Origin of the sequence: Streptomyces sp. BA2 (genome assembly GCF_009769735.1) — a bacterium.
Classification (GTDB): domain Bacteria; phylum Actinomycetota; class Actinomycetes; order Streptomycetales; family Streptomycetaceae; genus Streptomyces.
Genome location: NZ_WSRO01000002.1, coordinates 7892987 through 7948757, shown reverse-complemented (window position 1 = coordinate 7948757; position 55771 = coordinate 7892987). Strand labels below are relative to the sequence as shown.

Sequence of the window (55771 nt, the reverse complement as noted above, 5' to 3'; positions counted from 1 at the left end):
GCGAGGCCGAGGTGGTAGCCGTACTTCTCCAGGACGTCGGCGGTGCGGTCGTCGGCGCCGCCGAGGACCGCGCCGATGGAGACCGCGCAGGCGAGCAGGGCGCCGGTCTTGTTGCCCTCCATCTCCAGGCACTCCTCGACGGTGACCCGCTCGCGGTGCTCGTAGGAGATGTCCTGCGCCTGGCCGTCGATCAGAGCGCGGGTCGCGGTGGTCAGGCGGCGCGTGGCGCGGCCCGCCTCGACGGTGCCGATCTCCAGGAGGATCTCGTTGGCGAGCGCGAAGAGGGCGTCGCCGACGAGGATGGCCTGGGCCGGGCCGTGCACCTTCCACACCGTGTCGCGGTGGCGGCGCTGCTCGTCGCCGTCCATCAGATCGTCGTGCAGCAACGAGAAGTTGTGCACCAGTTCGACGGCGACAGCTCCGGGTACGCCGACTTCCGGCGCGGCGCCGGCCGCCTCCGCGGAGAGCAGGGCGAGGGCGGGGCGCACGGCCTTGCCGCCGTCGCCGTCCGACGGGTTGCCCTCGGCGTCGATCCAGCCGAAGTGGTAGGCGGCGACGGTGTTCATGGGCGGCGCGAGGCGGTCCACGGCGGACCGCAGCACCGGGGTGGCCAGCGTCCTTCCGCGCTCGAGCAGTGAGGTCACGTCCACCGTGTCGGCAGCCGATTCGGCCGAGGGCACAGTCGGCACAGTCTCTCCTCTTGTTCCGGTACTGGTTGTTCCGGTGCTGGTTCTCTGGGGACCTGACCCCAGAAGGGCTGGCTTCACGCGGCCTCCTCGACGCTGAAGAGGTGATCACGTGGGCGGTCGAGTGCGGAGAGAGCGGCCCCGGCGGCGCTGATGCCACTGCGGACGGCGCTCTCCATGGTCGCGGGCCACCCGGTGGCGGTCCACGCCCCGGCCAGGTACAGGCCGGGGGCCTTGGTGCGAGCACCGGGCCGCAGCCGGCCCACACCGGGAGTCGGCGCGAACGTCGCGGTGCGCTCCCGGGTCACGAAGAAGTCCCGTACTTCGGCGCCGTGCGCGGCCGGCAGCAGCCGCTCCAGCTCCGGCAGATAGCGCTCGCGCAGCGCGGCGACGGGGGCGTCGATCTCGTCCTGGGCGGCGGACTGGGACAGCGCGATGTACTGGCCCTCGGTGAGCCCGGAGGCGTCGGTCCGGTCGAAGACCCACTGCACCGGTGAGCCGATGGCCGCGAAGAAGGGCCGCTTGAGCACCTTGCGGTCGTAGACGACGTGGATGTTGAGGATCGGCGCGGTGTCGATGTCGAGCAGCCGGTCGGGCTCGTCCAGGGCGCCGTCCGGGAGCAGGTCGTGGGTCTCGTGCTGCGGCACGGCGAGCACGACGGTCTCCGCCTCGATCTCCTCACCGGGAACTTCGACCTTCCAACCGCCGTTCCCCGTACGGGAGATAGAGGTGACGCGTGTCCTCAGTTCGGTTCGTACGCCCGCGGAGTCGAGCGCCTTGCGGGCGAGGGTGTCATGGAGATCACCGAGGGGCACGTGCGCCCAGCCGATGTCGGCGGCGCCCGGTTCGGAGAGCAGCCCGGTCTTGAAGACCATCGCGGCGAGCCCCAGCGAGGAGTCCCCCGCGACGGCGTTGAGCGTGGCCACACCGACGAGGTCCCACAGGGCCTCGACGGCTCGCGCCGACTGACCGCGTGCGGCGAGCCAGCTGCCGAAATCCTGGCCGTCCAGCTTGGGGTCGGCCGGGTCGAGCCCTTTGAGGGCGAGCGCGGCGCGCCCCACGTTGGCGCGCTCCGCGAGCGACAGATGCGGGTACGTGGCGAGGCTCGCCGCCAGGTGCAGCGGGACGGGCAGCGCGGTGCGGCGAAGTCGGCCGAGCCGGTTCCGGTCGGCGTCGAGCACGGGCACGTCGAGACGTTCCTGCAACGGTGCGAGGGCCGCTCCGTCGACGCGGTCCAGGAACCATCGGTAGGCGGTGCAGCAGCGCAGATAGACGTGCTGGCCGTTGTCCACGGTCAGGTCGCCGCGCTTGAAGGAGAACGCGAGCCCACCGAGGCGCGGCCGCCCTTCGAGCAGCGTCACGCGCAGCCCCGCGTCGGCGAGGGACAGCGCCGCGGTGATTCCGGCGAGGCCGCCGCCGACCACCACGGCGGCCCCCCGGCCCGCGTTGTCGTCGGCATCCGCGGCCGATCGCTTGCCGTCGTCGCTCATGCTCTTTCCCCCTCGGCGGTTGCAGTCTGGGACGCCGGGGCGGACCGGAGGGTTGCCCGCCGGTTGCAGGGGGCTGCCCTACGTTCACCGCATTCGCCGCGGATGCCCATCAAGTACGCCTCCTGACGGTCTGTCGGGAGATGGTGCGCGCATCGAGCCCGGAGAGACCGCGCACGGCGACATACGCCTTTTCGCGGCCCGGCAGCGAGACACGGCCACGCAGGACCGCCTCCGGCTCCCGCTCGATGCGGTCGAGAAGCCGCCGGTAGATGCCCGCCATGGCGGCGACACAGGCCCCGCTGCGCCGGTCGAGCATGGGAAGCAGGCGGTACCCCTCGGCGAACAGCGCCCGCGCCCTGCGCACCTCGAAGTGCACGAGCCCGGCGAAGTCGGAACCAGCGGGCGGCTGTGAGCCCGAGAACCCGGCGGAGCAGCCGAACTTGGCGAGATCGTCGGCGGGCAGGTACGTACGGCCGCCCTGCGCGTCCTCGCGGACGTCACGGAGGATGTTGGTGAGTTGGAGCGCGAGGCCGAGCGTGTCGGCATACTCCGGCGCGCGCTCGGCATTGAGCGCTCCCCGTTCCGTACCGAACACGCCGAGCGAGAGCCGCCCGATGGCTCCCGCCACGCACCGGCAGTAGACCTTCAGGTCCTCCCACGTCTCGTACGTCTCACCGCGGACGTCCATCAGGACCCCGTCGATCAGCTCGTCGAGCCCGCCGAGCGGGATGGGGAAGCGTGTCGCGGCGTGCGCGAGTGCCACGGCCACCGGGTCGGTGTCGTCCTCGTCCACCTTGCCCGCGCGGATCCGGGCAAGGAGGGCCCGGGTCTCGTCGAGGCGGTCGGCCTTGACGTCCGGCGCGAGCGCGCCGTCGCCGATGTCGTCCACGCGCCGCGAGAGGGCGTAGAGCGCCGACATCGCGCGGCGCTTGGGCAGCGGAAGCAGCCTGATGCCGTACGCGAAATTGCGTGCCTGCTGCCCTGTGACGGCCTCGCAGTAGCTGTATGCGGCGAGTACCGGCGCGGACACGTTCGGGCCTGACTCCACGGTCCGGCTCACCCCTCTCCTCGCAGGACCGCCCCCACCTCGCGCAGCAAACGCGGTTTGGTGGGCTTCGGCGGTCCAGGAAGTACGTCGTATCCGGCGGCGACGATCGCGGAGACCGCCGCCCTCCCCCCAGCCACGAAACCTGCAAGCAGCACCTTCAGCCTGCCGTGGACGCTACCCACCAGGGGGGTGCCTTCATTCAGGAGGCAGCGGGCGCGTTCTGCTTCATATGCAACCAGTGCGCGCACCGACGCGCCTGCTGTCGGTGCGGCCAGATCCCGCTCCTGGACATGGAAGCGCTTCATGTCCTCGGCGGGCAGGTAGATGCGGCCCTGGCCAAGGTCCTCGGCGACGTCCTGGAGGTGCTCGACGATCTGGAGGGCGGTGCACACCGCGTCCGAGCGGCGGATCCGCTCCGGCGTCGCGGTGCCGGTGATGCCGAGGACGAGGCGGCCCACGGGGTTCGCGGACAGCTCGCAGTAGGCCAGAAGGTCGTCGTAGGTCTCGTAGCGCGCGACGAGCTGGTCCTGGCGGTTGGCCTCGATCAGGCCGAGGAAGGGTTCGGGGGTGAGGCGACAGCGGCGCACGGTGGGCTGGAGGGCCCGCATCAGCGGGTGCCGCGGAGTGGAGTCGAAGACGCGGTGCAGGTCGGCCTCGAAGGCGTCAAGAAGGGCGAGCCTGTCATCCGCGGCCTCGGGGTCCACACCGAGGTAGCGGGCGTCGGCGCCGCCGGGGGCCAGGTCGCCGTCGCCGATGTCGTCGACGAGGCGGGCGTAGCCGTACACGGCCATGAGGTCGTCGCGCCAGGCGCGGGGCAGGAAGAAGGGCGCCACGGGGAAGTTCTCGTCCGCGGCCTTCGCGAGGACGGCGGATGCGTCGCGCAGCTGGAGATCATCCGTAGCCATTGCCGTCACATCTCCCGTTCTACACTGCCGACCCAATACATCCCATTTCGGACACGCCGCCCGGCCCGCCGCGAGGCGGACCGTGCCATGAGCCTGGGCGCCGCGCGATATCGCCCCACTTGCCGCGAATCAGCACCGGTACAGCTTACGTTGTACAACGCGGCATGCATCGTCGGGGTGTTCCACGCATCACAACAACACACCGATTGGCGTCAAACTTCCCTGGGCCCAAGGGACTTGAGGCAACCAAAGGGGCAGTCGAGGAAGCAGGACGCGGCAGGGCCCCGCCGGGTTGACTCCGGCGGGGCCCTGGCGCGTCCGGGCGTACGGCGGGGCTATTTGCCCGTGAACTTCTCGTACTCCTTGATGACCTCGTCGGTCGGCCCGTCCATGCGCAGCTCACCGCGTTCCAGCCACAGCACGCGGTCACAGGTGTCACGGATGGACTTGTTGTTGTGGCTGACGAGGAAGACCGTGCCGGCCTCCTTGCGGAGCTCGCGGATGCGGGCCTCGGAGCGCTTCTGGAACTTCCGGTCGCCCGTCGCGAGCGCCTCGTCGATCATCAGTACGTCGTGGTCCTTGGCGGCCGCGATGGAGAAGCGCAGGCGGGCCGCCATGCCCGACGAGTAGGTGCGCATCGGCAGGGTGATGAAGTCGCCCTTCTCGTTGATGCCCGAGAAATCGACGATCTCCTGGTAGCGCTCCCTGATCTGCTCGCGTGTCATGCCCATCGCGAGCCCGCCGAGTATGACGTTGCGCTCGCCCGTCAGGTCGTTCATCAGGGCCGCGTTCACGCCGAGCAGCGAGGGCTGGCCGTCGGTGTAGACCTTGCCCTTCTCGGCCGGGAGCAGGCCCGCGATGGCACGGAGCAGGGTCGACTTGCCGGAGCCGTTCGAGCCGATCAGGCCGATGGCCTCGCCGCGGTAGGAGGTGAAGCTGACGCCGCGCACGGCGTGCACCTTGCGTACGCCCCGCTCCTCGCCGCGCCTGATGATGCGGCTCAGTGCGGAGGTGGCGCTGCCCTTGCCCGTCTTCGCGCCGTTCACGCGGTAGACGATGTGCAGCTCGTCGGCGATGACGGTGGGGATGTGCGTCTTGTCGACGCCTGTGTCGTCAGCCACGGCCGTAGCGCTCCTCAGCCTTCCAAAAGTACACGAAGCCGCCGACGGCGACCAGCAGGGCCCAGCCCGCGGCGATCGCCCAGGTCCAGTAACCCAACGGGAGGTAGTCCAGGCCGTACCCGTCGATCAGCGCGAAACGCATCAGGTCCATGTAGATGGCCGCCGGGTTCCACTGCAGGATGTCGGCGATCCACGCCGGCTTGCCCTCGAGCATGACCGGGATGGAGAACATCACGCCGGACGCGTACATCCACGTACGCATCACGAACGGCATCAGCTGCGCGAGGTCGGGGGTCTTGCTGCCGAGCCTTGCCATGATCATCGCGAGGCCGGTGTTGAACAGGAACTGCAGGGCCAGGGCCGGGACGATGAGGAGCCACGACAGCTTGGGGTAGCTGCCGAAGCCGATCGTGATCACGAAGAGCACGATCATCGAGAACAGCAGCTGCTGGAGCTGCTGCAGCGAGAACGAGATCGGCAGCGAGGCCCGCGGGAAGTGCAGCGCACGCACCAGGCCGAGGTTGCCCGCGATCGCCCGGACACCCGCCATCACCGAGGACTGCGTGAAGGTGAAGACGAAGACACCGGTGACCAGGAACGGGATGTAGACCTCGCGCTCGAAACCCCGGTCCGCTTCCAGGATCAGACCGAAGATCAGGAAGTAGACGAGCGCGTTCAGGAGCGGCGTCGCCACCTGCCACAGCTGGCCGAGCTTGGCCTGGCTGTACTGGGCGGTCAGCTTCGCCTGCGAGAAGGCGAGGATGAAGTGGCGCCGTCCCCAGAGCTGGTGGACGTACTCGAAAAGTCCGGGCCGTGCGCCGCTGACGGTCAGACCGTACTTGGCGGCGAGATCGGCCCGGGAGAGCCCGTCATCGGGCGACGGAGTCGACGGAGATGCTGTCACCGTGACTCCGCCGTCATGCGTTGTCTCACTCACGAGTGGAAACTTTCGTCTTCAGATGCGCAGCCGGTCGGGCGTAGGCGTGGGCCAGGGACCGGGGTATGGCCCAGATGTTCTCAGACCCGAGCTTGTCAGATGACAGGAGGTCGGCCCAGTCGGGTCAGGCGCCACACCGTACGCCACTTCATCGGTTTGCGAGGTCCGCAGGGCGTCGTCCAGCCCTCCTTGAACCCGCCGAACCAGGCCTTGAGCGCGGGGCCCGAGGGCTTCCTGGCCAGGGTCAGGAGCATCCACACCCCGAGGTAGACCGGGACCAGGAGCGCGGGCAGATTCCGGCGGGCCAGCCAGACTCGGTTGCGCGCGACCATCCGGTGGTAGACCGCGTGCCGCGAGGGGGCGGTCGTGGGGTGGAAGAGCACCATGTCGGCGCGGTAGTCGATCATCCAGCCCGCGTTCAGGGCACGCCAGGCGAGGTCGGTCTCCTCGTGGGCGTAGAAGAACTCGTCGGGAAGACCGCCGACCTCGGCCATGACCTGCGTACGGACGGCGTTGGCGCCGCCGAGGAAGGTCGTCACGCGCGAGGAGCGCATCGGGTCGGCCGCGCGCAGGCGCGGGACGTGGCGGCGCTGGGTCTCGCCGGTGTCCGGGTCGGCGATGCGGAAGCTGATGATGCCGAGCTTCGGGTCGGCGGCGAAGGCCTCGCGGCACAGCTGGGCCGTGTCCGTGTTGGCCAGGAGGCCGTCGTCGTCGAGGAAGAGGAGTACGTCGACGTCGGTGCCGCCGGGGCCGAAGGCCTCGATGCCGACGTTGCGGCCGCCCGGGATGCCGAGGTTCTCGGGCAGCTCGACGGTGCGTACGCCATCGGGGACCTCGGGCACGGGAGCGCCGTTGCCGACGACCACCACCTCCACCGGGTCGCCGTCCTGCTTGGCGACCGAGTCGAGCAGGGCGCGCAGCTCCTGCGGCCGGTTGCCCATGGTGATGATGACCGCGCCGACCTTCAGGGGCCGGCTCCCCGCCGCACTCACTTCAGCCTGCTGGAAGCGAGGATGGACACGAGGTGCAGCAGGGTCTGGAGGAGTGCGATACCCGCGAGTACGGCGACGCCGATCCGCGAGAAGAGCAGGTCGCCCCGTACCGAGTCCACGATCGCGAGGACCAGGATCAACAGGGACGCCTCGATGCCGAGCACGAGCCGGTGGAACTTGAGCGCGCCCGCTGCCCTGCGGGCCAGGGCCATGCCGGAGGAGCGCGGCTCGGAAGCCGACTCCTTGACCGGGGCCAGGCCCTGCTGGTGACGGGCGACACCGACGAGGTCGGTCTCCGCCTTGATCAGGATGGCGCCGAGCGCGGCGAGCGTGCCGAGGAAGGCCCACAGCCAGTCGATGCGGCCCGAGCCCCACAGGTCGGCGGCGCGCAGGCCGAAGCCGACGAGGACCGCGGCGTCGCACAGGTAGGCGGCGACACGGTCCAGGTAGACCCCGGCCATGGAGTACTGCTTGCGCCAGCGTGCGATCTCGCCGTCGACGCAGTCGAGCAGGAGATACAGCTGGACCATGATCACACCGAGCACGGCTCCCGTGATCCCCGGCACCAGAAGCGCCGGGGCGGCGAGGGCGCCGGCCACGGTCATCAGATACGTGAGCTGGTTGGGCGTGATCCTGGTGTTCACCAGGTAGCGGTCGCAGCGCAGCGAGATCTCTCGCATGTACAGGCGTCCCGCCCAGTGCTCACCGCTGCGCCGGTCCTTCACCCCTGCGGGGTGAACGACGGGGCGGAGTTCAGCTACCGATGGCCTTGGCATAGTCGGCGTATGCGTCCTTGATCTGGTCGGAATTCAGATTGAGGTGCTCGAGGATCGTGTAGCGCCCGGGGCGCGTCTGCGGGGCGTACTCCACGACCTGGACGAACTCGTCCACGGTGAAGCCGATCTCCTCCGGCGTCACGGGGAGGCCGTGCCTGCGCAGCACCTCCACCATGTACAGCGACTCCTCGCGCGCTCCACGAAGGAACATCGCGAAGGCCGCGCCCAGGCCGCACTGCTCGCCGTGGCTTGCGGCGCGCTTGGGGAAGAGGAGGTCGAAGGCGTGGTTGATCTCGTGGCAGGCGCCGGACGCCGGGCGGGAGTCGCCCGACACGGACATCGCGATGCCGGTGAGGACCAGCCCCTCCGCGAGGACCTGAAGGAAGGCGTCGTCGCCGACGCCGCCGGGGTGACGCAGGACCGCTTCGCCCGCCTGGCGCGCCATCGCGGCCGCGAGGCCGTCGATGTCCTCGCCGCGCTCACGGGCGGCGAGCTCCCAGTCCGCGATCGCGGAGATGTTGGACAGGGCGTCGCCGATGCCGGAGCGCACGAACCGTACGGGGGCCTCACGGATCACGTCGAGGTCGATGACGACCGCGATGGGGTTCGGCACTCCGTACGAACCGCGGCCCGCGTCGTTGTCGAGCGTGGCGACCGGCGAGCACAGGCCGTCGTGCGACAGGTTCGTCGCGACGGCGACCAGCGGCGCGCCGACCCGCGCGGCGGCGAACTTGGCACAGTCGATGATCTTGCCGCCGCCGAGGCCCACGACCGCGTCGTAGCGGCCCTTCTTGATGGCGTCGGCGAGCTTGATGGCGTCATCGAGCGTGCCACCGCCCACCTCGAACCACTCGGCGGTGGGCAGCTGCGGTTCGAGCCGCTGACGGAGCACCGCGCCGGAGCCGCCGCTGATCGCGATGGCGAGCTTGCCGGTGGACGAGCAGATCCGCTGGTCCGCGAGGACACCGGCCAGGTCGTTGAGCGCCCCCGGCCGGATGTCCACGACGACCGGCGAGGGGATGAGCCTCGTCAGTACTGGCACGCGATCTCCCGCCCCTTGGCGAGGTCGTCGTGGTTGTCGATCTCGACCCACTTGACGTCGCCGATCGGCTCCACGTCGACCTTGAAGCCGCGGTTGACGAGCTCCTGGTAGCCGTCCTCGTAGTACAGGTCGGGGTCGCGCTCGAAGGTGGTCTTCAGGGCGTCGGCCAGCTGGTCGGCGGCGTCGCCCTCGATGAGCGTGACACCGATGTACTCACCGGTGGCGGTCGCGGGGTCCATCAGCTTGGTGATCTTCTGGACGCCCTTCTCGGGGTCCACGATGACCTTCATCTCCTCGTCGGCGAGGTTCTTCACCGTGTCGAGGGCAAGGATGATCTTCTTGCCGTCGCCGCGGGCGGCGAGCAGCGTCTTCTCGACGGAGACGGGGTGCACGGTGTCACCGTTGGCGAGGATCACCGTGTGCTTGATCGCGTCACGACCGCACCAGAGGGAGTAGGCGTTGTTCCACTCCTCGGCCTTGTCGTTGTCGATCAGCGTGAGCTTGAGGCCGTACTTCTCCTCGAGCGCCGCCTTGCGGTCGTAGACCGCTTCCTTCTTGTAGCCGACGATGATCGCGACCTCGGTCAAGCCGATCTCCGCGAAGTTGCCGAGGGTCAGGTCGAGGATGGTGGTGTCACCGTCGACCGGCACCAGGGCCTTGGGAAGCGTGTCGGTGTAGGGGCGAAGACGCCGTCCGGCGCCGGCCGCCAGCACAAGGCCGATCATGCGGGTTCTCCTTCATCGTGTACGGCGGGTGCTCCACGTTTGTGAGCGGTCACCCAGAAGCGGATGCTCTCGACGAGCACCACGAGTGCCACGGCCACGGCGAGTGCCGTGAGCGCGACGGTGAAATCTGTGTCGGCGAGCAGCGTGGCGGCGAGAGCGACCGCAAGCGTCCTGCCCTCGTGCCCGCCGATCGCCCGCACCAGCCAGTGCGGCGGCGCGCCCGCGTCGCCGCGAATGCGGTACACCGTGTCGTAGTGATGGTAGGCGACAGCGGACACCAGGCCGAAAGCCGCGGGCAAGGCGCCGTTCACGTCAGCGTTGGCGGCGAGCAGCAGGATCGTGCCGTACTCCGCCGCGCGGAAGAACGGCGGGACGAGCCAGTCGAGGGCGCCCTTGAGGGGGCGGGCGACGGCGAGGCCCGAAGTGATGACGTAGATCACCGCGGCGACGACGACCCACGGGCTGCCGTACGACGTGAGACCCGCCACGCACGCGATCGCGGCGCCGCCGATGAAGGCGAGGACCGGCGCGGGCACGGCCGGGCCGCGGAGCCCGAGTGCGGCGAAGGCGGACGCGAGCGGTCCGGTGTCGGCGAGGTCCGCGAGTGCCTGTGCGGCGCGGTCGGTGCGGGTGGCCCTGCGGGTCAGTGAGCGCAGGACGCGGCCCGCCGTGGTGTAGCAGGCGGCGAGGCCGCAGCCGATGAGCAGCACGATCAGGGTGATGCGCGGGGTGGTCACGGCGGTGAGCACGGCGATCAGTGCCCAGCGCTCGCCGATCGGAAGGACGATCATGCGACGCAGCCAGACCGTCCAGCCGACGCTGTCGAGCTTGTCCGAAAGGGCCGCAGTGGGGCTGGTGTTGGCGGTCGCGTCGTGGTTCGCCTCGTTGAAGGAGAAGTCCACGACGTGCCGACAGGTCTGGAGCACCATCGCGCCGAGTGCGAGCGCCCATACGTCGTCACCGCCGCGGGCGGCTCCGAGCGCGAGGCCCGCGTAGTAGGCGTACTCCTTGGCGCGGTCGAAGGTCGCGTCGAGCCAGGCGCCCAGCGTCGAGTACTGCAGGGAGTAGCGGGCGAGCTGCCCGTCCGTGCAGTCGAGTACGAAGGAGAAGAGGAGCAGGAGGCCGGCCGCGACGAAGCCGCCGCGGGTGCCGGTGGCCGCGCAGCCCGCCGCGATCAGGGCGACGAGCAGCGAGGCGGTGGTGACCTGGTTCGGGGTGAGGCCGCGGCGCGCGCACCAGCGGGCGAGGTAACGCGAGTAAGGGGAGATGCAGTACGTCGTGAAGAAGCCGTCGCGCGACTTGACCGCGGTCCGCAGGCGTACGGCTTCGTCGTCCACGGCGGCGACGGCCTGGCGTGCCTCGTTCCGCGTCTGCGGATCGCTGGGCACGGTGGCGACGAGGGTGCCGAGGTCGGGGCGGTGCAGCGCGCGGCCTTCGGCTTCGATCGCCTCGGCCACGTGGTCCGCGAGCGCTTCGACGGCCAGGGTGGAGCCGCCGCCGTTGCCGGAGCCCGTGGTGGCCCGCAGCGCACGCGTCAGGTCGGCGCGGGCCTCGGGCTGCGCGGTGACGGCGCCGGGGACGGCCGACGCGGGGAAGCGCGGGTCCGTCAGGCCGAGGCGCAGCGCGTGGACGTGGCCGACGAAGCGCGCGTCGACGATCGCGACCCGCTGCCCGGCGGGGGCGGCGGCGAGCAGCGTCTCGGTGTCCGCCGCGTCGGAGGCGACCCGGACGTCAAACCCCAGGGACCGCAGATCGCCTTCGAGCGGCGACCCGGGGACCGGCTGACCGGTCAGGATGGCGGTCGACAGACGAACTCACTCCTTGATTGCCGGCGCGGCTCGCGCCGGGCACGTGCGTGATGAGGGGCGCCCCTGGCCGGCAGCGGCCGGGCGGCACGTCGGCAGAGGCTATCGGATGATGGGAAGCGGGCGTTCACCGCCCGTTTACGGCCCGATAAGCATGGCCTGGGAGGGCCGGTGCCAACGCGATCATCATGGTCGATCGGAGGCGGCGCCCACAAACCGCGCTTCATGTGACCGGCACAAACGACATAAAGTCGACGCCCATGACATGGATGATCACAGGTGGAGCGGGTTATATCGGGGCACATGTGGCACGGGCGATGGCCGGTGCCGGGGAGCGGGTCGTCGTCCTCGACGACGTCTCGGCCGGGGTGCCGGAGCGGCTCCCCGCGGACATCCCTCTCATTAGGGGCTCATCGCTCGACGGCGAGCTGCTGCGGCGGGTGTTCGCCGAGCACGAGGTGACGGGTGTGGTGCATCTCGCGGCCCGCAAGCAGGTCGGCGAATCCGTGGAGCAGCCGCTGCGCTACTACCGCGAGAACGTCGGCGGCCTGGTGACGCTGCTCGAAGCGGTGGCCGAGGCCGGCATCAAGCGCTTCGTCTTCTCCTCGTCGGCCGCGGTGTACGGCAACCCGCCCGACGTGGACCTGGTGACGGAGAACACCCCGTGCGTGCCGATCAACCCCTACGGCGAGACGAAGCTCGCCGGGGAGTGGCTGGTGCGGGCCGCCGGGCGGGCGCACGGCATCGCGACCGTGTGCCTGCGCTACTTCAACGTGGCGGGCGCGGTCACACCCGAGCTCGCGGACACCGGGGTCTACAACGTGATCCCGATGGTCTTCGACCGGCTCACCCGCGACGAGGCGCCGCGGATCTTCGGTGACGACCACCCGACGCCGGACGGCACCTGCGTCCGCGACTACATCCACGTCGCCGATCTCGCCGACGCCCACCTCGCGGCGGCCCGCCGCGTCGAGGCGCACCCCGAGGGCGACCTGACGGTGAACATCGGCCGCGGCGAGGGTGTTTCCGTACGCGAACTCGTCACGCTCATCGGCGAGATCTCCGGCGACGCCCGTCCGGCGCTCGTCGAGCCGCGCCGCGAGGGCGACGCCCCGCGCGCCGTCGCGGACGCGGGCCTGGCCGCCGAGAAGCTGGGCTGGAAGGCGCGGCGGACAGTACGCGAGATGGTCGAATCCGCGTGGGCGGGCTGGTGCCTCCACCACCCCGAGGCGCGCCGCCCCTGATCATGGCAGCGCTCTGACCTGCGATCATTTCCGCAGGTCAGAGCATATGACAACGGTGTTCAGTGCCGTGTTGCCGTATACCCCCCACCCGTAGTTCACTGTGATCGCGACAGACACGCGACCAGGGAACAGAAGACCGATACCGAGCACACGGAGGCGGCTTCCATGGGGGCTGGGCACGACCACGGACATACACACGGGGGGACGGCGACGTCGGCGTACCGAGGGCGGCTGCGCGTCGCGCTCTCGATCACGATCACCGTCATGGTGGTCGAGATCGTCGGCGGCATCATGGCGGATTCGCTCGCGCTCATCGCGGACGCGACGCACATGGCGACGGACGCACTGGGCCTCGGCATGGCACTGCTCGCGATCCAGTTCGCGAACCGCCCCGCGACTCAGAATCGCACCTTCGGCTACGCCCGCGCCGAGATCCTCGCCGCGCTGGCCAACTGTCTGCTGCTGCTCGGCGTCGGCGGCTACGTCCTGTACGAGGCGATCCAGCGGTTCATCACGCCCGCCGACACCGAGGGCGGACTGACCATCGTCTTCGGCGTCATCGGCCTGGTGGCGAACATGATCTCCCTCTCGCTCCTGATGCGCGGTCAGAAGGACAGCCTGAACGTGCGCGGCGCCTTCCTGGAGGTCCTCGCCGACGCGCTGGGCTCCGTGGCGGTGCTCGTCGCGGCGGTGCTGATCCTGACGACCGGCTGGCAGGCGGCGGACCCGATCGCCTCGCTCGTCATCGGCCTCATGATCGTCCCACGTACGGTGAAACTGCTCCGGGAGACCCTGAACGTGCTCCTGGAGTCCGCACCGAAGGGCGTCGACATGGCCGAGGTCCGCTCGCACATACTGGATCTGCCGGGCGTCGAGGACGTCCACGACCTGCACGCCTGGACCATCACTTCGGGGATGCCGGTCCTCTCCGCACACGTGGTCGTCAGCACCGAGACGCTGAACGCGATCGGCCACGAAAAGATGCTGCACGAACTACAGGGATGCCTGGGCGACCACTTCGACGTCGAGCACTGCACCTTCCAGTTGGAGCCGGTCGGCCACGCGGAGCACGAGGCGAAGCTCTGCCACTGACACCGGTGAGGGTGGCTTCCGGTGGTTCCTTGCCGGTAGGGCCGGTCGCGTACGGCAGACTTGAGGCTCGAAGCCCGAAGCGAAGGATGCGTATGCCGATCACACCTGCCACCGCGGCGAACAGCTCGTCGAACGGCACCGGAGAAGCGATCTTGCTGGAACTCGTCGACGAGGACGGCAGGACGATCGGCACAGCGGAGAAACTCTCCGCGCATCAGGCGCCCGGGCAGCTGCACCGGGCGTTCTCCGTCTTCCTCTTCGACGAGCAGGGGCGGCTGCTGCTTCAGCAGCGCGCCCTGGGCAAGTACCACTCCCCCGGCGTCTGGTCGAACACCTGCTGCGGCCACCCGTACCCGGGCGAGGCGCCGTTCGCGGCCGCCGCGCGCCGGACGTACGAGGAGCTGGGCGTCTCGCCCTCCCTGCTCGCTGAGGCGGGCACGGTGCGCTACAACCACCCGGACCCCGACTCGGGCCTGGTGGAGCAGGAGTTCAACCACCTCTTCGTGGGGATGGTCCAGTCGCCGCTGCGGCCCGACCCGTCCGAGGTCGGCGAGACCGCGTTCGTGACGGCCGCGGAGCTGGCCGAGCGGCATGCCAAGGGGCCGTTCTCCGCGTGGTTCATGACCGTCCTTGACGCGGCGCGGCCCGCGATCCGGGAGCTGACGGGGCCTTCCGCCGGCTGGTGAGCACCGGCGGGTGAGTCAACTCCCCGCCGGGGAGGATCCGTTGGGTTTCAGGGGCAGGGCCGCCCAGATGACCTTGCCCCCGCTCGCGGTGTGTGCGACGTCGCAGGCGCCGCCCGCCTCCTGGGTGATCTCGCGGACGAGGAGAAGGCCGCGGCCACCGGTCTGGCCGTGGTCGGCCACCAGGGCGGTCGGGCGGTAGGGGTGGTCGTCCTCCACGGAGACCCGCACCCACTCGGCACCGACCGCGACCTCCACCGCGAGCATCGGCGAGAGCAGGGCCGCGTGCCGCACCGCGTTGGTGACCAGTTCGGAGACGATCAGGAGCAGGCCCTGGACCAGGTCGTCCGAGACGGGCACGCCTTGCCGGGCGAGCAGGTCACGCACCGCGTGCCGCGCCTGGGGCACCGAGGCGTCCACGGCGGCGGCTGTGAACCGCCATACGCCTTCATACGGCACCTCTCCGGTCTCCCGAGGGAGTGGACCGGGCCCCCTCCCGTCGCCGTCCATCGTCCGGTCGCCGCCCTCGCGCTCGATTGTCACCACACATCGAGTGTTGGGAATGCCCTGGTCCGTACCGTAGGACTGACCAGAAGTCAGCGACTATCGACGACACTTGACCATTGGTGCCCGGTCGCGTCGGTGGCGTGACCGTTCCTGTCCTCACGGTTTCGCTTTTAAGCGTTCTTCGGGTTGTACGGGTTGTCCGGGCCGTTCGCGTCGGCCGGGCCGCCCGGCTCGTCCGGCGGCCGGTCCTCCGCGACCATGCTCACGATCCGGCGCCCGCCCAGGCCCGTGGCGAGCAGGCCGAGGCCGTCGAAGAGCAGCGCGAGCGAGAAGAAGCAGCCGATCACGTACTGGCTGCTGCTGGGCCAGTTGGCGAGCACCAGGATGCCGAGCAGCAGCCCGAAGGCGCCCTGCACGAGCGTCCAGCCGAACTGCGGGCCGCGCACCACCAGGCTGCCGACAAGACGGAAGACACCACCGGTCAGGAAGAGCAGCGCGGCGAACATCGTCAGCGCCTCCGCCGCCACTTCCGGCCTGCGGATGATCACGACACCGGCGGCGAGGTTCAGGGCCGCCACGACCACGCCGAGCCAGAAGAAGTTCGTGCCGCGCGACTGCACCGCGTGCAGCAGGCCCACACAGCCGCCGATCAGGAGCAGCCAGCCGAAGAGGAACATGGAGGTGAGGGTGGCGACACCCGTGTAGACGAGGCCGACGATCCCCGCAAGCGCGAGGATCACGCCCAGCAGGGCAAGCCAGCCAAGGCTGCGGTTGAGCTGCTTGGCGCACTGGGCCTGGGGTGCGGCGGCCTTGGCGCGGTTGGATCGGGCCATCAGCGTCTCCGTCCTGCTTCCCCCGCTGCGCAGAGTTCTCAGGGCCACCCCTTCTTGATCGTACGTTCGAGTAGTGTGGATAGCATCCTGCGCATGGAGCCGCAGCTGAGGCAGGCCGTCACCCACGGCGTCGCCACCGTCGTCATCGACCATCCGGCGAAGCGCAACGCCATGACGGCGGACATGTGGCGTCAGGTGCCGCCGCTGCTCGCCGGGCTCGCCGCGGATCCGGCCGTGCGGGCGGTCGTACTGACCGGAGAGGGCGGGACCTTCTGCGCGGGCGCCGACATCTCCTCGCTGCGGGAGTCGCCCGGCGAGGCGCAGGAGCTGGCGGTGCGGGCCGAGGAGGCGCTCGCGGCCTTCCCCAAGCCGACGCTGGCCGCGGTGCGCGGCTACTGCGTGGGCGGCGGAAGCCAGCTGGCGGCGGCCTGCGATCTGCGGTTCGCGGACGAGGGCGCCCTGTTCGGGATCACCCCGGCGAAGCTGGGGATCGTCTATCCGTCGTCGTCGACGCGGCGCCTGGTGTCGCTGGTGGGGCCCGCGTCCGCCAAGTACCTTTTGTTCTCGGGCGAGTTGATCGACGCGGAGCGTGCGCTGCGCACCGGTCTTGTGGACGAGGTGCTGCCCGCGGGCGAACTGGACAAGCGGGTCGCGGAGTTCACCGCCGTCCTGGCCTCACGTTCGCAGCTGACCCAGGCCGCGGCCAAGGAGTTCGCTGCCGGGCGCCTGGACCGGGATGCCCACTGGGCCGAGCAGGCACGTGCGGGCGGCGACACCGCCGAGGGGGTCGCCGCCTTCCTGGAGCGCCGGACGCCGCGCTTCACCTGGACGCCCGGGGGCGGCACCCCTACTGGCTGAAGCGGCTGCCCGCGCGGAACTTCTCGACGAGGTGCGCGGGCGCCTTCCGCGGCGAACCGGCGTCGTAGGGCGGCTGCGGGTCGTACTCCGTCAGGAGCTGCACGGTCTGTGCCTGCTCCTCGCCCGCGATCCGGCCGATCAGGGCGAGCCCCATGTCGATGCCGGAGGAGACCCCGGCCGCCGTGACGTACTTGCCGTCGAACACCACCCGCTCCCCCGTCGACTCCGCGCCGAACCGCTCAAGCTCCGCGAGGGCGAGCCAGTGCGAGGTGGCGCGGCGCCCCTTGAGCAGCCCGGCGGCGGCGAGCAGGAGGGATCCGGTGCACACGGACGTCGTCCAGGTGCTGGTGGCGTCGGCGGACCGCAGCCAGCCGAGGAGCGCCTCGTCCGCCATGTGGTCGCTCTGCCCCGGGCCGCCGGGGACGACGAGGATGTCGGGGTCCGGTACGTCGGCGAAGGCGCGGTCGGCGACGAGCGCGAGGGAGCCGTTGTCGTTGCGCACCAGGCCGGGGCGCTGGGCCACGAAGACGGTCTCGGCGCCGGGCATGCGGCTGAGCGTCTCGTAAGGACCGACCGCGTCCAGCGAGGTGAACCGTTCGAACAGGGCGATGGCGATCTGCATGGAATGCCTATCCGTTGAGGGCGGGGGCCGGCTGAGGGGCGAGACGGGTGAGAGGGGCGTGGAAGCGCCGCCGGTACTCGGCCGGCGCCGCGCCGAGGGTCTTGACGAAGGCCCGGCGCATCGCCTCCGGGGTGCCGTAACCGCAGGCCCGCGAGACTTCTTCCACCCCGTGGGAGGTCTCCTCCAGGAGGCGGCGCGCATGCTCGACGCGTACGCGCTCGACGTACTTGCCCGGGGTCATCCCCGTCTCCGTCTGGAACGCGCGGGCGAAGTGCCGCGGTGAGAGCCGGGCGCGGGCGGCGAGCGACTCGACGCAGAGGTTCTCGTCCGGGTGCTCGGTGATCCACTGCTGGACCTCGCGCAGGGGCTCGCGCTGGGCGGTCTGCGCGGCGAGCTGGGCGCTGAACTGCGCCTGGTTCCCCGGGCGCCGCAGGAAGACGACGAGATAGCGGGCGACCATGAGCGCCTCGTCCCGGCTCAGATCCTCCTCGACGAGGGCCAGGGCCAGGTCGATGCCGGCGGTCACGCCCGCGGACGTCGCGACATGGCCGTCGCGGACGAAGATCGGGTCGGGGTCGACCTCGATGGCGGGGTGGTCACGGGCGAGCTGGGCGCAGTACGCCCAGTGCGTCGCCACCCGGCGGCCGTCCAGGAGCCCGGCCTCGGCGAACAGGATGGCGCCGGTGCAGACCGAGACCAGGCGCTGCGCGCGCGGGGCGTTCGTGCGGAGCCAGTCGATCAGGCGGGGATCGGCCTCACGGCTGCCGATGCCGCCGGGGACGAGCAGGGTGTGCGGCACGGGGGCGTCGGCGAGCGAGGAGTCCGGTACGAGCGTGAGCCCGCTGGAGGTGCGTACGGGAGCGCCGTCCAGGGACGCGGTGTGGATGCGGTACGCCGGTACGTCGCCGCCGCGGCAGGCGGCGGCGCCCGCGAAGACCTCCACCGGCCCCGTGACATCGAGACTCTGGACCCCGTCGAAGAGGACGACCAGGACAGTTCGCTGCTCCATGCCCTGATTCTTGGCCCCGCGCGGGGTGGCCGCAATGACGAATGGCCCACTTTTCCTGCCATCCACGGAGGGCGGCACAAGGGCGGTCCGGCCGCGCGTACGCCCCGGGCTTCACGTCATACCAACCAGTCGGTAGCGTGCGGTCATGACTTCTCTCACGCCCCCATCCCCGGCCGCGGCGCCGCACCCGCGCGCGGGACGCCGGTGTCACACCGTGCTCAATTCGCTGCACTCGACGCACTACTTCTCGCCCGATGTGGGGCGCGAGCTGGGCGAGCTCGGGATCACCCACCCCAGGGCCGTCAACTTCGCCGTACGCACGGCGGCGATGGGACCGGTCGGCGCCGGAGTGGTCACGGCGGCGTTCTACAACTACAAGCACGAGACCGTCGCCCGGCACGTGCCCGGCATCTGGGACACCGCGTCCCCCGAGGACGTCCTCGCGGCACGCGCGCGTGCAGTCGACGCGACGCTGCGGCGCCTCCTCGGAGAGGAAGCCCTCGCGTCCCCGGAGATGGCGGAGGCGGCCGAGCTCGCACTGCGCGCCACCGAGGCCTGCTCCCGTTCCGCACGGCCGCTCTACGCCGCCCACGCCGACCTGCCCGTGCCCGAGCAGCCGCACCTCGCGCTCTGGCACGCCGCGACGCTGCTGCGCGAGCACCGGGGCGACGGGCACCTCACCGCCCTCCAGTACGCCGAACTCGACGGCCTGGAGGCGCTGGTGAGCCACACGGCGACCGGCAAGGGCATGCGGCCGAAGTGGAACTTCAGCACGCGCGGCTGGACCCAGGAGGACTGGGACGCCGCCGTCGAGCGGCTCCGCGCCCGCGGCCTGCACGACGGAATCTCCGAGTTGACGGAGGCGGGCGTCTCGCTGCGCAAGGACGTCGAGGAGGCCACGGACCGCCTCGACCGGGCGCCGTACGAGCACCTGGGCGCGGCCGGGGTCGAGCGCCTGACGGAGCTGGGGACCGTGTTCGCGGGCGCGGCACTCAAGGCGGGGGCGTTCCCGGCGGATCTGCTCGGCAAGGAGTAGACGCGCCTGCCTGTGGCGCGGGCAGGGCCACGGCGCAGGCATGGACGGCGCCGTGCGAGGTACCCGTTCGTCTCCGGTCCCGCGCGCTTGGCGCAGGACCGGACGACGAAAGGGGAAATCCCGTGCTCCGAGCGATCGCAGATGTCCTGCGTCAGATCGGCGCGGCACTCGCCACCGTGGTGACGCTGCCGTTCCGCGCCGTTGCCCGGCTCTTCGGCGGTGCCTCCAGCTCCACACGGCGAGGCGGCCGCCGTTCGGGACGCCGCCCCGGGCGGGCACGCAGGGTCTGATCCCCCCGCTGTCGGTGCCACCTGCCACAATTGCCCCGCAACCCCAGTGAGAAGGCGGGAAACGTGGCACCTCTGCAGACGTCCACTCCAGCATCGATCGAAGGCAGGATCGCCGAAGAACTCGGCGTACGGGAGCGGCAGGTGAAGGCCGCCGTCGACCTGCTCGACGGTGGCTCGACGGTGCCCTTCATCGCTCGCTACCGCAAGGAAGCGACCGAGATGCTCGACGACGCGCAGCTGCGCACGCTCGAGGAGCGGCTGCGCTATCTGCGGGAGCTCGAGGAGCGGCGCGCGGCGATCCTCGAATCGGTCCGCGAGCAGGGCAAGCTCACGGACGAGCTCGAGGCGCGGATCCGCGCGGCGGACACCAAGGCGCGCCTTGAGGACATCTACCTGCCGTTCAAGCCGAAGCGGCGTACGAAGGCGCAGATCGCCCGCGAGGCAGGCCTTGAGCCGCTGGCCGACGGCCTGCTCGGCGACCCGTCGGTGGATCCGCTCGCCGCGGCCGCTGCCTTCGTGGACGCCGACAAGGGCGTAGCCGACCCGCAGGCCGCCCTGGACGGGGCGCGCGCGATCCTCGCCGAGCGGTTCTCCGAGGACGCCGACCTGATCGGTGAGCTGCGCGAGCGCATGTGGGTGCGCGGCCGCCTCGCCGCGAAGGTCCGCGAGGGCAAGGAGGAGGCGGGCGCCAAGTTCGCCGACTACTTCGACTTCGCCGAGCCCTTCAAGGAGCTGCCCTCGCACCGCATCCTCGCGATGCTGCGCGGCGAGAAGGAGGACGTCCTCGACCTCGTCCTGGAGCCCGAGGAAGCCACGGAGGGCCCGTCTTCGTACGAGGGGATGGTCGCGCACCGCTTCGGCGTCGTGGACCGCGGCCGCCCTGGCGACAAGTGGCTGCAGGACACGGTGCGTTGGTCCTGGCGGACCCGCATCCTGGTGCACCTGGGGATCGACCTGCGCCTGCGCCTGCGCACGGCCGCCGAGGACGAGGCCGTGCGGGTCTTCGCGTCGAACCTGCGCGACCTGCTCCTGGCCGCACCGGCGGGCACGCGCGCGACGCTGGGGCTCGACCCCGGTTTCCGTACGGGCGTGAAGGTCGCCGTGGTCGACGCGACCGGCAAGGTCGTCGCGACGGACGTCATCAACCCGCACGTCCCGGCGAACAAGTGGGACCAGTCCCTGGCCACGCTCGCGAAGCTCGCCAAGGAGCACTCGGTCGACCTGATCGCGATCGGGAACGGCACGGCGTCGCGCGAGACGGACAAGCTCGCCGGTGAACTCATCACGAAGCACCCGGAGTTGAACCTCACGAAGGTGATGGTCTCCGAAGCGGGCGCCTCGGTGTACTCCGCGTCGGCCTTCGCCTCGCAGGAGCTGCCCGACATGGACGTGTCGCTGCGCGGCGCCGTCTCCATCGCCCGGCGCCTCCAGGACCCGCTCGCCGAGCTGGTGAAGATCGACCCGAAGTCCATCGGCGTCGGCCAGTACCAGCACGACCTCTCCGAGGTGAAGCTGTCCCGCTCCCTTGACGCGGTCGTCGAGGACTGTGTGAACGGCGTCGGCGTGGACGTGAACACCGCGTCCGCTCCGCTGCTCGCCCGAGTCTCCGGCATCGGCGCGGGCCTCGCCGAGAACATCGTGTCGCACCGCGACGCGAACGGCCCCTTCTCCTCCCGCAAGGGCCTCAGGGACGTGGCACGGCTCGGCCCCAAGGCGTACGAGCAGTGTGCGGGCTTCCTGCGCATCCGGGGCGGCGACGACCCGCTGGACGCGTCCGCGGTGCACCCCGAGGCGTATCCGGTGGTGCGCAAGATGGCGAAGAAGACGGGCGGCGAGGTCGCCTCGCTGATCGGCGACACGGCGACGCTGCGCTCGCTCAGGGCGGACGAGTTCGTGGACGAGTCCTTCGGTCTGCCCACGGTGACCGACATCCTCAAGGAGCTGGAGAAGCCAGGGCGCGACCCGCGTCCGGCGTTCAAGACGGCGACCTTCAAGGACGGCGTCGAGAAGATCTCCGACCTCGCGTCCGGGATGGTTCTGGAGGGGGTCGTCACGAACGTGGCGGCGTTCGGCGCCTTCGTGGACATCGGCGTCCACCAGGACGGGCTCGTGCATGTCTCCGCGCTGTCCAAGACGTTCGTCAAGGACCCGCGGGACGTGGTGAAGCCGGGCGACATCGTCAAGGTGAAGGTGATGGACGTCGACATTCCGCGCAAGCGGATCTCGCTGACGCTGCGCCTTGACGACGAGGCCGCGGCGGACACCTCCGGGGAGCGCCCGAAGCGTGGCGGGCGTCCCCCGCAGCAGCGGCAGCAGGGCGGCCAGCGCCCCCAGCGGCAGGGCGGTGGTGGCGGCCAGCGCAAGGAGCGGCAGGGACCGCCGCCGGCCAATGACGCGATGGCGGACGCGCTGCGGCGGGCCGGGTTGCTGGACCCCAAGAAGCGCTGACCCAAGAAGCGCTGACCCGAGAAGCGCTGATCCGCCAAGAGCCGGGAGAGTCGGCGGAGGTCAGGGTGACAGCTCGGTCACCTTGCCCTCCGTCACCTCCAGGCGGCGCGTGACGCGGACGGCGTCCAGCATCCTGCGGTCGTGCGTCACCAGGAGCAGCGTGCCCTCGTACGCGTCGAGGGCCGACTCCAGCTGCTCGATGGCGGGCAGGTCGAGGTGGTTCGTCGGCTCGTCGAGGACCAGGAGGTTGACGCCCCGGCCCTGGAGCAGCGCGAGGCCCGCCCGGGTGCGTTCGCCCGGGGAGAGGGTGGCCGCCGGGCGCAGGACGTGTGCGGCCTTGAGGCCGAACTTGGCGAGCAGCGTGCGGACTTCGGCCGGTTCGGTGTCGGGCACGGCCGCGCAGAACGCGTCCAGGAGCGACTCCGGGCCATGGAACAGCGCGCGGGCCTGGTCCACCTCGCCGACGAGCACGCCGGAGCCGAGGGCCGCGTGGCCCGCGTCCGTGGGGATGCGGGTCAGCAGGGTGCCGAGCAGGGTCGACTTGCCCGAGCCGTTCGCGCCGGTGATCGCCACGCGGTCCGCCCAGTCGATCTGCAGCGACACGGGGCCGAGCGTGAAGTGGCCGCGGTGAACCTCGGCGTCGCGGAGGGTGGCGACGACGCTGCCGGAGCGCGGCGCCGACGCGATCTCCATCTGCAGCTCCCACTCCTTGCGGGGCTCCTCGACGACGTCGAGCCGCTCGATCATGCGCTGCGTCTGGCGTGCCTTCGCCGCCTGCTTCTCGCTGGAGTCGCTGCGGAAGTTCTTGCCGATCTTGTCGTTGTCCCCCGCCTTGCGGCGGGCGTTCTTGACGCCCTTGTCCATCCAGGAGCGCTGCATCTGGGCGCGGCCCTCGAGGGCGGACCTCTTGTCGGCGTACTCATCGAACTCGTCGCGGGCGTGACGGCGCGCGACGTCACGCTCCTCCAGGTAGGCCTCGTAACCGCCGCCGTAGAGATTGACCTGCTGCTGGGCGAGGTCGAGTTCGAGGACCTTGGTGACGGTGCGGGTGAGGAACTCGCGGTCGTGGCTGACGACGACGGTGCCGGCGCGCAGTCCGCGTACGAAGCTCTCCAGGCGTTCGAGGCCGGCCAGGTCGAGGTCGTTGGTCGGCTCGTCCAGGAGGAACACGTCGTAGCGGGACAGGAGCAGCGAGGCGAGGCCGGCGCGGGCGGCCTGGCCGCCGGAAAGGGAGGTCATGGGCTGATCGAGACCGACGTCAAGACCGAGCGAGGCGGCGACCTCCTCGGCACGCTCGTCCAGGTCGGCGCCGCCGAGCGCCAGCCAGCGCTCCAGGCTGAGCGCGTACGCGTCGTCCGCTCCCGGGGTCCCGTCGACCAGGCCCTGGGTGGCCTCGTCCATGGTCCGCTGGGCTTCGTCGACGCCGGTGCGGCGGGCCAGGAAGGCACGGATGGTCTCGCCGGGGCGGCGGTCGGGCTCCTGCGGGAGGTGGCCGACAGCCGCGGTGGGCGGGGAGAGGCGGAGTTCGCCGGTCTCCGGGGTGTCCAGGCCCGCGAGGAGACGGAGAAGGGTCGACTTGCCGGCGCCGTTGGCACCGACCAGGCCGATGACGTCGCCGGGGGCGACGACCAGCTCCAGGGCGGAGAAGAGGGAGCGGTCGCCGTGGCCGGCGGCGAGATTCTTGGCGACGAGGGTTGCGGTCATCAGGGGGTCGAGTTTAGGCGAGGCACAGGTCCGCCCGCCCGGCAGTATCGGCGGGGGCGGCGCCGTCCGAGCCGTCCGTGCCGCTACCTCACCACCGGCTACCTCACTATCGGGGCCGTCAGGACGCTGTCCGTCGTTCGTGCCACCACGAACGACTCCCCCTTCGTCGCCTTGGCGTCCAGTGGCACGCGGTGCTCGCCCGGCTCCAGGACGCCGTCGAAGACCTCGTGGACCTGGGTGCGGGAGAGTCTGTCCAGGCGGTACGCGATGAGCCGGACCCGGCAGGTCGAGGTGATCTCCACGTCCGCCGAGCCGTTCGACGCACCGAGCCGTGTGAGGCGGCGCTGCTCCAACGGGCTGCGGTCCAAGGCGTGTTCTATCTGCGCGACCAGGAGCGGGATGATCGGGGCCAGGCCGTCGACGTACGCGACCTGGAGCCCCGCACCCTCGAACGCCGCGCGCACCCCGTCGCGCGTCGCCGCGGGGACCGCTCGCCCGAAGGCCACCGCCCCGTACGTCCGCAGCTCGTCCGGCGGCACGCCCGCCGCGTCCGACGCGATCTCGGCGCCGACACCGATCGTGCGCAGCGCCGCGGCGAGCTTGGCTAGGACGGCGACGCGGGCGCCGATCAGGAGCACCCTGCGTCGCGCCGCCGGTTCACCGCCGGCCAGCAACTGCCGCAGCGCCTCGCGGTATTGGGCGCCCTTAAAGCGGAAGGGCCCTATGCCGTGGTAGCCGTTGAGCTCCAGATCGGCGCGCTCGGCCGTCTGCCAGGCAAAGTCCCGCCACACGTAGGTGTCGGTGCCGTCCGGTGCCCGCTCGATGACCGCCGTGACCGCCCCGCACTCCAGGCCTTCGCACTCGGGACAGCCGTAGATGACGTGCCGGTCGTCGAGCAGGGGCGCTTCGGCCTCCAGGAGGAGTCCGCGTACATGATGGGTGAAGATCGCGGGTGGTACGTCGGAGGCGAGCGGGGAGACGGCGTCGAGGTCGGAGAGCTGGAACAGCAGCGGGCGCCCGTTCACGATGAAGTCGACGAAATCCCGGTGGACTTGGTAGTCACCATTGGCGAGAACTCCACCGGCGCGCATGGCCGGTGCCAGACCGAAGGTCGCGTACTCGGCAGACATGGTGTGAGTATCCCCATCTGGGGGGTGATGTGAGCACGGCATTACACATTCCGCTGCACCCGTCGCCCCAACCCCTGCTCGTGTACGTGGAGTTGGTGACGCCGGCGGCTCAGTTCGGCGTACGCATGGTCGATGGCGTACAAGGCGAGGCGCGGCTGGACGGCGTGGCACGGAAACGCACGCAGGAGGCGGCGCGCTTCACGGACGAAGCGGCCGCCTCCTGAAAGCGGGTGAAGAACTCAGACCGACTTGGCCGGGGTCTCCTCCTCGTCACCGTTGTCGCTCGGGCCGATGCGGATCTCGAAGTCGCCGTCGTACTGCGCGTGGCCCGCGATCACGGCCTTCTCGACGGCCTCCGTACCGTGCTCGCCCCGGACGATCAGCGGGTCGTGGCGCAGGTCCCGCATCAGCGCCACGCACATCCCGATCATCACCAGGGTGAAGGGGGCCGCCACGAGGATCGTGAGATTTCGCAGACCGGTGAGAGCGTCGTCGGAACCGTCACCGATCAGCAGCATGATCGCGGCGACGGCTCCCGTCGTCATGCCCCAGAAGACGACGACGAGCTTGCCCGGTTCGAGCGCGCCCTTCTGCGAGAGCGTGCCCATCACGATCGACGCCGCGTCGGCACCCGACACGAAGAAGATGCCCACGAGGATCATCACGAGCAGGCTCGTGACCGTGGCGATCGGGTACTCGTGCAGGAGGCCGAACAGCTGGGCCTCGGGCGTGGTCTCGCCCTCCAGGCCGCCCCGGTCCCTGACCGTGATGGCGGAGCCGCCGAAGACGGCGAACCAGATCAGGCTGACCGTGCTGGGGACCAGGATGACGCCGCCGACGAACTGACGGATCGTACGTCCCCGGCTGATCCTGGCGATGAACATGCCCACGAAGGGCGTCCACGAGATCCACCAGGCCCAGTAGAAGACGGTCCAGCCGCTGAGCCAGTCCGCGACACCCTTGCCGCTGGAGGCCTCGGTGCGGCCGATCAGCTGCGGGAGGTCGTTGAGGTAGGCGCCGAGGGACGTCGGCAGCATGTCCAGCATGATGACCGTGGGACCCGCGATGAAGACGAACAGCACGAGAAGTCCGGCGAGCACCATGTTGATGTTGGACAGCCACTGGACGCCCTTCTCCACACCGGAGACGGCGGACGCCACGAAGGCCAGGCTCAGGATGGCGATGATGGCGACGAGCAGCCCCGTGCCCGCGTCCTTCATCCAGTCGAGCACCTCGACGCCGCTGCCGATCTGCAGCGCGCCGAGACCGAGGGACGCCGCCGAGCCGAACAGCGTCGCGAAGATGGCCAGGATGTCGATGACCCGGCCCCAGCCGCCGTTGGCGCGCTTCTCGCCCATGAGCGGCGTGAACACCGCACTGATCGTCTGGCGCCGGTTGCGCCGGAAGGTGCTGTACGCGATCGCGAGGCCCACCACCGCGTAGATCGCCCACGGGTGGAGCGTCCAGTGGAAGAGGGTGGTGGCCATGGCGGTTTCCATCGCCGCCGCCGAGTCCGCGGGGTCGGTGCCCGGCGGTGGCGTCGTGAAGTGGGCGAGCGGCTCGCTCACGCCGTAGAACATCAGGCCGATGCCCATGCCGGCGCTGAACATCATCGCCACCCAGGACACCGTGCGGAACTCCGGTTCCTCACCCTCCTTGCCCAGGGTGATCTTCCCGTACCGGCTGATGGCCAGCCAGAGCGCGAAGACCACGAAGCCGCTGGCGGTCAGCATGAAGAACCAGCCGCCGTTGTGCATCAGGCCGTTGAGCATGTCCGTGGAGATGCTCTCCAGGGAGTCCGTCGCCACGGCGCCCCAGACCACGAAGGCCAGGGTGAGCACGGCCGTCACTCCGAACACGACCCGGTCGGTCTGTGGAGTCCGGCCGCCGGGGGCGGGAGTCATGATCGCTCCCCCTCCCCCGTCGTCCGATTTCTGCTGGTCTTGCGTCACAAGTGCACCTTTCACGGATGTCGACCACGTGCAATATCTGTACTCCGCTACCCCCTACCACATGTGATGCACCTCTCACCTACTCAACAGCCGGTGTCGGGCCGACCTGTGACCAGGTGATAGGGAGCACGCTCGTCGAGAAGCAACGGTACGAGAGAACGCGCGGACTGCCGCATCGGTACGTAGGCACCCTTGTCGCTCTTCTTGACCTTCACTCCGTGCAGGGCGAGTTCGTCCTTGATGTCGCCGTACTGCGCGGCGTCGAGCCGGTAGCCGCAGGGCGGGTCCTGGATCACTTCGGACGGTTCGGCGGGGTCGTTGTCCGCGCCGCCGACATAGACGGGCCCGCGGTCACGGAAGCCTTCGAGGCGGGCCGCCCCGGTGGCTGCCTCCAGCTGGCCGCGCCGCTCGTCGGCGTAGGAGAACAGGCCGCCGAGCGCGGCGAGTTGGGACTTCACGCGGCGCCGGTTGTTCAGCGCCTCGTCCTTCTTCTCGGCGTCGGTGAGCGGGTCGACGCGGCTCTCGATGAGCAGCCCCGCCGCGTGCTTGATGCCGGAGACGTTGCGCAGGATGCGCTCCTGGCCGTCGCCCGCCACCTGCTTGATCGGCTCACCGGTCACGGGGTCGGTCCAGATTCCGTACGTCCCCGTCGTGTACCCCGACTTGTTGGCGGCGGGCCTGACGTACGCCTTGGACAGGGTCTGCGCCTCCTTGTGCACCGCCTCGTCGGTGTTGAGGTTGCGCGGCCACAGGTCGAACAGGTCCTTGTCGTAGTACTTCGGGGTCGCCCCGTACTCGTGCAGGTCGTAGATGGAGTCGGGCTGCCTGTCGCGGATGACGGCGGCCAGGGCTCGGCCCTCCGCGGTCTGCAGGGATATGTGGTCGCGGTTGATGTCGACGCCGTCGGAGTTGCCGCGGGTGTTCGCGGCGCGGCCGTCCGGGTTGGCGGTCGGGACGACGAGGAGCGTGGTGCGCGAGAGGAACGTGCGGGTCTTCTTGTCCTTCGCGTACGCCAGGTCGCGGATGGTCGAAAGACACGCGTCGCGGCCCGACGGCTCGTCGCCGTGCTGGCTGCAGATCAGCAACACCGTGTTCTTCGTGGGGCGTTCACCGATGCGGACCAGCTGCACGGGCCGGTCCTGCTTGGTGGTGCCGATGCGGGAGACGGAGACCCGGTCGCTCGCCTTGTCGACGGCGGCGAGAAGCTTCTGCTCCTCGGGCTGGCTGGTCCAGCGCGCGCCGTTGCTCTCCTCGAATCCGGTGCGGGGCGGGGTCGGCGTCGCCTGCGCGGGCGCGGTCAGGAGCGGTGCGGCGAGCGCGGCGGTGGCGCAGGCGAGCGCCACGGTGCGGATGCGGGGCGTGAGGCCGGTGCGGGGTCTCATGAAGTGCTGCCTCCAGGTACGGGGCGGAACGGACGCGGCGGGGCCACGCCGTCGAGACGGGATTCGCGGGGGGTGGCGGTCTCGGAGGTGCGGAACGCATCGGCGCCGCCGACCAGCGGCACCTTCGCCGACGTACGGGAGAGGTCGATGGCGAGGGTCGGGGTGTCGGCCGGGGGGTCGATGAGGTCCTTGTCGGTGCCCGCGACGATCAGCGCGAGGCGGTGGCCCTTCGGTACGACGTGGTCGCTCGCGGCCAGGTCGAGGGTGATGGTGTGCTTCTTGCCCGGCGTGAGGGGGCGGCCCTTGTGGTCGTCGGCCCAGTTGCCGAGGTCGGCCCAGCCGCGGCTGAAGATCGTGTAGTCGACGTCGGCGGTCTTCGCCTTCGTCTCCTTGAAGCAGGAGCTGTCACCGCTGGTGCTCGGGCCCCAGCAGGTGCGTTCCGGGAGCGTCGTGATGCCCTCGCCGGCGCTCGCGTAGTCGCGGATGGTGTCGGGTCCGAGGTCGACGAGGACCGCGGAGAGGTGGGCGGTGCGGGTCGTCGGGGTCGCGGTGACGGTCACCTCGGAGGAGCCGGAGAGGCGCAGGTCGCGGCCGAGGGGCTTGCTGACGAACCCGGCCTTCGACGGGGTGGAGGTGTCGATCTGCGCGGCCCAGTCGGTCTCGCTCAGCTTCGGGTCGTCGGTGAAGGTCTCGCTGCCGGCGCCGGGGCGTGTGCCGAGGGTGCCGACACCCGGTGAAGTCCCCTTGCCGGGGCGGAGCTTGACCGTGTCCGTGGCGCGCGGCGGCCAGACCCGGTCGGTGGTCCACCGGTCGGGCGCGCGCTCGATGTCGGCCATCGGCTCGCGGTCGATGCCGTTGTCGTAGCCGAGGAGTTCGTGGTCGAACCAGCGGTGCAGGGTGCGCACCCACTCACCGCGGCGGAAGTCGAAGGGGTCGACGTGACCGGTCTGGCTGAGCCACACCTTGCGGTCGACGCCCGCGTCGGCGAGCGCGTCCCACCACTGGCCGAAGTGCTTCATCCGGACGTTCAGGTCCTGCATGCCGTGTACGGCGAAGACGCTGGCCTTCACCTTGTCCGCGTCCGGGACGTGGTCGCGCTCGCTCCACAGCCGGGTCCAGTCACCGGTGCGGGGTGCTTCGTCGATCAGCCGCTGCTGTACGGCGCCGCAGCGGGCCCGTGCCTCGGGGCTCTCCACGTAGTCCGAAAGCCACTCGGGGCCGCTGTCGTAGAGCGGGGCGCCCTTGGCGAAGTAGTAGTCGTACCAGGAGGAGATCGCGCCGATCGGCACGATGGTCTTGAGACCTCGCACCCCAGTGGCGGCCACGCCCTGCGCGATGGTGCCGTCGTAGCTCTTGCCGATCATGCCGGTGTCACCGTTCGTCCAGGACGCCTTGGTGCTCTTGCCCCCGGTGCGGGTGGTGTAGCCGCGGGCCCTGCCGTTCAGCCAGTCGACGACGGCCTTGGCGGACTGGACGTCGGAGCGGCCCCCGACGTCCACGCAGCCGTCGGAGCGGTTCGTTCCCGCGAGGTCGACGGCGACGAATCCATAGCCGCGGGGGACGAAGTAGTTGTCGTAGTAGAGCGGGAACTGGACCGGGTCGCCGTTCGCGTCGTACGTCTTCTTCTGGCTCTCGTTGCCGCGCCCGCAGCAGGAGTAGTACGGGCTGGCATCCATGATCACGGGTATCTTCCGGCCCTTCTGGGCCGGTTCGCGGGGCCGGACGATGTCGACGGCGACGCGGTCCGACTTCCCGTCGTCGTCTCCGTCGATCTTCGTGTCGACCCAGACGGATTCGCGGATCGCGCTCTCGTACGAGTAGACGGGCTTGCTCTCACGCGGGGCGCTCGGCGCCCCCTGGGCGGCTCCCGGGGTCAAGAGCGTGGCCAACAGGGCGGCGAGGGCCGCCGTCAGCAGTGATCTCCAGATCAGGCGAGTGCGTCGCGCACGTATCGGCATGGCGCGGAAGGTACACCGGTCAACTCCTGCGCGACAGAGGGCAGTACGCACTGATGACAGGCTCATGGGTCGTTTTGGCACATGTCGGCCGAATGGCGATCGTGTGACAGGAGCGACCATGGACATGACGCGTGGCCACGGGGCTCAATAAGGTCGGACGCATCTACTGAAGTGCCCCTACGACTTGTACGACTTGGAGCTCTTGTGCACCGCAGACTCATCGCGCCGGGCGCGCTCGCGGCCTCTCTCCTGCTGGCGATCCCGGCATCGGCGGCCGACTTCACGCCCGGGGCCCCGGGTATCGGCGATCCCTACTACCCGGCGAGCGGCAACGGCGGCTACGACGTCTCGCACTACGACCTGCGGCTGAAGTACCAGCCGAAGACCGACCTGCTCGAAGGCACGGCGACCATCAACGCCGCCACGACGCAGAACCTCTCCCGCTTCAACCTCGACCTCGGCCTCAAGGTCAGCGAGGTGCGCGTCAACGGCAAGAAGGCCACCTTCAAGAAGTCCGGCGAGCAGGAGCTTGAGATCACTCCGGCGGCCGGACTGCCCAAGGGCACACCGATCACGGTGGTCGTCCGTTACGCGGGCAAACCGTCCGAGGTGAAGATCAACGGCTTCACGGCGTGGGCGCGTACGCCGGACGGCGGCGTGGCGGCGCAGGAGCCGGAGTCGGCCGCCTGGTGGTACCCGTCCAACGACCACCCGCTCGACAAGGCGACGTACGACGTCTCGGTCTCCGTGCCGGACGGCTCGCAGGCCATCTCCAACGGCGTACTGCAGTCGCAGAGTTCGAAGCTCGGCTGGACGCGCTTCAACTGGCGCTCGAACAAGCCGCAGGCCAGCTATCTGACGACGCTCGCCGTGGGCAAGTTCGACATCACGACGGACAAGACCGCGGACGGTCTGCCCGTCCTGAACGCCTACAGCAAGGACCTCGGCGACAACGCGGGGGCCGCGCGGGCGAGCATCGAGCGGTCGGTCGAGGTCGCGGAGTGGCTGGAGACGGTCTTCGGCAAGTACCCCTTCAACGCCCTGGGCGGGTACGTCCCGAACGTGACGAGCGGCTTCGCCCTGGAGACGCAGACGCGGCCGTTCTACAGCCCGAGGCAGTTCGCGAACGGCTCCAACGTCTCCGTCGTGGTGCATGAGCTGGCCCACCAGTGGTACGGCGACAGCGTCTCCGTCGACGGCTGGAAGGACATCTGGATCAACGAGGGCTTCGCGCGGTACAGCCAGTGGCTGTGGTCGGAGAAGGAGGGTGAGGGGACGGCTCAGGAGCTGGCGGACTACGTCTACGCGCAGCATCCTGCCGACGACCCGTTCTGGAAGGTCAAGCCGGGGGACCCGGGCCCGGAGAACCAGTTCGACATCGCCGTGTACGACCGCGGGGCGCTGGCCCTGCAGGCGCTGCGCAACGAGATCGGCGAGAAGGCCTTCTCGGCGATCTTGAAGGGGTGGCCGAAGGAGCATGCGTACGGGAACGCGAAGGTGGGTGACTTCGTGAAGTACGCGGAGAAGGTTTCCGGCAAGCCGCTGGCTTCCCTGTTCGACGCGTGGCTTTACCAGCCTTCGCGGCCGGATGCTCCGGCTGCGCGGGGGGCGGGGATTGCTCGGTCCTCGGCGGTTCCGGCTGCGCCTAAGTCGTGGAAGTCCATCGCTGCCACGAATGGTGTGCACGGTCACTGATTCTGGACCGCCGCTTCGCGGCGGATGGCCCCCACCCACCCACCCGATCACCCGGCAGCGAGCTGCTGGGGAGGGCGAGTGGGTGGGGCTCCGCGCGTCCGCGTCGGACAGGGGTGGGCGGGGTGTCGGCGCGCCTGAAGGGGCGGGTGGGCGGGGGAATCAGCCCGTCCGGCGTTTGAGGACGAACTCGGCGGAGCCGGTGATCCGGGGGGGGAATCAGCCCGTCCGGCGGTTGGGGGCCCGCTCGGCGGAGCCGGTGATTTTTCGGTGCGCCCGAGCCCTGCGCGCCAGCGGCAGGTAGCGCAGGCGCTCCGGGAGGCGCGGGACCACCGTTCGCGTCACCCGGCCGAGGCGGCGCAGGCGGCGCTCCTGGGCGGCAGTCCACGGCAGGCCTATCGCCGACCTCGCGTCCGGCGGCATCAGGCCGATCGTGATGAAGCGGCGGAAGCGGGCCAGGGGCGGCAGGAGTAGCGGCCAGAGCGTGCGCAGCGTCACCCGCAGCAGGTAGGGGCCGCGGTCCGGCGGCGGGACCGGGCGGTCCGTGGCGACGAGGTCGCGGACCACCTCGGTCTCCTCCAGCTCGTCGGCGAGGACCTTCGCGTAGTACGGCCAGAACTCCTCCAGCGTCTGCGGCATGTCCCGGTCGTGGATGCCGAGGATCCGGCCGACCTGGAGCCACTCCGCGTACAGCTGCCGCTCCTGCGCCTCGGTGAAGGGGCGGCCCAGGTACTTCTGGGCGTGGCGGTAGACGGGGAACCCGGTGGCGTGGACCCACGCGTAGTAGGCGGGCGTCAGCGCGTGGTAGTCGCGGCCGTGCGCATCCGTGCCCCGGATGTGCTGGTGCAGCTCGCGCAGCCTGCGCCCCTCCTCGGCCGCGCTCTCCTCGCCGTACACCCAGGTCTGCAGCGACCGCAGCGACCGCTCGCCGCGCCCCCAGGGGTCGGTGCGGAAGACGGAGTACGTGTCGACGCCGGCGCCCACCGCGGGGTGCGCGACCTGCATCGTGAGGGCGGCGGGCAGGGCGAGCAGGGCGCGGACGTCGCCCGCGATGTCCCACAGGATTCCGCCGGGCGGGGGCGGCTCGGGAATCCGGCGGCGACTTTGCATCACGCGCTCCCAGGGGTCGGGGGCCTTCCGGTCGGTGCCCGGTTTGTGCGTGTTCTCGTGTTCCAGTATGCGACTGCAGCAGTGTTGACGCGCCCGATGAAACATGTCAATAGTTCTTGTAACTCTGACTCACGGGATGGGACAGGACGTCAAGTGGCCTTGCACGAAAGCGCGATGGCGGCCTGAGGGGCGCGGGGAACCGCGCGGTCAGCCGCCACCGGCCCGCAGATCCGTCGCCGCGTCCCCCGCGGAGCGGCCGGCTCAGCTGCCGAGCAGGGGGACCAGATAGCGGCGCGCGAAGTCCCGTACGTGGTCGTCGTCTTCGAGTGCGAAGCAGCTCACCGGATTGAGCAGGAAGGAGACCGTGATCCGCACCATCAGCTCCGCCACCGGCGTCGGATCGCCCTCCTCCTTCCCCTCTGCGCGCTGCGCCCGGCGCAGCCGGTCCGTGAGGTACCCGCGCATCGCGAGGAACGCGGGGCCGCTCTCCAGGGTCAGGAACGGCAGCATCGTCTCCGGTTCGAGCCGCATCAGGCCGCCGATGAGCGGGTGGGCGCGAATGTGCCGCAGGACCACGACGAAGCCCTCGACGATGCGGTCCTCCATCATCGGGAGGGGGGCGACTGCCTCGTCCACCTCCCGCACGAACCTGCGGTACTCCCGCAGCAGGCAGGCGGAGACGAGCGCTTCCTTGTTGCCGATGCGGCGGTACACGGTGACGCGCGAGACCCTGGCGCGCTTGGCGACGTCGTCAACGGTCGAGCGGCGCAGGCCGAACGTCGTGAACTGCTCGCGCGCCGCGTCGAGTATCTGCTCGGTCAGGGCGTCGGACGGCGGCGCCGTGTCCAGCGCGCGCTCCATCATCGAATCCATGAGCCCTCCCCCGTAGTCCCCACGCACTCAACCACAGCCCCCGCACCAACTCCCCATGGCTACACGGACACTAACTCAATCTCTTTGTAACTACGCCAAGCCCAGGAGGGTTTCATGACGGAGTGGCCCAGCTCGGAGCAGCTCGATTTCACCGCGGCGCTACGCGACTTCGCGCGGCGCGAGTGCGGCACGCGGGAGCAGCGCGACGCCCTGACCGCCGCGTCCGGCGGCCCGCACTCCCCCGCCCTCTACGCGAAGCTCGCCGAACTGGGCTGGCTGGGCGTGTGCCTTCCCGAGGAGCACGGCGGGTCGGGCGGCGGCATGACGGACGCCTGCCTGTTCCTGCGCGAGACGGCACGCGGCCTGGTGCCCGCGGGCGGCTTCGTCACGTCGGTCATCACGGCGAAGGCGTACGAGAGGTTCGGCTCGGTGGCGCAGAAGAAGGCGGCGGTGGGCGGGGCCGTCGCCGGGCAGGTGCTCTCGATCGCGATGTCGGAGCCGGACGCCGGGTCGGACGTGGCGGCGCTGCGGTGCCGGGCCGAACGGGCGGCGGACGGCGGGTGGTTGATCAACGGGCACAAGACCTGGATCTCCAACGCGCACCTGGCCTCGTACATCCTGCTGGTCGCGCGCACCGACGCGAGCGGGCCCAGGCACGAGGGCTTGACGATGTTCCATGTGCCCGCGGACACCCCGGGGGTCGAGATCCGGGGCATCTCCACGATGGGCGGCCGCGAGGTGAACGACGTCTACTTCACCGACGTACGCCTGCCCGCGGACGCGGTGGTGGGCGTCGAGGGCAGGGCGTGGCCGCAGCTGATGGCGGGGCTCAACGCGGAGCGGCTGTTCCTGGCGGCGAACATGCTGGGCCTCGCGGAGCGGATCCTCGACGACACGGTCACGTACGTGCGCGGGCGCGAGCAGTTCGGGCGGCCGGTCGGCTCCTTCCAGGCGCTGCGGCACCGGATCGCGGATCTGGCGACGGAGATCGAGTGCGCGCGGCTCCTCGTCTTCGACGTGGCGGCGAAGTGCGACGCCGAGCCGGAACGTCTCTTCCCGCGCGAGGCCTCGATGGCCAAGCTGAAGGCCACCGAGACGGCGAAGCGCGCGGCGCTGGAAGGCATGCAGATGATGGGCGGTTACGGCTACGCGACCGAGTACGACATGGAGCGGCATCTGCGGGCCGCGGTGGTCTCGACGGTGTACGGCGGCACCAGTGAGATCCAGCGGGACATCATCGGGAAGAGCTTCGGGCTGTAGGCGGACGGCGATCCGCGGGCTACAGCCGGCCGCCGCCGGCGCCGCAGCGAGCGGGCAGGAGGCGGCAGGCAAGCGGCGACGGACGGTGAGGCGGCGGTGGCTGCGGGAGCGCAAGGCGCCTGCGCCGACCACCGCGCACGGCAGCCACCAGAAGGACGCCGACTGGCGGCCGGCCACCCGCACCGCAGCGAGCAGGCAGCTGGTTGCGGCCGAGTGAGCCGCGTTCGTTGCGTTCTTCGCGTTCGGGTGCGTGGATGTGCGGGGCCGCTGCGGCCGCGCGAGCGCAGGTTCCGCAGGGTGGGTCTATCGCGCAGCGGCGTATGCCTCCAGGACCAGGTCCGTTACCGCTGTCGGCTCGCGCAGCGTCGGGAAGTGGTCGCTGTCCCGCAGCCGCACGAGCCGGCAGCCCGGGATGCGTGCCGCCATCTCCTCGTTGCAGCGGACCACCTCGGGGTCGTCGCGCTCCCCCAGGGCGAGCACGCACGGCACGTCGAGCTCGCCGAGCCGGTCGAAGGCGGGCGGGTCGGGCACCTGGTGGGGGTGGACGGCGAACCAGGACGGGATCACCGCCCTGATGAGCGCCTCCGCCGCGGAGTCGTCCCCGGCCCCCGCGGCGGCCGACGTGCGCTTCACCAGGGCCACGATGCCGTCCATGTCGCCCGCCTCCGCGAGGCGGACCACCTCGGCGGTGAACTCCTCCATGGCGAAGTCCGGGTTGCCGGTGATCCCGGGGACCAGCAGGGCGAGCCCCGCCACCCTGGCGGGGTCCCTCAGCGCGATGCCGATGGCCGTGGCGCCGCCCATGCTCGATCCCGCGAGGAACGCGCGTGCGACGTCGAAGTGGTCGAGGACCGCGATCAGGTCCTCGACGAGCGAGAAGGACGCGGTGGGGGCGGGCGACCTGCCGTACCCCCGCGCGTCGTAGCGGATGACCCGGCGCCCCTCTGAAAGGCGCGGCAGGATCCCGTCCCAGACGCGGGAGTCCGCGACTCCGGGGTGCAGCAGGACCAGCGGCAGTCCCTCGCCGCCGGAGTCCTGCGCCCATACTTCGCCGTCCTTGACCGGCACCATGAGTTCCATGGTGCGAGCGTGCCGTGGGGGCGGCCCGAGCGCCAGACGGAACTCGGCCGCCTCCCGCGGCGACGCCGTCCGGCTAGCGGCCTGAAGCCGTCGCCGTCGGGAGCGGCTCTCCCACGATCCTGCTGGCAAGCACCGACGCCAGCTCGGGGACCTGAGCCCGCAGTTCCCCTTCCGTAGACGCACGTTCCGCCGCGATCGCGGCCTGGCCCGCCGTGAGCACCTCGTCGCGTTCGCGTACGCCGTCCTCACGGGCGGCGGCGATCAGGGCCGCGCCCTCCTCCCGGGCCCGCTGCCGCACCTGCGCGGCCTCGTGACGGGCCTCGGCCAGCGTCGCCTCGCGCTCGGCGCGTATCCGCTCGGCCTCGCGGCGCAGCTCCGCCGCCGGTCCGCCGGCGACCCCTTCGAGGATCGTGGCGCGCTCTTCGAGTACGCGGTTGACGCGGAGGATCATGCGCCTGACGAAGACATACAGGGAGCCGAACAGCACGACTCCGACGGCGAGATTCTCGACATCCGGGTTGATCGGCCCCAGCGGCATGGGTATGAGCTGCATGCTGCCGATCTACCCGCTCATGTGTGCACAACAACGCGCATCCGCACGGCAGTTGAGTGATCCCCACCACTTACCCGCACCCACTTGCCCGCAGCCCTGGCATCGGCTCAGTCCCCGAAGTCGTACACCGTCACCGCGATGCCCCGCTCCACCAGACGCCGGGATATCAGCGGCTCCACGCGTGACCACTTGCCGCCCGCGAGCCCGCAGCCGATGCGCGGCATGTGCACGGAGGCCTCGAGCTCGGCCGCCTTGTCGGCGAGCGTGGCCAGGGCGGTGTCGATCGCTTCGTACCGCACGGGGACGCCCTTGCTGCCGGTGCGCATGCCGTGCTGGCCGATCATGTTGGCCACCCATGTGTAGGGACCGACCTCGACGAACTGGACGGCTCCCAGGCCGAAGTCGTTCTTGGCGCGCTCGCGGTGCCACCGGCGGTACGCGGCCTCCGGCTCGGGCCAGCGGCGCGACACCGCGACGACGAAGCCCTTGCCCCAGCCCCCGAGGTCGTTGCAGACGTGGGCGATCAGCTTGACGCCCTTGCCCAACGGCGCGGTGGCGTCACCTCGGACATATGTGATCTCCGACATGACGCCACCGTAGGCGCTGCCACTGACAGTCGCCGTCGACCTGCTGCTTCGTGCGGCTACTTGGTGAGGCTTGCCGCCTCACGGTCCACCCTGCGGCGGATCCCGTACCAGCCGGCGACAAGGGCCGCCGCGATGATCGGGATGAGGTAGAGCGTCTTGCGGCCGATCTCCGGGTCCTTCCACATCAGGCCGAGCACGGAGAGCAGGAAGGCGATCGTGACGATCTCGGTGACCGGGCTGCCGGGGAGCCGGAAGCCGGGCCTGGTGATCAGGCCCTCCTTGGCCCGGCGGACGAACGCCAGGTGGCAGATCATGATGATCACCCAGGTGCTGATGATGCCGAGGGACGCCACGTTCAGGACGATCTCGAAGGCCCGGCTCGGCATGAGGAAGTTCAGGCCGACGCCGAGCACGCACACCGCGGAGGTGAGCAGGATGCCGCCGTAGGGAACCTGGCTCTTGTTCATCCGCGCGGTGAACTTCGGCGCCGAACCCGCCATCGCCATCGAGCGCAGGATGCGGCCCGTGGAGTACAGGCCCGAGTTCAGCGACGACAGCGCCGCCGTGAGAACGACCAGGTTCATCACGTCACCGGCCGCGGGCACGCCGATCTTGGAGAGGACCGTCACGAACGGGCTCTGGTCGGCCGAGTACACCGACCCGGGGAGCAGCAGCGCGAGCAGGACGACCGAGCCGACGTAGAAGAGGCCCACGCGCCACATGATGGAGTTCACCGCGCGCGGCACGACCTTCTGCGGCTCGGCGGTCTCGCCCGCCGCGACGCCGACCAGCTCAAGCGACGCGTACGCGAAGACGACACCCTGCATGACGATCACGACCGGCATGATGCCGTTCGGCAGGAAGCCGCCGTTGTCGGTGATGACACTCAGGCCCGGCGTCTGCCCGCCCACGTCCTGCTGGGTGACCAGCAGGAAGATGCCGATCAGCATGAAGGCGACCAGGGCCGCGACCTTGACGATCGCGAACCAGAACTCCATCTCGCCGAAGTACTTCACCGAGATCATGTTGATCACGAGGACGACGGCGAGGGCTATCAGCGCGAGCACCCACTGGGGGATGTCGGTGAAGAAGCTCCAGTAGTGCGTGTAGAGCGCGATGGCGGTGATGTCGGCGATGCCGGTGGTCGACCAGTTCAGGAAGTACATCCAGCCGGCGACGTAGGCGCCCTTCTCGCCGAGGAACTCACGCGCGTAACTGACGAACGAACCCGAGGACGGCCGGTAGATGACCATCTCGCCGAGGGCGCGTACGACGAAGAAGGCGAAGATGCCGCACACGAGGTACGCGACGGCGAGCGCGGGGCCCGCGGAGTGCAGGCGGCCGCCCGCACCGAGAAAGAGTCCAGTTCCGATCGCGCCACCGATCGCGATCATGTTGACGTGACGGGCCTTGAGGTCCTTGCTGTAACCGGCGTCGCCCGCGTCCGCGGGGGCCTGGGACGCATCTGTGCGGGATGCGTCCGCAGCGGCCGTGTCTACGGCTTCCTTGCTCACGTGGGGGGTCTACTCTCTGGTGCCCGGAAAACTCCGGTGTCCGGATGTGCTCCGGTCCACGACACCCCTGACGTGTGTGGACCGACGCGACACCTTCCCCCAGAGATCGCCCGACATGCGGTGGCGCACGTCACATAGCGGCACTTCTCACATGGTGGGCAGGGGGTGTACACACGATGATCACTAGGTGTACAGCCCGTTGATGGCTTCCGCGTACTTCTCCTTGATGACCCTGCGGCGCAGCTTCAGGGACGGCGTCAGCTCCCCGGTCTCGGGGCCCCACTCCTCTCCGAGGAGGCGGTAGCGCTTGATCTGCTCGGTGCGGTTGAGGCGCGCGTTGGCCGCTTCGACGGCCCGCGCGACCTCCTCCTGTACGGCCTCGCTCGCCATCAGGTCACCCGTGATCCCCTGAGCGGCGGCCCAGACGGGGGCCATTTCGGGGTCGAGGACGAGCAGCGCCACCAGGTAGGAGCGGCCGTCGCCGTGGACGAGGGCCTGGCCTATGAGGGGGTGCTCCTTGAGGGTGTTCTCGACGAGCGCGGGCGAGACGTTCTTGCCCGTCGAGGTCACGATGAGTTCCTTCTTGCGGTCGGTGAGCCAGAGGAAGCCGTCCTCGTCGATCCGCCCGACATCGCCGGTGGCGAACCAACCGTCCGCGTCACAGGCCGACTCCACGCCCCCGTCGGGCAGGAGATAGCCGTCGAAGACCGTCGCGCCGCGCACCAGGATCTCGCCGTCGTCGGTGGTGCGGATCTCCAGGCCGTCCAGGGGCTTGCCCACGGAGCCGAGACGGAAGGCGGCGGGGGTGTTGATGGTGACGACCCCGGTCGTCTCCGTGAGACCCCACGCGTCCATGATCACGATGTCGAAGCCGGCCCAGAAGCGCACGACGTCCAGGGGCATCGAAGCCGCCGCGCTCGCGGTCCACACCAGGCGGTCGAATCCGGCCAGGGAGAGCAGCGGGCCGATGACCTTCTCCTTGGCCTCGCGGTACGCCGTCTCCACGTCGGCCGGCGGCGTCTCGCCGCGCTCGACGTACTCCACGCGCGCGCGTGTCGTCTCGTTCGCCGCCTCGATCGACGCCCGCTGCTCTTCCGGCAGCCCGGCGAGCACGGCCTTCACGGACGCGGCCAGCTTCTCCCACACGCGCGGGACGCCGAAGAACTGCGCGGGACGCAGCTCGCGCGCGGTCGCGGCGACGGCGGTCGGGTCCGCGCACAGGTGCACGTGTGAGGCGCGGAAGACGGGCAAGTAGATGCCCAGCATACGCTCGGCGACGTGTGCGAAGGGGAGGTAGCTGATGTGCTCCACGAAGTCGGGGAGCTCGACGACGGCGTCCAGGGCGACGCCGTTGAGGACGACGTTGCGGTGCGTGATGCGGACGCCCTTGGGGTCGCCGGTTGTGCCCGAGGTGTAGACGACGGTGAGCGGATCGTCGGACCGGGACTCGCGCCAGCCCTTCTCGAAGGCGTCAGGGTCGAACAGCCGGCCTCCCGTGGCGTGCAGGGAGCCGTACGTGCGGTGCGGGCCCGCGTCGGCGGCCTCGACGACCACCAGGCGCTCGATCGGCGCGTCGGGGTCCGAGAGGAGCGGCTCCCAGCGTTCCAGTTCGCGGGCGCCCTCGACGATCGCGAAGCGGGCACGGCTGTGCCGGGCGATGTGCGCGATCTGCTCGGGCGCCGACGTGCCGTACACGGTGATGGGCACCGCGCCGAGGTGTACGAGGGCGAGATCGCTCAGCCAGTGTTCGGGGCGGTTGCCCATCATCATGAGGACGTGCTCACCGCGCCGTACGCCGAGCGCCGTGTACCCGGCGGCGAGGACGGCGACCTTACGGCGTGCTTCGCGCCAGGTCAGCGTCGTCCACTCCCCCTCGGGGGTGTCGCGCCAGGAGAGTGCGGGGCGGTCGCCGTGGTCCTCGGCGTTGCGGAGCAGCAGGGAGGGGAGGGTGATGTCGGCGGGTTCCCCGGGGAGTCGCAGGATCGTGGTCATGACCGCCTCCTGGCGTCATCGACGAAGCAAGTGACTGGCCCGGACGCTTTCACAACAGTGGTGAGACAGCAATACTGTTGCACCTGATCGGTGCACAACTGTCGGGGCTCAACTGGGGAGGCGAAGCGCTGCCATGACGATGACGACGACGTCGGGCACGGACGAGCCGACGCTCACAGTCGACGAGCTGGCCGCCCGCGCGGGCGTCACCGTCCGCACCATCCGCTTCTACAGCACCAAGGGCCTGCTGCCGCCACCGGTGATAGGCCCGCGCCGGGTCGGTCATTACGGCCAGGAGCATCTGTCCCGGCTCGGGCTCATCGAGGAGTTGCAGCACCAGGGCATGACGCTGGCCGCGATCGAGCGGTACCTGGAACAGCTGCCGCCCGATCTGAGCGCCCACGACCTCGCCATCCACCGTGCGGTGGTGGCCTCCTGGGCCCCCGACTCTGCCGAGGACACCGACCACGCGGAGCTGGAGCGCAGGGCGGGCCGTTCGCTGACCGCGGCGGACCTGGACCGGCTCTCGGCGATGGGGGTCGTCGCGCCGACCGAGCCCCAGGGGTCGTATCGCGTCGACCCGGGGCTGCTGCGCCTGGGCGTGGAACTGCTCGACGTGCCCATCGCGCACGAGACGATCCTGGCGGCCCGCACCGTCCTGATGGAGCACACCCGCTCGGCAGCCGTCGAGCTGTCCCGGCTCTTCCGCGACGAGGTGTGGGGGCCCTACCGGGACCGGGAGTCGGACCCGGAGCACGTGGCGGCGATGCGCTCCCTGTCGGCCCATATGCAGCCGATGGTGGTGCAGGCCCTGGTGACGGCGTTCCAGCGCTCCCTCAAGGAGGAGCTGCGGGAGTGGCTCGACGAGGGCTGAGCCACTCCCCCAACCTGGCGGCAACTCACTTGCTACACCCTGACGTTGGCCGCCGTCGCGGTAGGCGTCTCGCCCCGCGTGGCCTGCACGAGACGGGTGGCGAAGACCTCGGAGAGGGTCAGGAGGTCCTTCCGTCCGGCGGCGTTACCGGCGGTGTCCCGGAGTTCGAGCGTGCCGATGTACTTGCCCTGGAAGATCACGACCGTCTGCGTGTTCTTCTTCGCGGCGGTCTTGTACGCGTAGCTGATGCTCGACTCGCCCTGCGGCGGTCCGTCGAGGATCTTGAGCTCGTGCTTGTTGTTGCGGGCGTAGCTCTCCCAGGCGGCGAAGGCGCGCTCGGCGGCCCGCTCGTTGCGGTAGACGATCAGGTCGTAACTCGCGCCTTCGGTCTTGGTCGTCGGTGCGGTAGCCGACCTGGCCGTTGGCGACGGCGTTCTTGCACGTGCCGCCGGGGTCCTGGCACACGGAGGGCGCCTTGGCGCGGCTGTGCAGCTCGGTGCTGACGTTGCGCAGGGCGGCGGATCCGCCGCCGGTCGCGCCGCCGATGGTGCGGCTGTGCGACGACCCCGAAGCCGACTTGCTCTTCTTGTTCTTCTTCTTGCCCCCACAGCCATGCTCTTCGGCAGGATACGACGCGGGGGCGCGGCCCCGCGGTTCCGCCCCCGCACACGGGCGGAACCGCAGGTGACCGGGGTCAGGCGTCGCTGAACTTCTCGCCCTTGTCCGCCTTCTCGACGAGCAGCGCGGGCGGCGTGAACCGCTCCCCGTAGCGGTCGGCCAACTCGCGCGCGCGTGCCACGAATCCGGGCAGGCCGCCTTCGTAGCCGTTGATGTACTGGAGCACGCCACCGGTCCAGCCGGGGAAGCCGATGCCGAAGATGGAACCGATGTTGGCGTCCGCGACGGACGTCAGGACGCCCTCCTCGACCAGGCGCACGGTGTCGAGCGCCTCGGAGAACAGCATCCGCTCCTGCATGTCCTCGAACGGGATCTGCGTGCCCGGCTTGGTGAAGTGCTCGCGCAGCCCCGGCCACAGGCCCGCGCGTTTGCCGTCCACGTACTCGTAGAAGCCCGCTCCCCCGCTCCTGCCGGGACGCTCGAACTCGTCGACCATGCGGTCGATGACGGAGTCCGAGGGGTGCCCGGCCCACGTGCCGCCGGCCTCCTCGACGGCGCGCTTCGTCTCGTTGCGGATCTTGCGCGGCAGGGTGAGGGTCAGCTCGTCCATCAGGGAGAGGACCTTCGCCGGGTAGCCCGCCTGGGCCGCGGCCTGCTCGATCGACGCGGGCTCGATACCCTCGCCGACCATCGCGACGCCTTCGTTGATGAAGTGCCCGATCACGCGCGAAGTGAAGAAGCCACGCGAGTCGTTGACGACGATCGGCGTCTTGTTGATCTGGCGTACGAGGTCGAAGGCGCGCGCAAGGGCCTCGTCCCCGGTCCGCTCGCCCTTGATGATCTCGACGAGCGGCATCTTGTCGACGGGCGAGAAGAAGTGCAGGCCGATGAAGTCGACGGGCCGCGTGACGCCCTCGGCAAGCTGGGTGATCGGCAGCGTCGAGGTGTTGGAGCAGAGCAGCGCGTCCGGCTCGATGATGTCCTGGATCTCCTGGAACACCTTGTGCTTGAGGGCGGTGTCCTCGAAGACGGCCTCGATCACGGCGTCGCAGCCCGCGAGGTCCTGCGGGTCGGCGGTCGGCGTGATGCGGGCGAGCAGCGCGTCCGCCTTCTCCTGGGTCGTACGCCCCCGCTCCACCGCCTTGGCGCACAGCTTCTCCGAGTACGCCTTGCCCTTGGCGGCGGCCTCGGCGGAGACGTCCTTGAGGACGACCTCGATGCCCGCGCGGGCACAGGAGTAGGCGATGCCCGCGCCCATCATCCCGGCGCCGAGGACGGCGGCCTTGCGGACCTGGCGCGGCTCGATGCCCTTGGGCCTGTTGGCGCCGGAGTTGACGGCCTGCAGGTCGAAGAAGAACGCCTGGATCATGTTCTTCGCGGTCTGCCCGGTGACCAGCTCGGTGAAGTACCGGGCCTCGATGGTCTGCGCGGTCTCGAAGTCGACCTGCGAGCCCTCGACGGCGGCCGCGAGGATGTTGCGCGGGGCCGGGTAGGGGGCGCCGTTGATCTGCTTCTTGAGGTTGGCCGGGAAGGCGGGCAGGTTCGCCGCGAACTTCGGGTTGGCCGGGGTGCCACCGGGGATGCGGTAGCCCGGCTTGTCCCAGGGCTGGGCCGACTCGGGGTTGGCGTCGATGAAGGCGCGGGCCTTCTCGATCATCTCCTCGCGAGTGACGGCCACTTCGTGGACGAGGCCGTTCTCCAAGGCGCGCTTCGGGGAGTACTGGGTGCCCTGGAGGAGCACCTTGAGGAGCGCGTCCGCGATGCCCATGAGGCGTACGGTGCGGGTCACGCCGCCGCCCGCGGGGAGCAGGCCGAGGGTGACCTCGGGCAGGCCGATCTTGGATCCGGACGCGTCGAGCGCGACGCGGTGGTGGCTGGCGAGGGCGATCTCGTAACCGCCGCCGAGGGCCGCGCCGTTGATCGCGGCGACGACCGGCTTGCCCAGGGTCTCGATGCGGCGCAGGGAGCCCTTGATGGCGACCCCCGCCTCGAACGCGTCCCGCGCGTTCTCGGGCCCTGCCTGCATCATGTCCTTCAGGTCACCCCCCGCGAAGAAGGTCTTCTTGGCGGAGGTGTAGATGATGCCGCGGATGGAGTCCTTCTCGGCCTCCGCGCGCTCGGCGATCGCCGCGATGGAGTCCTTGAACCCCTGGTTCATGGTGTTCGCGGACTGGTTGGGGTCGTCGAGGACGAGGGTGACGACGCCGGTGTCGTCCTGTTCCCAGCGGATGGTCGTGCTTTCGGTCATGGTCTTGTCTCCGTGAAGTCTGATGCGGAAGGCCGTGGGCGTGGGCGGGGTCCGGGGAGGGTGGCTGCGGTTCGTGGCCGACTGACCGCCGGTGGGGGCTGGTCGCGCAGTTCCCCGCGCCCCTGAAGGCATGCGCTGCGCGCAGCCTTCCCCGATGAGATGCCGCACGAAGTGCGCATCTCAGGGGCGCGGGGAACTGCGCGACCAGCCACAACGCACCTGCAGTCGGCGACGGACACAGCCCCACCGGCGCTTAGCCGGAAACTCGTTCCACGATCGTGGCGATCCCCATCCCGCCGCCGACGCAGAGCGTCACGAGCCCGTACCGCAGGTCACGCCGCTCCAGCTCGTCCACCAGCGTGCCCAGGATCATCGCCCCGGTCGCGCCCAGGGGATGGCCCAACGCAATCGCTCCGCCGTTGACGTTGACCTTGTCCAGGGACAGGCCCATGTCCTCGACGAAGCGAAGCACGACCGCCGCGAACGCTTCGTTGATCTCGACGAGGTCGATGTCGTCGATGGTCAGACCCGCCTTGGCGAGCGCCTTGCGCGCGGCGGGCGCCGGACCGGTGAGCATGATGGTCGGCTCCGAGCCGGAGACGGCCGCGGAGACGATCCGGGCGCGCGGCGCGAGGCCGTAACGCTCGCCGACCTCCTTGCTGCCGATGGCGACGAGCGCGGCGCCGTCCACGATGCCGGAGGAGTTGCCCGCGTGGTGGACGTGGTCGATCTTCTCGACCCAGTGGTACTTCTGCAGCGCGACGGCATCGAAGCCGCCGAGGTCGCCGATGTCCTTGAAGGACGGCTTCAGCTTGGCGAGCGAGTCGGCGGTGGTGCCCGGCCGCATGTACTCGTCGTGGTCAAGGACGACCAGGCCGCTGCGGTCCTTGACCGGCACGACGGACTTCTCGAAGCGGCTGTCCTTCCAGGCCGCCGCGGCGCGCTCCTGGGACAGGGCGGCGTACTCGTCCACGTCACGCCGGGAGTAGCCCTCGACGGTGGCGATCAGGTCGGCGCCGATGCCCTGCGGCACGAAGCCCGTCTCGTAGTTGGTCATCGGGTCGGCGAACCAGGCGCCGCCGTCCGAGGCCATCGGGACACGCGACATCGACTCGACGCCGCCCGCGAGGACGAGGTCCTCCCAGCCCGAACGCACCTTCATCGCTGCCATGTTGACCGCTTCCAGACCCGAGGCGCAGAAGCGGTTCTCCTGGACGCCCGCGACGGTGTCGGGAAGACCGGCGGCGATGGCCGCGATGCGCGCGATGTCGGAGCCCTGGTCGCCGACGGGGCCCACGACGCCGAGGACGATGTCGTCGACGGCCGCCGGGTCCAGGTCGGGGAAACGCGCCCTGATCTCGTGGATCAGGCCGACGACGAGGTCGATCGGCTTGGTGCCGTGCAGGGCGCCATTGGCCTTGCCGCGTCCGCGCGGGGTGCGGATCGCGTCGTATACGTACGCTTCGGTGGTCAAGACAGCAGCCTTTCGCATAAGAACTTTGAAGATTTTGAAGATGAGGGTCGGTCGGGCTCAGGCGAGCAGGGAGCGGCCGATGATCTCCTTCATGATCTCGGTCGTACCTCCGTAGATCGTCTGGATGCGGCCGTCGGTGAAGGCCTTGGCGACGCGGTACTCGGTCATGTAGCCGTATCCGCCGTGCAGTTGCAGGCAGCGGTCGGCGACGCGTTTTTGCAGCTCGGTGGCCCACCACTTGGCCATCGAGGCGTGCACGGCGTCGAGTTCCCCGTTCGCGTGATCGACGATGCAGCGGTCGAGGAACGTACGGGTGACCGCGCACTCGGTGGCCATCTCGGCGATCTCGAAGCGGATGTGCTGGAGCTTGGAGAGCGGACGCCCGAAGGCCTCGCGCTCCTTGACGTACGCCGTGGTGATCTCCAGGAGGTTCTCGGCGGCGGCGATGCCCGCGACGGCGATGCCCATGCGCTCCTGCGCGAGGTTCGTCATCAGGTGGATGAACGCGCCGTCGAGCTCGCCGAGGAGGTTCTCCTTGGGGACGCGTACGTCGTTGAAGAACAACTCGGCGGTGTCCTGGGACTTCTGGCCGATCTTGTCGAGGTTGCGGCCCCGCTCGAAGCCGTCCGTGCCGCGCTCGACGACCAGCAGGGACAGGCCCTTCGCGCCGCCCTCGGGGGAGGTCTTGGCGACGACGATGACGAGGTCGGCCAGGATGCCGTTCGAGATGAACGTCTTGGAGCCGTTGAGCAGCCAGTGGTCGCCCTGGTCCGTGGCGGTGGTGCGGATGCCCTGGAGGTCGGAGCCCGCGCCCGGCTCGGTCATCGCGATGGCCGTGATGATCTCGCCGGAGCAGAAGCCGGGCAGCCAGCGCCGCTTCTGGTCCTCGGTGGCCAGGGAGGTCAGGTACGGGCCGATGATGTCGTTGTGCAGGCCGAGCGCGAGCCCGGAAGCTCCCGCGCGGGTGAACTCCTCGGCGAGGACCGCGCTGTAGCGGAAGTCGGCGTTCCCGCCCCCTCCGTACTCCTCGGGCACGGCGAGCCCGAGCAGCCCCTGCTTGCCCGCCGCGAGCCAGGCGTCACGGCTGACGATGCCGTCCTTCTCCCACTCCTCGTAGTGGGGCAGCACCTCCTTGGTCAGGAAGGTGCGGACGGTCTCGCGGAACGCCTCGTGTTCGGCGGTAAAGATCTGTCGCTTCACGTACGGCCTCCTGGACCCTAGAGCCAGCCCTTGACGGTCTCGATCAACTTGGCCGGCTCGGGGCCGACGGGAATGACGTTGAGCATGGTGACGCCCGCCTCGCGGAAGGCCTCGACACGCTCACGGACGTAGCTCTCGGGTCCGCACAGCGACATGAGCTCGCAGAACTCGTCCGGGACGGCGGCCTCGGCTTCCTTCTTCTTGCCCGAGAGATACAGCTCCTGGATGCGCTTGGCCTCCTTCTCGTAGCCGTACGCGACCGCGAGGTCGTTGTAGAAGTTCTTCCCCGGCGCGCCCATGCCGCCTACGTAGAGGGCGATTTGAGGCCGGGCCATATCCCGTACGGCCGCCGCGTCGTCACCGATGGCGAGCAGTCCGCCCGCGACCGTCTGCAACGGGCCGAGCGCCGGATCGCGCTTCTCCTTGCCTTCGGCGAGCGGAGCGCCCCACACCTGGTGGGCCTTCTCCGGGATGAAGAGGGTGGGCAGCCAGCCGTCGGCGATCTCGGCGGTCATCCGGACGTTGGCGGGGCCCAGGGAAGCGACGTACAGAGGCACTTCCGAACGCACCGGCCTGGTGAGGATCTTGAGCGGCTTGCCCAGCTTGCCGCCCTTCTCCTCGGGCAGCGGCATGTCCGTGATGCCGTGGTGGTCGATGACCTCGCGGCGCAGGATGCGGCGGGTCAGCTCGATGGCTTCGCGGGTACGGGCCAGGGGCTTGTCGTAGGGCTTTCCGTGCCAGCCCTCGACGACCTGCGGGCCCGAGGCGCCGAGCCCGATGATCGCCCGCCCGCCGGAGATCGCGTCGAGCCCGGCGGCAGTCTGGGCGATGAGGGCCGGGGTGCGCGAGTAGACGTTGAGGATCGCGGCGCCGATCTTCATACGCTCGGTGCGCGCGGCCAGGTAGCCCATGATGGTGGGCGAGTCGAAGCCGTACGCCTCCGCCACCCAGACGGCGTCCAGACCGGCGGACTCCAGGGCCGCGACGTCGTCGGCGGCCTGGCGCGGGTCGCCCGCGTAGGCGAGAGGTGCGGAGAGCTGCATCAGTCGTCTTCCTTCGTGGGTGTGCCGGACTGCTGGACGAGGGCCGGTACGTCCCAGTCGCGGGCCACGGCCTCGGTGTCGGCGCCCGGCTGGGCGGGACCGCCGCGGACGTGAGTCGGCGTCGCGGAGAAGCGGGGCGCGGGGGCGGGCTGGGTGATGCCGCCGTGGTCGACGAAGGTGCCGCGGGCAGCGAGATGGGGGTGGCCGGGGGCCTCGGACAGCGAAAGGACGGGCGCCACGCACGCGTCGGAGCCTTCGAAGACGGCCGTCCACTCCTCGCGCGTCCGCTCCTTGAAGCGGGCGGCGACCGCCTCGCGCAGTTCGCCCCAGCGGGCGAGGTCCTTGCGGGCGGGCGCCTGGTCCGCGAGGCCGAGCAGCTCGATGAACTCGTCGTAGAACTGCTGCTCCAGTGCGCCGACGGCCATGTAACCGCCGTCGGCGGTCTCGTAGTTGCCGTAGAACGGGCAGCCGCCGTCCAGGAGGTTGGCGCCGCGCCGGTCCTGCCAGCCGCCGGCCGCGAGCATGCCGTGGATCATCGACGTGAGGTGGGCGGTGCCGTCGACGATCGCGGCGTCCACGACCTGCCCGGCGCCGGTGGCACGGGCGTGGTGCAGGGCAGCGAGGATGCCGACGACGAGGTAGAGCGAGCCGCCCGCGTAGTCGCCGACGAGGTTCGCGGGGACGGTGGGCGGCTCACCGGGGTTGCCGATCATGCCGAGGGTGCCGGTGATCGCGATGTACGCGATGTCGTGCCCGGCGCGCTGGGCCAGCGGGCCCTCCTGACCCCACCCTGTCATCCGTCCGTAGACGAGCTTCGGGTTGCGGGCCTGGCAGGCACTCGGCCCGACCCCGAGGCGCTCGGCGACGCCGGGGCGGTAGCCCTCGATGAGGACGTCGGCGCGGTCGACCAGGTCGAGGACGCGGTCCGCTCCGTCCGTCGCCTTGAGGTCGACGATCACGGAGCGTTTGTTGCGGTTGGTGACGTCGTACTCGGGGTTGATCGCGAGACCGCCGCCGCCCGGTCGGTCGACGCGCACGACGTCGGCACCGAGGTCGGCGAGGAGCATGGCAGCGAACGGGCCAGGCCCGATGCCCGCCAGCTCAACCACACGCACGCCTGCGAGCGGTCCGTGAACGCCCTTGTCCGGCACTGCCATTGAGCCCCCAGCGCTATGACACAGCTATGACACAACTGATGTAACACCAGTGATGCTAAGAACGTGTTCCACTCCGCACAAGACCCTAGCAAGCAAGCGCTTAGGCAATTTCGGGGAAGCAAGCGCGGCGCTTAGCCTCGACGCATGGATTCCGTACTGGTCAGCGCGTGTCTACGCGGGGTGCCCTGCCGTTTCGACGGCCGCGACAAGGCGTCGCCCGAGGTCGACGAGGCGGTGGAGGGACGCGCGGTCGTCTCCTTCTGCCCGGAGGCGGCGGGCGGCCTGCCGACACCGCGCCGCCCTGCCGAGCTCGTCGGCGGCGACGGTCATGACGTACTCGACGGCACGGCCCGTGTCGTCGACGACACGGGCCACGACGTGACGGCCGAGTTCATCGAGGGTGCCCGGCGCGCCCTGGTCGCCGCGCGGAGCGGGGGTTGTACCGAGGCGCTCCTGATGCCACGCAGCCCGTCGTGCGGGCGAGGGCTCGTGCACGACGGGTCGTTCGAGGGGAAGCTGGTGTCGGGCGACGGGGTGACGGCGGCGCTGTTCGAGCGGAACGGGATCACCGTGCGGTCGGCGCCCGGGGCGTGAGGCTCCTGCCGGAGGGCAGTCCGGTCCGTCACGCGTCGCGGGCGTCCAGTTCCGCGACCAGCTTCTTCGTGGCGATCGTGCGGTAGCTCTCCTCGACCCAGTCGCAGAGCAGGTCGGCGGCCGGGGTGCCCTTCTCCTCCAGGGGGACCCGCACCCAGCCCGACTTGCCCAGGCCGTACCCCGCGCGCTCCGCGCCCGGCGCCGTCAGGGCATGGGCGTGTGCCGCCTCGTCCGTGAGCTTGACGGTGATCCCGAGGGGGTAACTGCCGTCGTCGGTCCCGAGGAAGACGAACACCTTCTTGTTGACCTTGGCGACGCTCTCGCCCCACGGGAACTCCTCGGCGGCGCCCGGCATGCCGAGCGCGAAACCGCGCACCCGTTCCCACTTCGTCAGGGCACTCTTCGGGACAGCCATGGGGTACCTCCTGGTAACCGATCCGGCTCCTCACGCTAGCCTCGGCCACCGACATCGGCACGGGGTGCAGGGAAGAGAGGTGCCATGACCAGTCAGAACGGCAACGGCAAGGAGCGTGCGGCGGACCGCGCGTACGACATCGTGCTCTTCGGAGCGACCGGTTTCGTCGGCGTGCTCACCGCGGAGTACCTCGCGGCGCACGCCCCCGAAGGGCTGCGCTGGGCGATCGCGGGGCGTGACACCGGGAAGCTGAAGCGGCTGCGGGACAAGCTCGCCGAAGCCCACCCGGCCTGCGCGGAACTCCCCCTCGTCCGCGCGGACGTGGCGGACCCGGCGTCCCTGCGGGAGATGGCGGGCCACGCGCGCGTGGTGGCCACGACCGTCGGGCCCTACCTCGAGTACGGCCAGGAACTCGTCGCCGCGTGCGCCGAGGCGGGCACGGACTACGTGGACCTCACCGGGGAGCCGGAGTTCGTCGACCTCATGTACGTGCGGCACGACGCCCGCGCACGCGAGACGGGCGCGCGCCTCGTGCACTCCTGCGGCTTCGACTCGGTCCCGCACGACCTGGGCGCGTACTTCACCGTGCGGCAGCTCCCGGAGGGTGTGCCACTACGCGTCGACGGCTTCGTACGCAGCAACGCGACGTTCTCCGGGGGCACGTTCGCCTCCGCGCTCGCCCAGTTCGCGCGCGGACCGCAGATGCTGACCGCCGCGCGCGACCGGCGGCGGCACGAGCCGCGCCTGGTCGACCGCAAGGCGTACGCGCCACCGAGCGCGCCCCGGTACGCGGGCGAGGTCGGCGCCTGGGCTCTGCCCCTGCCGACGATCGACCCGCAGGTCGTGCAGCGCTCGGCCAGGGCGCTGGAGCGCTACGGGCCCGACTTCCGGTACCGGCACTACGCGGCGGTGAAGACCCTGCCGTTCGCGGTGGGCGGCGCGGCGGCCGTCAGCGCGCTGGTGGCCGCGGCTCAACTGCCGCCCGCGCGGCGGTGGTTGTCCTCGCGCCTGAAGCCGGGCGATGGGCCGAGCGAGCAGCGGCGCGCGGAGAGCTGGTTCTCCGTGCGGTTCGTCGGCGAGGGCGGCGGCAAGCGGGTGTTCACGGAGGTCTCGGGCGGCGATCCGGGCTACGACGAGACGGCGAAGATGCTGGGCGAGGCGGCCCTGTGCCTGGCCCTCGACGACGGCCTGCCGGACGTCGCCGGGCAGGTGACCACCGCCGTGGCGATGGGTGACGCGCTGACGGCGCGACTGACGGCGGCGGGGCTCAGCTTCCGGGTGGCGGCGTCGCGGTAGCTGTCGCCTCGCGCAGCGCCGCGCGGCACAGGGCGTCCGCGCGGCGCGTCGACTCCGGGAGGCGGTAGCGCGGGGTGAGACGGAGCGTGTGGGCACAGGCGTTGGCCAGGCTCACGCGGTGGCCGACGGAGACGAAGACCGGCTTGACGTCCTCGCGGGTGCGCAGGGCGCGGCCGATCTCCTCGTCTCCGTCCATGAGCGGCGCCGCGCTCCCCCGCGGCGCGTCCGGAGCCTCGTACGTGAACGTGAAGGGGTTCTTGGCCACGCCGATCGTGGGCAGCCCGGTGAGGACGCCGAGGTGACTCGCGAGGCCGAACCTGCGAGGGTGCGCGATGCCGTAGCCGTCGCAGACGACGAGGCCCGGGGCGGCTTCGAGCGCCCCCAGGGCGGCGAGGACGGTGGGGATCTCGCGGAAGGCGAGCAGGCCCGGCACGTACGGGAAGGCCACGCGGCCCACCGCGGTGGCCTCCTCGACGACGTCGAGCGTCGCGGCGTCCAGGACGACGACCGCGGCGGCCACGATGTCGCGCTCGTCGTCGTAGGCGACGTCGACTCCCGTGACGTGTCCCGTGCCCGGCTCAGGGCCCGCTTCGTCGAGGACGACCCGCGCGCGGAGTCCGTCCTGGACGGCGCGTGCGGTCGGCTCGTCGGCGGGCCAGTCGGCGGGGATGTGCGCGATGGTGGCGGCGTGGGCGGCGGCGTGGGCGGCGGCGTGGGTCGTCATGGTGCGGTCAAGACTAGGCCTTCGGCCTTCTCCCACCCCGCCCGCCCGGCGGTGCGCTACTTGGCCGCGAACTTCCAGATGAACGGCTCGCCGTCCTCCTCGGCCCAGTGGATCTCCAGGTCCTTCGCGTCCTTGGGCACCAGGTAGGTGTCGCACAGGACGTGGGTCTCGCCCTGCTTCCAGCCCTCGATGGACGAGGGGTCCTCACAGCCCGGCGCGTCGTCGGCGGCGCCGATGACCAGGGTGCCGCGCTGCCCGTCCGCCCATATCGTGGTGCCGTCGTTGGCGTCCGGGGTCTCCTTGAGGGGCGCACCGGACTTGTGCGTGTACTTCACGTAGGAGATGGCCGGGACAAGGCCCTTGGCCTCCTTGGGGTCCGACACCATCTTCTTGGTGTCGGCCTCCGTGCCCAGCTCGACCTTCTGCGCGGTGATCTCGTACGTGACGGAGGCGTCGCCCTCCTTCACCTTGCCGGTGGCGCTCTCGCCGGTGCCGAGCTCGCCGCCGGACTCGGGCTTCGGCTTGGCCTTGGGCTCGTTCGCCCCGGCCTTCGGCTTGTCCGCCGAGTCCTTCTTGTCGCCGCCACCGCAGGCGGTCAGCGCGAGGGCGAGCACGGCCACGGGTGCGGCAACGCGCAAAGCGGTCTTCCTGTACAGCAAAGTGAACTCCAGACAGAAATGGGCCGGCGCGCAGCACGAATTCACCCCGTAGCGCGGCCGGTTGAGCGGTCAGCATAAGGGGCGACTACGCAAGTGGTCGAGGCGATTCCGCACCGTGCACACCTCGCACGTTCACACTTGCTACGGATACGGGACGAAGCGAACACCCCGGCCCCTGACCGCACATGGCGGCGCGCGGCGGTAACCTCGCGATCATGTTCGTTCTCGAGTTGACCTACACCGCGCCCGTGTCCGCCGTCGACAAGGAGCTGGAGGCCCACGTCGCATGGCTCGACCAGCTGTACGCGCAGGGCGTCTTCATCGCCTCCGGGCGCAAGAACCCGCGCGACGGCGGCGTGATCCTGGCCGTGGCCGACGACCGTGCGGCCATCGAGAAGATCGCGGCGAGTGACCCCTTCGTGCTCGCGGAGGTCTGCGAGTACCGCATCACCGAGTTCATCGCCACGAAGACGGCCCCGGCACTCGCCCCCTATCGGCAGCAGCTGCCCTGAGGCCCTGGTCCCGCTCCCAGCGCGCGATCCGGCCCTTCTCGCCGGACGCCCAGCAGGCCCGGTCCCGGGTGCAGTCCACGGTGTCGTACGACCCCGGGTCGACCGTCCGCCAGGTGCGGCCGCCGTCCGACGTGACGTCCGTGCCGGCCGGCCCGACGGCGAGCGCGCCCCTGCGGCTCCCCGGCAGCCAGGCCACCCCGGAGCGGTACGCGGGCGGCGGCTCGGCTGCCGTGGTCCAGGTGCGGCCGCCGTCGCCGGTGGTGGCCGCCGCCTTCAAAGACGGCTGGTCGGCGCGGTAGTCGCCACCGACCGCGATGCCGTGCGTACGGTCGCGGAAGGCGAGACCGAAGACGCCGCGCGCGGGGTCGCCCGCCGGGATCGGCGCGTCCGTGGCCGTCCAGGTGCGGCCGCGGTCGGCGGAGTGCAGGACACGCGCGCGTGGCGCTCCACCCGTGGCCAGCCACACGTCGCGGGAGCCGGAGCTCACCAGGCACTGGCCGCTGGCCGCGAAGCCCGCCTCGCCCTCCTGCGCGGCGGGCATGCCGTCGCTGGGCAGGACCTTCCAGGAGCGGCCGCCGTCGGCGGTGGACAGGATGCGGTACTTGCCGTCCACCGGGTCGCTCATCGCGAGGCCGTGGCGCCGGTCGAAGAACGTCATGCAGTCGTAGAAGGCCTTGGGGTCGGTGTTGCGGAAGGACTCCGTCCAGGTCGCTCCGCCGTCCGCGGTGCGGAAGACCCGCGAGGCCTCGCCCTCGCCGATGGCGAGGACCACCGCCCGGCGGCCGTCGAAGGCCTCGATGTCCCGGAACTCCAGCTCTCCGGCTCCGGGCGGGGAGACGTTCCGCCAGTGCCGGCCGCCGTCCGAGGTGCGCAGCACGGTGCCTTTCGCGCCGGCCACCCAGGCGGTACTTCTGCTGACTGCGGCGAGACCGCGGAAGCGCGCGTCGGTGCCGCTGTCCTTGAGGTCCCAGCCCTCACCCCGCTGCGGCTGCTCCCCGGAGGCCGCCTGGGCGAGCCCGGGTGCGGCCAGTGCCGTCGCGGCGAGAGCCGCCCCGCACAGTCCCACCGACACCGCACGGCCCAGGGACCGCGCCCTCCTCGTCTTCCCCAAGGACTTCATGGCGGGCGAAGTTACCACCGGAACGAAGGATTCCTTCCGGGAATTCTGTGAAGACGGTGAAGAGCGCGCGGTGACCGAGGTCACTCCGTGTTCGCGTGCACGGATTCCGTCATTCCGACGTCTATCCAAGTGCCGACCCGAGTAGTCCAGCTGTCAGTGAGGGAGCAGGCGTTGTCCACCAGCATCGACCAAGCCGTAGAGGCCCGCCTCGTCGCCGCCGCACCGCGGATGTCGACCATTCCCGCGACACTGCACTACGACCGGAGCGATCCGTTCGCCGTCCGGATGAGTTTCCCCGCCCCGGCGACCCTGGAGGGCATCGAGGTCTACTGGACCTTCGCCCGTGAGCTGCTCGCGCAGGGCATGGAACAGGCGGTGGGCGACGGCGACGTCCGCGTGCGGCCGTACGGCTTCGACCGCACGGTCGTGGAGTTCCACGCCCCCGAGGGCACGGCGATCGTCCACATCCGCACCGGCGAGCTGCGCCGCTTCCTGGACCGCTCCCTGGCCCTGGTGCCCACGGGCGACGAGCATCTGTACGTCGACCTGGACCAGGACCTCGCCGATCTGATGCGGGACGCCTGCTGAACGGGCCCCCTGCCGACCCCCTCAGCCACCCCCGCCGCCCGACCTCGCCGCCTCCGCGTACGTCACCGCCGACGCCAGCGCCTTGCGCAGCCCCCGCATCAGCTCGGGGAGCTCCGGGGCCGGGGCCCCGCTCCGGTCGGTGAGCGCGTCGAGCCGGTCCTTGTACTGCCTGCGGTCCTTGCCCGAGATGACGGCGCGCAGCTTGCCCGTCGCCGCGCACACCACCAGGGCCGCGTCGCCCGCGTGGACCTCGGAGACCGGCACCGGACCGCGCAGGACCGCGAGCGCCTCGGCGTGCAGGACCTCGACGTAT

General features: G+C 70.5%; 53 protein-coding genes (2 of these 53 cut by a window edge). 15 read left to right on the top strand and 38 right to left on the bottom strand.

What is annotated here, in order from left to right:
- The 11 genes from E5671_RS38275 to E5671_RS38225 all read right to left on the bottom strand — a co-directional run.
- Positions 1-767 carry the 5' portion of a polyprenyl synthetase family protein gene (locus E5671_RS38275; protein ID WP_443032758.1) on the bottom strand. It extends 379 nt beyond the left edge of the window, so 767 of the gene's 1146 nt are visible here — the first part of the coding sequence; the start codon lies at positions 765-767; its stop codon lies off the left edge, out of view.
- The gene (hpnE, locus tag E5671_RS38270) at positions 764-2176 is read right to left on the bottom strand and encodes a hydroxysqualene dehydroxylase HpnE (protein WP_160508738.1); all 1413 of its coding nucleotides are present in this window, start codon (positions 2174-2176) and stop codon (positions 764-766) included. The genes E5671_RS38275 and hpnE overlap by 4 nt, the downstream gene beginning before the upstream one ends.
- A 109-nt stretch (positions 2177-2285) precedes the next feature.
- Entirely contained in the window at positions 2286-3236 is a 951-nt protein-coding gene (gene hpnD, locus E5671_RS38265) for a presqualene diphosphate synthase HpnD (protein ID WP_160508736.1), read from the bottom strand.
- The gene (hpnC, locus tag E5671_RS38260) at positions 3233-4129 is read right to left on the bottom strand and encodes a squalene synthase HpnC (RefSeq protein ID WP_160508734.1); all 897 of its coding nucleotides are present in this window, start codon (positions 4127-4129) and stop codon (positions 3233-3235) included. The genes hpnD and hpnC overlap by 4 nt, the downstream gene beginning before the upstream one ends.
- A gap of 335 nt (positions 4130-4464) precedes the next feature.
- Complete coding sequence (locus E5671_RS38255; RefSeq protein ID WP_160508732.1) at positions 4465-5250, bottom strand: ATP-binding cassette domain-containing protein; 786 nt, start codon at positions 5248-5250, stop codon at positions 4465-4467.
- The gene (locus E5671_RS38250; protein ID WP_160508730.1) at positions 5243-6187 is read right to left on the bottom strand and encodes an ABC transporter permease; all 945 of its coding nucleotides are present in this window, start codon (positions 6185-6187) and stop codon (positions 5243-5245) included. Before E5671_RS38250 ends, E5671_RS38255 begins: the two co-directional genes overlap by 8 nt.
- A 95-nt stretch (positions 6188-6282) precedes the next feature.
- Positions 6283-7128 (bottom strand): glycosyltransferase family 2 protein, encoded by an 846-nt coding sequence (locus E5671_RS38245; protein ID WP_160510676.1) that lies wholly within the window; start codon positions 7126-7128, stop codon positions 6283-6285.
- Positions 7129-7175: 47 nt separating this feature from the next.
- Entirely contained in the window at positions 7176-7955 is a 780-nt protein-coding gene (locus E5671_RS38240; protein WP_160508728.1) for a CDP-alcohol phosphatidyltransferase family protein, read from the bottom strand.
- Complete coding sequence (locus E5671_RS38235) at positions 7933-8997, bottom strand: iron-containing alcohol dehydrogenase (protein ID WP_160508726.1); 1065 nt, start codon at positions 8995-8997, stop codon at positions 7933-7935. Before E5671_RS38235 ends, E5671_RS38240 begins: the two co-directional genes overlap by 23 nt.
- Positions 8985-9722, bottom strand: coding sequence for a phosphocholine cytidylyltransferase family protein (locus E5671_RS38230; protein WP_160508724.1), 738 nt, complete (start codon positions 9720-9722; stop codon positions 8985-8987). Before E5671_RS38230 ends, E5671_RS38235 begins: the two co-directional genes overlap by 13 nt.
- Positions 9719-11530: a DUF5941 domain-containing protein gene (locus E5671_RS38225; protein WP_160510675.1), complete on the bottom strand. Its 1812-nt coding sequence runs from the start codon at positions 11528-11530 to the stop codon at positions 9719-9721. Before E5671_RS38225 ends, E5671_RS38230 begins: the two co-directional genes overlap by 4 nt.
- A gap of 257 nt (positions 11531-11787) precedes the next feature.
- Between E5671_RS38225 and galE the strand changes: the two genes are divergently transcribed.
- The 3 genes from galE (at position 11788) to idi (ending at position 14549) form a co-directional block, all read left to right on the top strand.
- Positions 11788-12771, top strand: a complete 984-nt coding sequence (galE, locus tag E5671_RS38220; RefSeq protein ID WP_160508722.1) for a UDP-glucose 4-epimerase GalE — start codon at positions 11788-11790, stop codon at positions 12769-12771.
- Positions 12772-12936: 165 nt separating this feature from the next.
- Entirely contained in the window at positions 12937-13863 is a 927-nt protein-coding gene (locus E5671_RS38215; protein ID WP_160508720.1) for a cation diffusion facilitator family transporter, read from the top strand.
- A 92-nt stretch (positions 13864-13955) separates the two neighbouring features.
- A complete protein-coding gene (gene idi / locus E5671_RS38210) occupies positions 13956-14549 on the top strand; it encodes an isopentenyl-diphosphate Delta-isomerase (RefSeq protein ID WP_160508718.1) in 594 nt (197 codons plus the stop codon).
- 15 nt (positions 14550-14564) lie between these two features.
- On the opposite strand, the gene E5671_RS38205 is transcribed toward idi, so the two are convergent.
- Both E5671_RS38205 and E5671_RS38200 read right to left on the bottom strand, forming a co-directional pair.
- On the bottom strand, positions 14565-15056 hold the full coding sequence (locus tag E5671_RS38205) for an ATP-binding protein (RefSeq protein WP_160510674.1): 492 nt from the start codon (positions 15054-15056) through the stop codon (positions 14565-14567).
- A gap of 167 nt (positions 15057-15223) precedes the next feature.
- Complete coding sequence (locus E5671_RS38200; protein ID WP_160508715.1) at positions 15224-15886, bottom strand: HdeD family acid-resistance protein; 663 nt, start codon at positions 15884-15886, stop codon at positions 15224-15226.
- 93 nt (positions 15887-15979) lie between these two features.
- Between E5671_RS38200 and E5671_RS38195 the strand changes: the two genes are divergently transcribed.
- A complete protein-coding gene (locus E5671_RS38195; RefSeq protein WP_160508714.1) occupies positions 15980-16744 on the top strand; it encodes an enoyl-CoA hydratase/isomerase family protein in 765 nt (254 codons plus the stop codon).
- On the opposite strand, the gene E5671_RS38190 is transcribed toward E5671_RS38195, so the two are convergent.
- Complete coding sequence (locus tag E5671_RS38190) at positions 16734-17366, bottom strand: DJ-1/PfpI family protein (RefSeq protein WP_160508712.1); 633 nt, start codon at positions 17364-17366, stop codon at positions 16734-16736. The two genes, E5671_RS38195 and E5671_RS38190, sit on opposite strands and share 11 nt — an antisense overlap.
- Positions 17367-17373: 7 nt before the next feature.
- On the bottom strand, positions 17374-18375 hold the full coding sequence (locus tag E5671_RS38185) for a GlxA family transcriptional regulator (protein ID WP_160508710.1): 1002 nt from the start codon (positions 18373-18375) through the stop codon (positions 17374-17376).
- Positions 18376-18520: 145 nt separating this feature from the next.
- Between E5671_RS38185 and E5671_RS38180 the strand changes: the two genes are divergently transcribed.
- The 3 genes from E5671_RS38180 to E5671_RS38175 all read left to right on the top strand — a co-directional run bounded on the left by E5671_RS38180 (position 18521) and on the right by E5671_RS38175 (position 22149).
- Positions 18521-19411 (top strand): SCO6745 family protein, encoded by an 891-nt coding sequence (locus tag E5671_RS38180; protein WP_160508708.1) that lies wholly within the window; start codon positions 18521-18523, stop codon positions 19409-19411.
- 122 nt (positions 19412-19533) lie between these two features.
- Positions 19534-19701 carry an LPFR motif small protein gene (locus tag E5671_RS45595; RefSeq protein ID WP_202122795.1) on the top strand — a complete coding sequence of 56 codons (168 nt, stop codon included), beginning with the start codon at positions 19534-19536 and terminating at the stop codon, positions 19699-19701.
- 63 nt (positions 19702-19764) lie between these two features.
- Positions 19765-22149: a Tex-like N-terminal domain-containing protein gene (locus E5671_RS38175; RefSeq protein WP_160508706.1), complete on the top strand. Its 2385-nt coding sequence runs from the start codon at positions 19765-19767 to the stop codon at positions 22147-22149.
- Between the two features lie 60 nt (positions 22150-22209).
- Here the strand turns inward: E5671_RS38175 and E5671_RS38170 are convergent, their stop codons facing one another.
- Positions 22210-23853 (bottom strand): ABC-F family ATP-binding cassette domain-containing protein, encoded by a 1644-nt coding sequence (locus E5671_RS38170; RefSeq protein WP_160508704.1) that lies wholly within the window; start codon positions 23851-23853, stop codon positions 22210-22212.
- A 98-nt stretch (positions 23854-23951) separates the two neighbouring features.
- The gene (locus E5671_RS38165) at positions 23952-24983 is read right to left on the bottom strand and encodes an oxidoreductase (protein ID WP_160508702.1); all 1032 of its coding nucleotides are present in this window, start codon (positions 24981-24983) and stop codon (positions 23952-23954) included.
- Between the two features lie 29 nt (positions 24984-25012).
- On the opposite strand from E5671_RS38165, the gene E5671_RS38160 reads away from it, so the two are divergent.
- The gene (locus E5671_RS38160; protein WP_160508700.1) at positions 25013-25207 is read left to right on the top strand and encodes a hypothetical protein; all 195 of its coding nucleotides are present in this window, start codon (positions 25013-25015) and stop codon (positions 25205-25207) included.
- Between the two features lie 15 nt (positions 25208-25222).
- Here E5671_RS38160 and E5671_RS38155 read toward each other — a convergent pair whose 3' ends face one another.
- The 3 genes from E5671_RS38155 to E5671_RS38145 form a co-directional block, all read right to left on the bottom strand.
- Positions 25223-26887 (bottom strand): BCCT family transporter, encoded by a 1665-nt coding sequence (locus E5671_RS38155; protein ID WP_160508699.1) that lies wholly within the window; start codon positions 26885-26887, stop codon positions 25223-25225.
- 131 nt (positions 26888-27018) lie between these two features.
- Complete coding sequence (locus E5671_RS38150) at positions 27019-28317, bottom strand: M14 family metallopeptidase (RefSeq protein ID WP_160508696.1); 1299 nt, start codon at positions 28315-28317, stop codon at positions 27019-27021.
- Entirely contained in the window at positions 28314-30275 is a 1962-nt protein-coding gene (locus tag E5671_RS38145; protein WP_160508695.1) for a Xaa-Pro dipeptidyl-peptidase, read from the bottom strand. The genes E5671_RS38150 and E5671_RS38145 overlap by 4 nt, the downstream gene beginning before the upstream one ends.
- Positions 30276-30479: 204 nt before the next feature.
- Between E5671_RS38145 and E5671_RS38140 the strand changes: the two genes are divergently transcribed.
- Positions 30480-31970 (top strand): M1 family aminopeptidase, encoded by a 1491-nt coding sequence (locus E5671_RS38140; protein ID WP_160508692.1) that lies wholly within the window; start codon positions 30480-30482, stop codon positions 31968-31970.
- Positions 31971-32186: 216 nt separating this feature from the next.
- Here E5671_RS38140 and E5671_RS38135 read toward each other — a convergent pair whose 3' ends face one another.
- On the bottom strand, positions 32187-33077 hold the full coding sequence (locus tag E5671_RS38135) for an oxygenase MpaB family protein (protein ID WP_160508690.1): 891 nt from the start codon (positions 33075-33077) through the stop codon (positions 32187-32189).
- Positions 33078-33338: 261 nt separating this feature from the next.
- Complete coding sequence (locus tag E5671_RS38130) at positions 33339-33950, bottom strand: TetR/AcrR family transcriptional regulator (protein WP_160508689.1); 612 nt, start codon at positions 33948-33950, stop codon at positions 33339-33341.
- A 114-nt stretch (positions 33951-34064) separates the two neighbouring features.
- Between E5671_RS38130 and E5671_RS38125 the strand changes: the two genes are divergently transcribed.
- Complete coding sequence (locus E5671_RS38125) at positions 34065-35210, top strand: acyl-CoA dehydrogenase family protein (protein ID WP_160508687.1); 1146 nt, start codon at positions 34065-34067, stop codon at positions 35208-35210.
- A gap of 303 nt (positions 35211-35513) precedes the next feature.
- On the opposite strand, the gene E5671_RS38120 is transcribed toward E5671_RS38125, so the two are convergent.
- The 5 genes from E5671_RS38120 to E5671_RS38100 form a co-directional block, all read right to left on the bottom strand.
- Positions 35514-36290 carry an alpha/beta fold hydrolase gene (locus E5671_RS38120; protein WP_160508685.1) on the bottom strand — a complete coding sequence of 259 codons (777 nt, stop codon included), beginning with the start codon at positions 36288-36290 and terminating at the stop codon, positions 35514-35516.
- A gap of 73 nt (positions 36291-36363) precedes the next feature.
- Complete coding sequence (locus tag E5671_RS38115) at positions 36364-36843, bottom strand: F0F1 ATP synthase subunit B family protein (RefSeq protein WP_160508683.1); 480 nt, start codon at positions 36841-36843, stop codon at positions 36364-36366.
- Positions 36844-36950: 107 nt separating this feature from the next.
- The gene (locus E5671_RS38110; RefSeq protein WP_160508681.1) at positions 36951-37430 is read right to left on the bottom strand and encodes a macro domain-containing protein; all 480 of its coding nucleotides are present in this window, start codon (positions 37428-37430) and stop codon (positions 36951-36953) included.
- A 56-nt stretch (positions 37431-37486) separates the two neighbouring features.
- Positions 37487-38944, bottom strand: a complete 1458-nt coding sequence (locus E5671_RS38105) for an amino acid permease (RefSeq protein WP_160508679.1) — start codon at positions 38942-38944, stop codon at positions 37487-37489.
- 183 nt (positions 38945-39127) lie between these two features.
- The gene (locus E5671_RS38100) at positions 39128-40936 is read right to left on the bottom strand and encodes an AMP-dependent synthetase/ligase (RefSeq protein WP_160508677.1); all 1809 of its coding nucleotides are present in this window, start codon (positions 40934-40936) and stop codon (positions 39128-39130) included.
- A 139-nt stretch (positions 40937-41075) separates the two neighbouring features.
- Between E5671_RS38100 and E5671_RS38095 the strand changes: the two genes are divergently transcribed.
- The gene (locus tag E5671_RS38095; RefSeq protein WP_160510673.1) at positions 41076-41810 is read left to right on the top strand and encodes a MerR family transcriptional regulator; all 735 of its coding nucleotides are present in this window, start codon (positions 41076-41078) and stop codon (positions 41808-41810) included.
- 32 nt (positions 41811-41842) lie between these two features.
- Here E5671_RS38095 and E5671_RS38090 read toward each other — a convergent pair whose 3' ends face one another.
- The 6 genes from E5671_RS38090 to E5671_RS38065 all read right to left on the bottom strand — a co-directional run bounded on the left by E5671_RS38090 (position 41843) and on the right by E5671_RS38065 (position 49550).
- On the bottom strand, positions 41843-42424 hold the full coding sequence (locus E5671_RS38090) for a hypothetical protein (protein WP_160508675.1): 582 nt from the start codon (positions 42422-42424) through the stop codon (positions 41843-41845).
- Positions 42425-42504: 80 nt separating this feature from the next.
- Positions 42505-44676, bottom strand: coding sequence for a 3-hydroxyacyl-CoA dehydrogenase NAD-binding domain-containing protein (locus tag E5671_RS38085; RefSeq protein WP_160508673.1), 2172 nt, complete (start codon positions 44674-44676; stop codon positions 42505-42507).
- A gap of 253 nt (positions 44677-44929) precedes the next feature.
- Positions 44930-46150 (bottom strand): acetyl-CoA C-acetyltransferase, encoded by a 1221-nt coding sequence (locus tag E5671_RS38080; RefSeq protein WP_160508671.1) that lies wholly within the window; start codon positions 46148-46150, stop codon positions 44930-44932.
- 57 nt (positions 46151-46207) lie between these two features.
- Positions 46208-47350 (bottom strand): acyl-CoA dehydrogenase family protein, encoded by a 1143-nt coding sequence (locus E5671_RS38075; protein ID WP_160508669.1) that lies wholly within the window; start codon positions 47348-47350, stop codon positions 46208-46210.
- Positions 47351-47367: 17 nt separating this feature from the next.
- The gene (locus tag E5671_RS38070; RefSeq protein WP_160508667.1) at positions 47368-48393 is read right to left on the bottom strand and encodes an LLM class F420-dependent oxidoreductase; all 1026 of its coding nucleotides are present in this window, start codon (positions 48391-48393) and stop codon (positions 47368-47370) included.
- On the bottom strand, positions 48393-49550 hold the full coding sequence (locus E5671_RS38065) for a CaiB/BaiF CoA transferase family protein (protein WP_160508665.1): 1158 nt from the start codon (positions 49548-49550) through the stop codon (positions 48393-48395). Before E5671_RS38065 ends, E5671_RS38070 begins: the two co-directional genes overlap by 1 nt.
- A 144-nt stretch (positions 49551-49694) precedes the next feature.
- Here E5671_RS38065 and E5671_RS38060 point away from each other — a divergent pair, with 144 nt between their 5' ends.
- The gene (locus E5671_RS38060) at positions 49695-50144 is read left to right on the top strand and encodes a DUF523 domain-containing protein (protein ID WP_160508663.1); all 450 of its coding nucleotides are present in this window, start codon (positions 49695-49697) and stop codon (positions 50142-50144) included.
- Positions 50145-50172: 28 nt separating this feature from the next.
- On the opposite strand, the gene E5671_RS38055 is transcribed toward E5671_RS38060, so the two are convergent.
- Positions 50173-50559 (bottom strand): MmcQ/YjbR family DNA-binding protein, encoded by a 387-nt coding sequence (locus E5671_RS38055; protein ID WP_160508661.1) that lies wholly within the window; start codon positions 50557-50559, stop codon positions 50173-50175.
- Positions 50560-50643: 84 nt separating this feature from the next.
- On the opposite strand from E5671_RS38055, the gene E5671_RS38050 reads away from it, so the two are divergent.
- The gene (locus tag E5671_RS38050) at positions 50644-51855 is read left to right on the top strand and encodes a saccharopine dehydrogenase family protein (protein WP_160508658.1); all 1212 of its coding nucleotides are present in this window, start codon (positions 50644-50646) and stop codon (positions 51853-51855) included.
- Here the strand turns inward: E5671_RS38050 and nfi are convergent.
- Positions 51827-52579: a deoxyribonuclease V gene (gene nfi, locus E5671_RS38045; RefSeq protein WP_160508656.1), complete on the bottom strand. Its 753-nt coding sequence runs from the start codon at positions 52577-52579 to the stop codon at positions 51827-51829. The genes E5671_RS38050 and nfi overlap by 29 nt on opposite strands.
- Positions 52580-52635: 56 nt before the next feature.
- Positions 52636-53238 carry a hypothetical protein gene (locus E5671_RS38040; protein ID WP_160508654.1) on the bottom strand — a complete coding sequence of 201 codons (603 nt, stop codon included), beginning with the start codon at positions 53236-53238 and terminating at the stop codon, positions 52636-52638.
- Positions 53239-53453: 215 nt separating this feature from the next.
- On the opposite strand from E5671_RS38040, the gene E5671_RS38035 reads away from it, so the two are divergent.
- Positions 53454-53750 (top strand): YciI family protein, encoded by a 297-nt coding sequence (locus E5671_RS38035; RefSeq protein WP_160508652.1) that lies wholly within the window; start codon positions 53454-53456, stop codon positions 53748-53750.
- Here E5671_RS38035 and E5671_RS38030 read toward each other — a convergent pair.
- Positions 53695-54870, bottom strand: a complete 1176-nt coding sequence (locus E5671_RS38030; RefSeq protein WP_237330327.1) for a WD40/YVTN/BNR-like repeat-containing protein — start codon at positions 54868-54870, stop codon at positions 53695-53697. The genes E5671_RS38035 and E5671_RS38030 overlap by 56 nt on opposite strands.
- A 171-nt stretch (positions 54871-55041) precedes the next feature.
- On the opposite strand from E5671_RS38030, the gene E5671_RS38025 reads away from it, so the two are divergent.
- On the top strand, positions 55042-55458 hold the full coding sequence (locus E5671_RS38025; protein WP_160508650.1) for an SsgA family sporulation/cell division regulator: 417 nt from the start codon (positions 55042-55044) through the stop codon (positions 55456-55458).
- A gap of 21 nt (positions 55459-55479) precedes the next feature.
- On the opposite strand, the gene E5671_RS38020 is transcribed toward E5671_RS38025, so the two are convergent.
- Positions 55480-55771, bottom strand: partial view of a GOLPH3/VPS74 family protein gene (locus tag E5671_RS38020; RefSeq protein WP_160508648.1) — the final stretch only. It continues 389 nt past the right edge of the window; the window shows 292 of its 681 coding nt (coding positions 390-681); the start codon falls outside the window, past its right edge — the gene reads right to left on this strand; the stop codon is at positions 55480-55482.

Bases quoted from the DNA above. Each gene is read 5' to 3' on its own strand.
- galE (WP_160508722.1), top strand. From the start codon at position 11,788: ATGACATGGATGATCACAGGTGGAGCGGGTTATATCGGGGCACATGTG.
- E5671_RS38055 (WP_160508661.1), bottom strand. From the start codon at position 50,559: ATGGCTGTCCCGAAGAGTGCCCTGACGAAGTGGGAACGGGTGCGCGGT.
- E5671_RS38070 (WP_160508667.1), bottom strand. From the start codon at position 48,393: ATGCAGCTCTCCGCACCTCTCGCCTACGCGGGCGACCCGCGCCAGGCC.
- E5671_RS38200 (WP_160508715.1), bottom strand. From the start codon at position 15,886: ATGGCCCGATCCAACCGCGCCAAGGCCGCCGCACCCCAGGCCCAGTGC.
- hpnE (WP_160508738.1), bottom strand. From the start codon at position 2,176: ATGAGCGACGACGGCAAGCGATCGGCCGCGGATGCCGACGACAACGCG.
- E5671_RS38110 (WP_160508681.1), bottom strand. From the start codon at position 37,430: ATGTCGGAGATCACATATGTCCGAGGTGACGCCACCGCGCCGTTGGGC.
- E5671_RS38115 (WP_160508683.1), bottom strand. From the start codon at position 36,843: ATGCAGCTCATACCCATGCCGCTGGGGCCGATCAACCCGGATGTCGAG.
- E5671_RS38060 (WP_160508663.1), top strand. From the start codon at position 49,695: ATGGATTCCGTACTGGTCAGCGCGTGTCTACGCGGGGTGCCCTGCCGT.
- E5671_RS38145 (WP_160508695.1), bottom strand. From the start codon at position 30,275: ATGCCGATACGTGCGCGACGCACTCGCCTGATCTGGAGATCACTGCTG.
- E5671_RS38215 (WP_160508720.1), top strand. From the start codon at position 12,937: ATGGGGGCTGGGCACGACCACGGACATACACACGGGGGGACGGCGACG.
- E5671_RS38100 (WP_160508677.1), bottom strand. From the start codon at position 40,936: ATGACCACGATCCTGCGACTCCCCGGGGAACCCGCCGACATCACCCTC.
- E5671_RS38245 (WP_160510676.1), bottom strand. From the start codon at position 7,128: ATGGGCAACCGGCCGCAGGAGCTGCGCGCCCTGCTCGACTCGGTCGCC.
- E5671_RS38050 (WP_160508658.1), top strand. From the start codon at position 50,644: ATGACCAGTCAGAACGGCAACGGCAAGGAGCGTGCGGCGGACCGCGCG.
- E5671_RS38155 (WP_160508699.1), bottom strand. From the start codon at position 26,887: ATGACTCCCGCCCCCGGCGGCCGGACTCCACAGACCGACCGGGTCGTG.
- idi (WP_160508718.1), top strand. From the start codon at position 13,956: ATGCCGATCACACCTGCCACCGCGGCGAACAGCTCGTCGAACGGCACC.
- E5671_RS38180 (WP_160508708.1), top strand. From the start codon at position 18,521: ATGACTTCTCTCACGCCCCCATCCCCGGCCGCGGCGCCGCACCCGCGC.
- hpnC (WP_160508734.1), bottom strand. From the start codon at position 4,129: ATGGCTACGGATGATCTCCAGCTGCGCGACGCATCCGCCGTCCTCGCG.
- E5671_RS38170 (WP_160508704.1), bottom strand. From the start codon at position 23,853: ATGACCGCAACCCTCGTCGCCAAGAATCTCGCCGCCGGCCACGGCGAC.
- E5671_RS38030 (WP_237330327.1), bottom strand. From the start codon at position 54,870: ATGAAGTCCTTGGGGAAGACGAGGAGGGCGCGGTCCCTGGGCCGTGCG.
- E5671_RS38130 (WP_160508689.1), bottom strand. From the start codon at position 33,950: ATGGATTCGATGATGGAGCGCGCGCTGGACACGGCGCCGCCGTCCGAC.
- E5671_RS38125 (WP_160508687.1), top strand. From the start codon at position 34,065: ATGACGGAGTGGCCCAGCTCGGAGCAGCTCGATTTCACCGCGGCGCTA.
- E5671_RS38230 (WP_160508724.1), bottom strand. From the start codon at position 9,722: ATGATCGGCCTTGTGCTGGCGGCCGGCGCCGGACGGCGTCTTCGCCCC.
- E5671_RS38095 (WP_160510673.1), top strand. From the start codon at position 41,076: ATGACGACGACGTCGGGCACGGACGAGCCGACGCTCACAGTCGACGAG.
- E5671_RS38185 (WP_160508710.1), bottom strand. From the start codon at position 18,375: ATGGAGCAGCGAACTGTCCTGGTCGTCCTCTTCGACGGGGTCCAGAGT.
- nfi (WP_160508656.1), bottom strand. From the start codon at position 52,579: ATGACGACCCACGCCGCCGCCCACGCCGCCGCCCACGCCGCCACCATC.
- E5671_RS38090 (WP_160508675.1), bottom strand. From the start codon at position 42,424: ATGGCTGTGGGGGCAAGAAGAAGAACAAGAAGAGCAAGTCGGCTTCGG.
- E5671_RS38150 (WP_160508696.1), bottom strand. From the start codon at position 28,317: ATGAGACCCCGCACCGGCCTCACGCCCCGCATCCGCACCGTGGCGCTC.
- E5671_RS38085 (WP_160508673.1), bottom strand. From the start codon at position 44,676: ATGACCGAAAGCACGACCATCCGCTGGGAACAGGACGACACCGGCGTC.
- E5671_RS38065 (WP_160508665.1), bottom strand. From the start codon at position 49,550: ATGGCAGTGCCGGACAAGGGCGTTCACGGACCGCTCGCAGGCGTGCGT.
- E5671_RS38120 (WP_160508685.1), bottom strand. From the start codon at position 36,290: ATGGAACTCATGGTGCCGGTCAAGGACGGCGAAGTATGGGCGCAGGAC.
- E5671_RS38240 (WP_160508728.1), bottom strand. From the start codon at position 7,955: ATGCCAAGGCCATCGGTAGCTGAACTCCGCCCCGTCGTTCACCCCGCA.
- E5671_RS38190 (WP_160508712.1), bottom strand. From the start codon at position 17,366: ATGCAGATCGCCATCGCCCTGTTCGAACGGTTCACCTCGCTGGACGCG.
- E5671_RS38165 (WP_160508702.1), bottom strand. From the start codon at position 24,983: ATGTCTGCCGAGTACGCGACCTTCGGTCTGGCACCGGCCATGCGCGCC.
- E5671_RS38205 (WP_160510674.1), bottom strand. From the start codon at position 15,056: ATGGACGGCGACGGGAGGGGGCCCGGTCCACTCCCTCGGGAGACCGGA.
- E5671_RS38135 (WP_160508690.1), bottom strand. From the start codon at position 33,077: ATGCAAAGTCGCCGCCGGATTCCCGAGCCGCCCCCGCCCGGCGGAATC.
- E5671_RS38035 (WP_160508652.1), top strand. From the start codon at position 53,454: ATGTTCGTTCTCGAGTTGACCTACACCGCGCCCGTGTCCGCCGTCGAC.
- E5671_RS38195 (WP_160508714.1), top strand. From the start codon at position 15,980: ATGGAGCCGCAGCTGAGGCAGGCCGTCACCCACGGCGTCGCCACCGTC.